This window comes from Pseudomonas sp. HB05 (assembly GCF_016756915.1).
Classification (GTDB): Bacteria; Pseudomonadota; Gammaproteobacteria; order Pseudomonadales; family Pseudomonadaceae; genus Aquipseudomonas; species Aquipseudomonas alvandae.
This window is the reverse complement of record NZ_JAESPG010000020.1, coordinates 57672-115342: the sequence shown is the minus strand read 5'-3', so window position 1 is coordinate 115342 and position 57671 is coordinate 57672. Positions and strand designations below refer to the sequence as shown.

42 protein-coding genes, 1 other RNA gene and 1 pseudogene (2 of these 44 cut by a window edge) are annotated in these 57671 nt (G+C 57.1%); 26 read left to right on the top strand and 18 right to left on the bottom strand.

Annotated elements, in window-relative coordinates:
• The 3 genes from JMN22_RS18425 to JMN22_RS18415 form a co-directional block, all read left to right on the top strand.
• A protein-coding gene (locus JMN22_RS18425) for an NAD(P)H-dependent oxidoreductase (protein ID WP_030139723.1) crosses the window boundary here: on the top strand, positions 1-219 show its final stretch. Its footprint begins 372 nt before the window's first position; only the last 219 of its 591 coding nucleotides appear in the window; its start codon lies off the left edge, out of view; the stop codon is at positions 217-219.
• A gap of 174 nt (positions 220-393) precedes the next feature.
• Positions 394-1305 carry a LysR substrate-binding domain-containing protein gene (locus JMN22_RS18420; RefSeq protein ID WP_202334975.1) on the top strand — a complete coding sequence of 304 codons (912 nt, stop codon included), beginning with the start codon at positions 394-396 and terminating at the stop codon, positions 1303-1305.
• A 102-nt stretch (positions 1306-1407) separates the two neighbouring features.
• A complete protein-coding gene (locus JMN22_RS18415; protein WP_202334974.1) occupies positions 1408-2301 on the top strand; it encodes an NAD-dependent epimerase/dehydratase family protein in 894 nt (297 codons plus the stop codon).
• A 152-nt stretch (positions 2302-2453) separates the two neighbouring features.
• On the opposite strand, the gene JMN22_RS18410 is transcribed toward JMN22_RS18415, so the two are convergent.
• Together JMN22_RS18410 and JMN22_RS18405 are read right to left on the bottom strand one after the other, a co-directional pair.
• The gene (locus tag JMN22_RS18410; protein WP_198797654.1) at positions 2454-3899 is read right to left on the bottom strand and encodes a SulP family inorganic anion transporter; all 1446 of its coding nucleotides are present in this window, start codon (positions 3897-3899) and stop codon (positions 2454-2456) included.
• Entirely contained in the window at positions 3896-4237 is a 342-nt protein-coding gene (locus tag JMN22_RS18405) for a hypothetical protein (protein WP_198797653.1), read from the bottom strand. The genes JMN22_RS18410 and JMN22_RS18405 overlap by 4 nt, the downstream gene beginning before the upstream one ends.
• Here JMN22_RS18405 and JMN22_RS18400 point away from each other — a divergent pair.
• The 4 genes from JMN22_RS18400 to JMN22_RS18385 all read left to right on the top strand — a co-directional run bounded on the left by JMN22_RS18400 (position 4236) and on the right by JMN22_RS18385 (position 8445).
• Complete coding sequence (locus JMN22_RS18400; protein ID WP_198797652.1) at positions 4236-5585, top strand: GntT/GntP/DsdX family permease; 1350 nt, start codon at positions 4236-4238, stop codon at positions 5583-5585. The genes JMN22_RS18405 and JMN22_RS18400 overlap by 2 nt on opposite strands.
• A gap of 21 nt (positions 5586-5606) precedes the next feature.
• Positions 5607-6467: a MurR/RpiR family transcriptional regulator gene (locus tag JMN22_RS18395; protein WP_198797651.1), complete on the top strand. Its 861-nt coding sequence runs from the start codon at positions 5607-5609 to the stop codon at positions 6465-6467.
• A 1-nt stretch (position 6468) separates the two neighbouring features.
• Positions 6469-7935 (top strand): N-acyl-D-amino-acid deacylase family protein, encoded by a 1467-nt coding sequence (locus JMN22_RS18390; RefSeq protein ID WP_198797650.1) that lies wholly within the window; start codon positions 6469-6471, stop codon positions 7933-7935.
• 141 nt (positions 7936-8076) lie between these two features.
• Entirely contained in the window at positions 8077-8445 is a 369-nt protein-coding gene (locus JMN22_RS18385; RefSeq protein ID WP_030139730.1) for a glyoxalase superfamily protein, read from the top strand.
• 69 nt (positions 8446-8514) lie between these two features.
• On the opposite strand, the gene JMN22_RS26885 is transcribed toward JMN22_RS18385, so the two are convergent.
• Both JMN22_RS26885 and JMN22_RS26880 read right to left on the bottom strand, forming a co-directional pair.
• The gene (locus JMN22_RS26885; protein ID WP_431147423.1) at positions 8515-9219 is read right to left on the bottom strand and encodes a methyl-accepting chemotaxis protein; all 705 of its coding nucleotides are present in this window, start codon (positions 9217-9219) and stop codon (positions 8515-8517) included.
• Positions 9220-9420: 201 nt separating this feature from the next.
• A pseudogene (locus JMN22_RS26880) lies at positions 9421-10299 on the bottom strand (methyl-accepting chemotaxis protein); the annotation flags it as partial.
• Between the two features lie 394 nt (positions 10300-10693).
• Here JMN22_RS26880 and JMN22_RS18375 point away from each other — a divergent pair.
• From JMN22_RS18375 to JMN22_RS18350, 6 genes are all read left to right on the top strand, one after another.
• Entirely contained in the window at positions 10694-11365 is a 672-nt protein-coding gene (locus JMN22_RS18375; protein WP_030139732.1) for a histidine phosphatase family protein, read from the top strand.
• A gap of 24 nt (positions 11366-11389) precedes the next feature.
• Positions 11390-12238: a phosphatase PAP2 family protein gene (locus JMN22_RS18370; protein ID WP_198797648.1), complete on the top strand. Its 849-nt coding sequence runs from the start codon at positions 11390-11392 to the stop codon at positions 12236-12238.
• A gap of 314 nt (positions 12239-12552) precedes the next feature.
• Positions 12553-14259, top strand: a complete 1707-nt coding sequence (locus JMN22_RS18365) for a ShlB/FhaC/HecB family hemolysin secretion/activation protein (protein ID WP_198797647.1) — start codon at positions 12553-12555, stop codon at positions 14257-14259.
• A 22-nt stretch (positions 14260-14281) separates the two neighbouring features.
• The gene (locus JMN22_RS18360; protein ID WP_236010375.1) at positions 14282-21964 is read left to right on the top strand and encodes a two-partner secretion domain-containing protein; all 7683 of its coding nucleotides are present in this window, start codon (positions 14282-14284) and stop codon (positions 21962-21964) included.
• A 10-nt stretch (positions 21965-21974) separates the two neighbouring features.
• Entirely contained in the window at positions 21975-22421 is a 447-nt protein-coding gene (locus JMN22_RS18355; RefSeq protein ID WP_080628548.1) for a hypothetical protein, read from the top strand.
• A gap of 796 nt (positions 22422-23217) precedes the next feature.
• Positions 23218-23742 carry a hypothetical protein gene (locus JMN22_RS18350; RefSeq protein ID WP_198797646.1) on the top strand — a complete coding sequence of 175 codons (525 nt, stop codon included), beginning with the start codon at positions 23218-23220 and terminating at the stop codon, positions 23740-23742.
• Between the two features lie 216 nt (positions 23743-23958).
• Here JMN22_RS18350 and JMN22_RS18345 read toward each other — a convergent pair whose 3' ends face one another.
• The 3 genes from JMN22_RS18345 to JMN22_RS18335 all read right to left on the bottom strand — a co-directional run bounded on the left by JMN22_RS18345 (position 23959) and on the right by JMN22_RS18335 (position 27723).
• Positions 23959-25320, bottom strand: coding sequence for a Fic family protein (locus JMN22_RS18345; protein WP_198797645.1), 1362 nt, complete (start codon positions 25318-25320; stop codon positions 23959-23961).
• 183 nt (positions 25321-25503) lie between these two features.
• Positions 25504-25776, bottom strand: coding sequence for a hypothetical protein (locus tag JMN22_RS18340; protein WP_030139738.1), 273 nt, complete (start codon positions 25774-25776; stop codon positions 25504-25506).
• A gap of 384 nt (positions 25777-26160) precedes the next feature.
• Complete coding sequence (locus JMN22_RS18335; RefSeq protein ID WP_198797644.1) at positions 26161-27723, bottom strand: M10 family metallopeptidase C-terminal domain-containing protein; 1563 nt, start codon at positions 27721-27723, stop codon at positions 26161-26163.
• Positions 27724-27898: 175 nt separating this feature from the next.
• Here JMN22_RS18335 and JMN22_RS18330 point away from each other — a divergent pair, with 175 nt between their 5' ends.
• The 3 genes from JMN22_RS18330 (at position 27899) to JMN22_RS18320 (ending at position 31272) form a co-directional block, all read left to right on the top strand.
• Positions 27899-29380 (top strand): leucine-rich repeat domain-containing protein, encoded by a 1482-nt coding sequence (locus tag JMN22_RS18330; protein WP_198797643.1) that lies wholly within the window; start codon positions 27899-27901, stop codon positions 29378-29380.
• 100 nt (positions 29381-29480) lie between these two features.
• Positions 29481-30320 carry an oxidoreductase gene (locus JMN22_RS18325; protein ID WP_198797642.1) on the top strand — a complete coding sequence of 280 codons (840 nt, stop codon included), beginning with the start codon at positions 29481-29483 and terminating at the stop codon, positions 30318-30320.
• 22 nt (positions 30321-30342) lie between these two features.
• Positions 30343-31272: an AraC family transcriptional regulator gene (locus JMN22_RS18320; RefSeq protein ID WP_198797641.1), complete on the top strand. Its 930-nt coding sequence runs from the start codon at positions 30343-30345 to the stop codon at positions 31270-31272.
• 31 nt (positions 31273-31303) lie between these two features.
• On the opposite strand, the gene JMN22_RS18315 is transcribed toward JMN22_RS18320, so the two are convergent.
• Positions 31304-32050 carry an NADPH-dependent F420 reductase gene (locus JMN22_RS18315; protein ID WP_030139743.1) on the bottom strand — a complete coding sequence of 249 codons (747 nt, stop codon included), beginning with the start codon at positions 32048-32050 and terminating at the stop codon, positions 31304-31306.
• A gap of 102 nt (positions 32051-32152) precedes the next feature.
• Here JMN22_RS18315 and JMN22_RS18310 point away from each other — a divergent pair, with 102 nt between their 5' ends.
• On the top strand, positions 32153-32506 hold the full coding sequence (locus tag JMN22_RS18310) for a winged helix-turn-helix transcriptional regulator (RefSeq protein WP_198797640.1): 354 nt from the start codon (positions 32153-32155) through the stop codon (positions 32504-32506).
• 43 nt (positions 32507-32549) lie between these two features.
• On the opposite strand, the gene JMN22_RS18305 is transcribed toward JMN22_RS18310, so the two are convergent.
• On the bottom strand, positions 32550-33428 hold the full coding sequence (locus JMN22_RS18305; protein WP_198797639.1) for a LysR family transcriptional regulator: 879 nt from the start codon (positions 33426-33428) through the stop codon (positions 32550-32552).
• Positions 33429-33527: 99 nt separating this feature from the next.
• Between JMN22_RS18305 and JMN22_RS18300 the strand changes: the two genes are divergently transcribed.
• The 4 genes from JMN22_RS18300 to avs3b all read left to right on the top strand — a co-directional run bounded on the left by JMN22_RS18300 (position 33528) and on the right by avs3b (position 43516).
• A complete protein-coding gene (locus JMN22_RS18300) occupies positions 33528-34697 on the top strand; it encodes a mandelate racemase/muconate lactonizing enzyme family protein (RefSeq protein WP_198797638.1) in 1170 nt (389 codons plus the stop codon).
• A 101-nt stretch (positions 34698-34798) separates the two neighbouring features.
• Entirely contained in the window at positions 34799-36106 is a 1308-nt protein-coding gene (gene dctA, locus JMN22_RS18295; protein ID WP_198797637.1) for a C4-dicarboxylate transporter DctA, read from the top strand.
• A 494-nt stretch (positions 36107-36600) separates the two neighbouring features.
• The gene (locus tag JMN22_RS18290) at positions 36601-42834 is read left to right on the top strand and encodes an NACHT domain-containing protein (RefSeq protein ID WP_198797636.1); all 6234 of its coding nucleotides are present in this window, start codon (positions 36601-36603) and stop codon (positions 42832-42834) included.
• Positions 42812-43516, top strand: coding sequence for an AVAST type 3 anti-phage proein Avs3b (gene avs3b, locus JMN22_RS18285; RefSeq protein WP_198797635.1), 705 nt, complete (start codon positions 42812-42814; stop codon positions 43514-43516). The genes JMN22_RS18290 and avs3b overlap by 23 nt, the downstream gene beginning before the upstream one ends.
• Positions 43517-43921: 405 nt before the next feature.
• Here avs3b and JMN22_RS18280 read toward each other — a convergent pair whose 3' ends face one another.
• The 5 genes from JMN22_RS18280 to JMN22_RS18260 all read right to left on the bottom strand — a co-directional run bounded on the left by JMN22_RS18280 (position 43922) and on the right by JMN22_RS18260 (position 48807).
• On the bottom strand, positions 43922-44953 hold the full coding sequence (locus JMN22_RS18280) for a type I restriction enzyme HsdR N-terminal domain-containing protein (protein WP_198797634.1): 1032 nt from the start codon (positions 44951-44953) through the stop codon (positions 43922-43924).
• 880 nt (positions 44954-45833) lie between these two features.
• Entirely contained in the window at positions 45834-46109 is a 276-nt protein-coding gene (locus tag JMN22_RS18275; RefSeq protein WP_198797633.1) for a hypothetical protein, read from the bottom strand.
• Positions 46106-47086, bottom strand: a complete 981-nt coding sequence (locus JMN22_RS18270; protein WP_198797632.1) for an integrase domain-containing protein — start codon at positions 47084-47086, stop codon at positions 46106-46108. The genes JMN22_RS18275 and JMN22_RS18270 overlap by 4 nt, the downstream gene beginning before the upstream one ends.
• A complete protein-coding gene (locus JMN22_RS18265; RefSeq protein ID WP_198797631.1) occupies positions 47064-47423 on the bottom strand; it encodes a hypothetical protein in 360 nt (119 codons plus the stop codon). Before JMN22_RS18265 ends, JMN22_RS18270 begins: the two co-directional genes overlap by 23 nt.
• Positions 47407-48807, bottom strand: coding sequence for a YfjI family protein (locus tag JMN22_RS18260; protein ID WP_198797630.1), 1401 nt, complete (start codon positions 48805-48807; stop codon positions 47407-47409). The genes JMN22_RS18265 and JMN22_RS18260 overlap by 17 nt, the downstream gene beginning before the upstream one ends.
• A 1131-nt stretch (positions 48808-49938) precedes the next feature.
• Between JMN22_RS18260 and JMN22_RS18255 the strand changes: the two genes are divergently transcribed.
• The 5 genes from JMN22_RS18255 (at position 49939) to JMN22_RS18235 (ending at position 53792) form a co-directional block, all read left to right on the top strand.
• Complete coding sequence (locus JMN22_RS18255; protein WP_198797629.1) at positions 49939-50409, top strand: hypothetical protein; 471 nt, start codon at positions 49939-49941, stop codon at positions 50407-50409.
• Positions 50410-51283: 874 nt separating this feature from the next.
• Positions 51284-51451, top strand: coding sequence for a hypothetical protein (locus tag JMN22_RS18250; protein WP_192102760.1), 168 nt, complete (start codon positions 51284-51286; stop codon positions 51449-51451).
• Positions 51452-51490: 39 nt separating this feature from the next.
• Complete coding sequence (locus tag JMN22_RS18245; RefSeq protein WP_198797628.1) at positions 51491-51820, top strand: helix-turn-helix transcriptional regulator; 330 nt, start codon at positions 51491-51493, stop codon at positions 51818-51820.
• On the top strand, positions 51774-52763 hold the full coding sequence (locus JMN22_RS18240; RefSeq protein ID WP_198797627.1) for a reverse transcriptase family protein: 990 nt from the start codon (positions 51774-51776) through the stop codon (positions 52761-52763). The genes JMN22_RS18245 and JMN22_RS18240 overlap by 47 nt, the downstream gene beginning before the upstream one ends.
• 273 nt (positions 52764-53036) lie before the next feature.
• Positions 53037-53792, top strand: a complete 756-nt coding sequence (locus JMN22_RS18235; RefSeq protein ID WP_198797626.1) for a hypothetical protein — start codon at positions 53037-53039, stop codon at positions 53790-53792.
• Positions 53793-53917: 125 nt separating this feature from the next.
• Here the strand turns inward: JMN22_RS18235 and JMN22_RS18230 are convergent, their stop codons facing one another.
• From JMN22_RS18230 to JMN22_RS18215, 4 genes are all read right to left on the bottom strand, one after another.
• Positions 53918-54835: a hypothetical protein gene (locus JMN22_RS18230; RefSeq protein ID WP_198797625.1), complete on the bottom strand. Its 918-nt coding sequence runs from the start codon at positions 54833-54835 to the stop codon at positions 53918-53920.
• Between the two features lie 894 nt (positions 54836-55729).
• Positions 55730-56986: an integrase domain-containing protein gene (locus JMN22_RS18225; protein WP_198797624.1), complete on the bottom strand. Its 1257-nt coding sequence runs from the start codon at positions 56984-56986 to the stop codon at positions 55730-55732.
• Between the two features lie 187 nt (positions 56987-57173).
• Positions 57174-57567: a transfer-messenger RNA gene (gene ssrA / locus JMN22_RS18220) on the bottom strand.
• A gap of 96 nt (positions 57568-57663) precedes the next feature.
• Positions 57664-57671, bottom strand: the 3' portion of a protein-coding gene (locus tag JMN22_RS18215; RefSeq protein WP_030139763.1) for a hypothetical protein. The gene runs 283 nt beyond the window's last position; the window shows 8 of its 291 coding nt (coding positions 284-291); its start codon lies off the right edge, out of view; it ends in the stop codon at positions 57664-57666.

Here is a 57671-nt window from a genome sequence, read left to right as displayed (position 1 = left end):
TGGAACGCCCCGCAGCAAGCGTTCGATGACCCGACGGATTTCTTCGAAGCCAAGGGCGTGGACGCCGTGTATTTTCCCTTCCACAAGGCCAACCAGTTTCTCGGCATGACCGGCCTGCCAACGTTCCTGTGCGTGGACGTGATGAAGCGCCCGAACATCGAGGAAGATGTGGCGCGGTATGAGCGGCATTTGGCCGAGGTGTTCGGCCTTTCGCGGTAATCCGTTAGTATCAGGGTTCACCTGAAACGAAGGTGTAACCGTGGCGCGGGAGCTTCCCCCCGCTGAGGGCGGAAGCGCCTCCCAAAAGCGGTCGCTCCGCGCCCAGCGGGAGCAAGCTCCCTCGCCACAAAAGCATCCTTCACATTGGGTGTGCATTCCATCGAGAGCATGTCTGTGAAAGCCAGATCCGACGAGTTGCAGATTTTCGTCTGCGTGATCGAATGCGGGTCGATCTCCGCCGCCGCCGAGCAGGTCGGGCAAACGCCTTCGGCGGTCAGTCGCACCTTGTCGCGGCTGGAAGCCAAGCTCGACACCACGTTGATCAACCGCACCACACGGCGCATGGACCTGACCGAAGAGGGCAAGTATTTCTTCGAGCAGGCCAAGGGCATTCTTGACCAGATGGACGCGCTGGAAGAGCGCTTGTCGTCCCGCCAGAAGAACCCTGCCGGGCGCTTGCGGATCAACGCCGCATCGCCTTTCATGCTCCACGCCATCGTTCCTCACATCGACGAGTTCCGCACGCTCTACCCGGACATCCAGTTGGAGCTCAACAGCAACGACTTGATCATCGATCTGCTCGAACAGAGCACCGACGTCGCCATCCGCATCGGCACCCTCACGGACTCGACGCTTCACGCCCGCTCGCTGGGTTGCAGCCCGTTGCACATCCTCGCCAGTCCGACTTACTTGAAAGCGCATGGCACGCCCGCGAGCGTCGCTGAACTGGCGGAACATTCGCTGCTGGGGTTTGTCCTGAACGATGGCCTCAATCAATGGCCGCTGCGCCACACCCATGGCGACCGCTGGCCGATCCAGCCGGCCATCAGCGCGTCCAGTGGTGAAACCGTACGGCACCTGGCGCTGCAAGGGCAGGGCATTGCCTGCCTGTCGGATTTCATGACCCGTGATGACATTCGTGCCGGTCGGCTCAAGGTGTTGCTGGTCGATTCCAATAGCGGCTATCGCCAGCCGATCAATGCGGTGTACTACCGCAACTCCCAATTGGCCTTGCGCATCCAGTGTTTCCTGGACTTCATCCAAGGCAAGCTCGCCGAATACGCTTCGCGAGATTTCAAGGGCTGATTCGTGACTTCAAGGCAAGAGTGATTTGGGCCATGTGGGCTGTTTCGGCAAGGAATGGCCCTCGATACTCGTCCCATCACTTAGTTTGCCAAGGAGTTATCCATGAATGTATTCATCACCGGTGCCGCCGGTTTTATCGGCGGTTCCATTGCCACTGGCCTCGTGCGGGCCGGGCATCACATCACCGGCCTGGTGCGCAGTGTCGAGCAAGCCAACGAGTTGACCGCGTTGGGCATCACGCCGGTCATCGGTACCCTGGAAGACAGCGCGCTCCTGGCCGAACAGGCCCGTGCCGCCGACGCGGTGATCAACGCCGCCAGCAGCGACCACCGTGGTGCAGCCGAGGCGTTGGTCGAAGCCCTCAAGGGATCGAACAAGATTTTGCTGCACACCAGCGGTTCGAGCATCGTTGGCGATGCTTCGGGCGGTCGCGCCAGCGATGACATCTACCACGAAGACAACCTGCCACAACCCACCGCCGACAAAGCTGCCCGTGTCGCCATCGACAATCTGATCCTTGAAGCGGCCAAGCACGGTGTGAACTCGGCGGTCATCTGCAACACCTTGATCTACGGCCACAGCCTGGGTGTCAAGCGTGACAGCGTGCAACTGCCGCGCCTGCTCAAGCAGGCCCGTAAGAGTGGCGTGGTGCGGCATGTCGGGCCTGGTCAGAACATCTGGTCCAACGTGCACATCGAGGATGTGGTCGAGCTGTACACGTTGGCGCTCACCCGTAACCGGCCCGGCACGTTCTACTTCGTTGAAAGTGGCGAAGCGTCGTTTATCGAAATGACCACCGCGATGGCCCGGGCGCTGAATCTTGATGCGCCACAGGGTTGGCCGCTGGCGGAGGCCGAGGCCGAGTGGGGGTATGAAATGGCCAACTATGGGCTGGGCTCCAACAGTCGTGTGCGCGGCACGAATGCCCGTGAATTGCTCGGCTGGACGCCGAAGCGGACGTCGGTGGTGGAATGGATTCTTGATGAGATGGTGTGAGTCACACCGGAACTGGAGAGATCCACAGTAAAACATGAGACCTGTGGGAGCGGGCTTGCTCGCGAAAGCGGTGTATCAGGCAGCATTTTCGCCGACTGAAACACCGAATTCGCGAGCAAGCCCGCTCCCACAGGTTTTTGTTGGGTGTAGCTTTAGTCGTGCTGCACACCCGCGCGCTTGAGCATTCGCTTGCACCGCTCGGACAGGTGGAACACGCGCAGATGTTTGCCGGCCTTGCTGTAGCGCTCGCGCAGGGTCATCAGCGCGGCGACGGCGGAGTAGTCGACGAAGCGCAAGTGACGGCAATCGACCGTTACCAGGGCTGGGTCGCTGGCTGGGTCGAACTGGTTGAGGAACTGGGTTGTCGAGGCGAAGAACAACGTGCCGTGCAAGTGATAAAGCTTGCTGCCGTCCGCTTCCAGGTGCGCATCGGCGTACAGTTCGCGGGCTTGTTGCCAGGCGAAATTGAGCGCCGCGATGATGATCCCGCAAAGCACTGCGATGGCCAGGTCGGTGAATACCGTAATGATCGTCACTGCAACGATGACCAGCACATCGTTCGCCGGTACTTTGTTGACCACCCGCAGCGAGGCCCAGGCGAAGGTCTGTTGCGACACGACGAACATCACGCCCACCAGCGCCGCCAGCGGAATGCGCTCGATCAGCGGCGACAGGAACAACACGAACAGCAACACCATCACCCCGGCCACCACACCTGACAACCGCCCGCGTCCGCCTGAACTGAGGTTGATCATCGTCTGGCCGATCATCGCGCAACCGCCCATGCCGCCCAGCAGCCCGGAGGCCATGTTGGCCGCACCCAGCGCCACGCACTCACGATCGGGATAGCCGCGACTCTCGGTAATTTCGTCGGTCAGGTTCAGGGTCAGCAGGGTTTCCAGCAAACCGACCATCGCCATGATCACTGCATAGGGCGCGACGATTTGCAGGGTTTCCAGGTTCCAGGGAATGTCCGGCAAAGCGAACACTGGCAAGCCGCCAGCGATGTGCGCCATGTCGCCCAGCGTCCGGGTCGGCAGGCCAAGCAGATAGACCGCCAGGCCGACGCCGAGGATTGCCACCAGGGCCGGCGGCACACTGCGGGTCAGGCGCGGCAGCAGGTAGACGATGGCCATGGTCAGCGCCACCAGGCCCGCCATCAGGTACAGCGGGGCGCCGCTCAGCCAGGCGCCGTCACGCTTGAAATGCTCCAGCTGCGCCAGCGCAATCACGATGGCCAAGCCATTGACGAAGCCGAGCATCACCGGGTGCGGCACCATGCGCACCAGCTTGCCCAGCCGCAACAGCCCGAACGCCATCATGATCAGTCCGCCCAGCAGCACGGTCGCCAACAGGTATTGCACACCGTGCTGGACCACCAGCGCGACGATCACCACCGCCATCGACCCCGCCGCGCCCGACACCATCCCGGGCCGACCGCCGAACAACGCAGTCAGCGTGCAAATGATGAATGCGCCGTACAGCCCCATCAGCGGGTTGAGGTGGGCCACCAGGGCGAAGGCGATGCATTCGGGGAGCAAGGCGAAAGAGGTGGTGAGGCCGGCGAGGGCGTCGGCGCGAAGACGTGCTGGTTTCATGGTTTACCTGACTGGGCGCCGACGGAGAGTCGGCTGCCGGGGAAGCGGTGTAAAAACAGGTGCGGATGGTACGGAATTGAGTGCGGGGCGACCAGCCGTTGGTCGATTGGGTTGATGAACTTGGGTCTGCTGCGCAGCCCAGCGGGAGCAAGCTCCCTCGCCACAAGAACGATGAAAGTCTTGCGCTGGATTTTCATCAACGCCGTGTCGCGATGTCCGTCAGCGACATCTTTTGTCTGTGCGCGAAAATTACTTTCAGCCGGTTTGAAAAATCCAGGTCGAAATGATTTATGACTTTCACAACACATCGACGTCACCCCATTCGAGGAGTCACGCATGGCACCTGCTTTCGGATATTGGCTACTGGTCTACGCGGCCATCGCCATCATTGCGCTGATCGTCCTGATCGCGCGCTACCGGCTCAATCCGTTCATCGTGATTACCCTGGTGTCCATTGGCCTGGCGCTGCTGGCCGGGATGCCGCCCTCGGGTGTGGTGGGCGCTTACGAGGCAGGTGTCGGCAAGACCCTGGGACACATCGCGCTGGTGGTGGCCTTGGGCACGATGCTTGGCAAGATGATGGCCGAGTCCGGCGGGGCCGAGCGCATGGCGCAGACGTTGATCGAACGCTTCGGCGAGCGCAACGCCCACTGGGCAATGGTGTGCATTGCCTTCCTGGTTGGGCTGCCACTGTTCTTCGAAGTCGGTTTCGTGCTGCTGGTGCCTATCGCGTTCACCATCGCCCGGCGCGTGGGCGTGTCGATCCTGATGGTGGGGCTGCCGATGGTCGCCGGGCTATCGGTGGTCCATGCCCTGGTGCCGCCGCATCCGGCGGCGATGCTGGCGGTGCAGGCGTTCCAGGCCTCGGTGGGGCAGACCTTGCTGTACGCGATCCTGATCGGTATTCCCACTGCGATCATCGCCGGCCCGCTGTACGCCAAATTCATCGTGCCGCGCATCCAGCTGCCCGCTGAGAACCCGCTGGAACGGCAATTTCTCGACCGCGAGCCACGGGCCAATCTGCCAGGCTTCGGCATAACCCTGGGGACGATCCTGCTGCCGGTGATACTCATGCTGATCGGCGGCTGGGCCAACCTGATCTCCACACCGGGCAGCGCGTTCAACCAGTTCCTGCTGTTCATCGGCAACTCGGTGATCGCTTTGTTGCTGGCGACCATCCTCAGCTTCTGGACTCTCGGCCTGGCCCAGGGCTTCAATCGCGAATCGATCCTCAAGTTCACCAATGAATGCCTGGCGCCGACCGCCAGCATCACCTTGCTGGTCGGCGCCGGTGGCGGCTTGAACCGGATTTTGGTGGACGCCGGGGTGACCCAGCAAATCGTCGGCCTGGCTCAGGAATTCCAACTGTCACCGCTGGTCATGGGCTGGTTGTTCGCCGCGTTGATGCGCGTTGCCACCGGTTCGGCCACGGTAGCGATGACCACCGCCTCGGGCATCGTCGCGCCTGTGGCGATTGGCCTGGGTTATCCCCATCCCGAGTTGCTGGTGCTGGCGACCGGGGCCGGGTCGGTTATCTTTTCCCACGTCAACGACGGCGGCTTCTGGCTGATCAAGGAATACTTCAATATGACCGTCGCGCAAACCTTCAAGACCTGGACCGTGCTTGAAACGCTGATCTCAGTGGTCGCATTCGCCTTGACGCTCGGGCTTGCGCGTGTGCTTTGACCGACATTGCAAGGAACCGTCATGGACATCCTCTACCAGATCCGCTCCCGCCAGGATTCCTTCAGCGCCGGCGAAGGAAGAATCGCCCGGCTGATGCTCGACGACGTAGGCTTTGCCGCCTCCGCCAGCCTGGAAGAGTTGGCCCTGCGCGCCGAAGTCAGCAGCGCCACGCTGTCGCGCTTTGCCCGCACCGTCGGCTGTCGCGACCTGCGGGACCTGCGCCTGCAACTGGCCCAGGCCAGCGGTGTCGGCAGCCGTTTTCTCGACCCGACCGGTGCGCCGGAACAGTCGGCTTTTTATGGTCAGATCGTCGGCGATATCGAGTCGACGTTGCGCCAGCATCTGTCGGGCTTCGAAGAGTCGCGATTCGGCGATGCCGTGCGGATGATCGGCAAGGCACGGATGATCCACGCATTCGGCCTCGGTGGCTGGTCGGCGCTGTGCGGCGAGGAGTTGCAAGTGCGGCTGGTGCGTTTTGGCTACCCGATCGCCGCCTGCCGCGACCCGGTGATGATGCGCATCACCGCCACCTCGTTGAGCGACCAGCATCTGGTCATCGCCTGTTCCCTGACCGGCATCACGCCGGAGCTATTGAGTGCTGTTGAACTGGCCCGCAGCTACGGCACCCCGATCCTGGCCATCACCCGCGCCGACTCGCCACTGGCCCAACTGGCAGATTGTGTGCTGCCCCTGCAAGGCGCCGAAACCCCTTTTATCTACAAACCCACGGCCGCGCGCTACGGCATGTTGCTGGCCATCGACGTGCTCGCCACCGAGCTGGCGCTGGCCCATCCCGAAGACAATCAAGAGCGCCTGCGGCGGGTCAAACTCGCACTGGACGATTACCGTGGCGGCGATGATCACCTGCCGCTGGGAGACTGAGATGCTGTACGACACACTTATCCGCAATGCGCTGGTCATCGATGGCAGCAACATCCCCGGCTACCGCGCCGACGTAGCGATCCACGGCGGTCGCATCGAGCGCATTGGTGAGTTGCGCGAAACTCGCGCGCGGGAAGAAATCGACGCCGCCGGCCGCGTGCTGGCGCCGGGCTTCATCGATGTGCACACCCACGATGACACGGTGGTCATCCGCCAACCGCAAATGCTGCCCAAGCTCAGCCAGGGCGTGACCACGGTGATCGTTGGCAATTGCGGCATCAGCGCATCCCCTGTCAGCCTTCGGGGTGATCCGCCGGACCCGATGAACCTGCTCGGCCCGGCCCGGGCATTTGCTTACCCACGCTTTGCCGATTATCGCGGTGCGGTAGAAGCGGCGACACCGGCCGTCAATGTGGCCGCGTTGGTCGGTCATACGGCGTTGCGTAGCAATCACATGGATGATTTGTTGCGCACAGCCTCGGTAGGAGAAATCACTGCCATGCGCCGGCAACTGCGCGAAAGCCTGGAGGACGGTGCGCTGGGCCTGTCCACCGGCCTGGCTTACGCCAACGCCTTCTGCGCAGCCACTGATGAAGTCATGCAACTGAGCGAGGAGTTGGCAGCGTTCGGTGCTGTCTACGCCACCCATCTGCGCAGCGAATTCGAACCGGTGCTCGAAGCCATGGACGAGGCTTTCCAGATTGGTCGACATGCGCAGAGCCCGGTGATCATTTCCCACCTCAAATGTGCTGGCGCCGGTAATTGGGGGCGTAGTCCACAGGTGCTCGCCGCGTTGGAAAGCGCGGCTCAAAACCACCCTGTCGGTTGCGATTGTTATCCCTACGCCGCGAGTTCTTCGACCCTGGACCTCAAGCAAGTGACCGATGCCCATCGCATCACCATTACCTGGTCGACGCCGCATCCGCACATGGGCGGTCGAGACCTGACGGACATCGCGGCTGAATGGGACGTGTCGCTCCTCGAAGCTGCACGTCGCCTACAGCCAGCGGGTGCGGTGTACTACGGCATGGACGAAAGCGACGTAAGACGAATCCTCGCGCACCCATTATCGATGGTTGGCTCCGACGGCCTACCCGAAGACCCTTTTCCCCACCCTCGTCTGTGGGGCGCTTTTCCGAGGGTGCTGGGCCATTTCAGCCGAGACGTTGGGCTTTTTCCTTTGCACACCGCCGTGCACAAAATGACCGGCCTTTCAGCGGCGCGCTTCGGCCTGAAGGCGCGAGGTGAAATCCGTGAAGGGCACTGGGCGGACCTGGTGTTGTTCAATCCCCAAACCGTTCGCGACGTTGCTGATTTCAACACGCCACAACGGGCTGCCGAGGGCATCGATGGGGTGTGGGTCAATGGCGTCCTGAGTTATCGCGAGGGACAAGCGAACGGCAAAAGAGAAGGGCGTTTCCTGGCGCGTGAAGGCGATCTGCGCCGGGGTTTTCAATGTGTTCAGTAGCGTTTGAAGGCATGTAGGTGCTTGGGATTGCTTTAATTGGCGCCACAATAATGGCACTGCGACACTAAAGAACCTGAATTAAAAGCCGAAGCAGTGGATTCAACCCATCTAGACTGGGTCTTTTCAGCCAGGGAGCAACCCATGAGCTTCGGTAAAATCACTCCAATCCTGCGGATCTTCGATGAAGCCAAGGCGTTGGCGTTCTATGTCGACTTCCTGGGCTTTACCGTCGACTGGCAACACCGCTTCGGTGACAACTTCCCGCTTTATCTGCAAGTCTCCCGGGGTGACTGCGTATTGCACCTGTCCGAGCATCACGGTGATTGCACGCCGGGCTCGGCGCTGCGAATCGAGACCGACGAGCTGGAAGCCTTCCAGCAGCAATTGCTCGCCAAGCAATACCGCTACGCCCACCCACAAATCCAGGCCATGCCCTGGGGTAGCCAGGACATGGCGATCAGTGATCCGTTTGGGAATCGATTGGTGTTTACCAATGCGATCAGTGTGTGACAGGCGCAAGAATGCTGCTGCATGGGCTGTTTGCCCGCCTCCAGAAAAGAGGCGGGCAAACGCATTTCGTCAAACCCTGAAATGGCTGACCATTTGCTGCAACTGACCACCCAACCGCGCCAGTTCAACGCTGGACGCTGCGGTTTCATCGCTGGCGGCGGCGGTCTGTTCGGACACGTCGCGCACGTTGATGATGCTGCGGCTGATCTCCTCGGCCACGGCGCTTTGCTGTTCGGCGGCCGCGGCGATCTGCTGGTTCATCGACTGGATGTTCGACACCGTGCGGGTGATGTTTTCCAGTGACACACCGGCCTTGCGGGTCAGGGCCACGCTGCTGTCGGTGAGGTTGCGGCTGTTGTTCATCACGGCGGCCACTTGCTGGGTGCCGTTCTGCAGGCCGGCCACCAAGCCTTCGATTTCCTCGGTGGATTTCTGCGTACGCTGGGCCAGGCCGCGGACTTCATCGGCGACCACCGCGAAGCCACGTCCGGCTTCACCGGCGCGGGCGGCTTCGATGGCGGCGTTGAGTGCCAGCAGGTTGGTCTGTTCGGCCACGGCCTTGATCACGTCCATCACTGCACCGATCTTGTCGCTTTCCTGTTGCAGCACGCTCATGGCGTCAGTGGAACGCACCACTTCGCTGGCCAGGCGTTCGATCTGGGCGATGGCTTCGTTGACCACTTGATCACCGGCCCGCGCTTCGCCGTCGGCGGCGGCTGCTGCTTGGGAGGCTTCTTCGGCATTGCGCGCCACTTCCTGGACCGTGGCGGTCATCTCATGCATGGCGGTCGCGACCTGGTCGGTCTCGACTTTCTGGCTGTTGACCCCGGCGCTGGTCTGCTCGGTGACCGCCGACAGTTCTTCGGCGGCGCTGGCGATCTGGGTCACGCCGTCGCGGATGCCACTGATCAGGTCGCGCAGGGTCACGCCCATGCGGGCGATGCCCTGTTGCAGCACGCCAAGTTCATCGCGACGGGTGACGATGACGTTTTGCGACAGGTCGCCACCGGCGATGCGTTCGACCACGGCGAGGGTTTCACGCAGCGGGCGGGTGATCTGGCGGGTGATGACCACGGCCGCGATGATGCCCACCAACAAAGCCAACAACGTACTGACCAGTTGCAGCGTGCGGGCCTGGGCGCTTTCAGCGTCGCGACGGTCGAGCTGGATCTGGTACAGCTGCTCGCTCAGGGAAACGATGGTCGCGCCCTGGTCGGTCATTTCCTTGCGCGCCTGCGCCACATCGGCCATGGCCATCTTGAAGGCCTGCACGGCGCTGCGGTATTGGGTCAGGGTCGTTTCCAGCTGACGCAGTTCATCCTGCCGAGCGTTGGCGAAATGTTCGTTGAGCGGCTTGAGCGAAGCGATGGCGGCGTCGAGTTGGGCGAAGGCCTTGCGTTCGGTATCGGCATTGCTGTTGGCGGTGTAGCCGCGGACTTCATAGCGGGCCAGCATGAATGCCTGCTTGGCCTGGGTGATGGCCTGGAATTGCGCAAAGCGCTCGTCGCTGAGGGCCATCTGCTTTACGTCGGAATCGATGCTTTCGATCAGCTTGTAGGCCGTCTCGGCGTTCGCGCCCATGACATCCCGGGCACTGTTGCCGGTGCGGTAGGCACTGCGCATTTTGTTCAGTGATGTCTGGTAGGCGCTGATGGTCGCGCTCTGCTCCTTGAGCAGCTTGACGTTCTCGGGGCTTTTAAAGCTGCTGAGCAACGCGTTTTGTTGCGCCACGAAACCATCGAGGGTGGTCTGCACATTCTGTGCGGCGGTCTCGTCACCGTTGGTCAGCATGTATTGCAGGCGAGTGACCCGCAGTTTGGTCAGGCCAGCGTTGAGCTGGGTGATGTCGCTCATCCAATTGCTGCGGTCGATCAAACCGCCCAGGCTGGTCCAACTGGTCAGGGCCAGGACGCAAGTCAGTACCAGCACCAGGCCAAAGCCCAGGCCCAATTTCATATTGACGCTAATGTTGCCAAACCAGCTATTCATCAAATTCCTCCAGGAACGTTGCGCTGCTTGATCATCGGTTGGCTGGAAGATTGTTGTTTTTAAGAGCCAGCAAAAACGTTTAACAGGGCTGTATCGGCGGCCACCCATGAATCTGAAAATTTTTTTTGTATAGGCAATCCCGGGTTGTCGCCGAGCGCGCCAAGCTTTTTTTCACATTGGTTTCACTGCCTGCCTACGTCTACGTCTTTACCGTCTCGCCAACGAAATGACTGGTTGGGTGCCGTCGGGGCGGCTTGATGTGGAACTGAGACTGAGCCTTTTTGGCGTGACGCGCTCGATTGATACGAGCTGGCTTGTCCGCTATCGAAACGCGGCGGTGATCCTGGCTTCGGCAATGCTGGTGATTCCGCTGACCCTTTGGCTGCTGGGGCCGGCAGCGGTGCCGGATCTGGCCCATGGCAATATTGTTGGCGCCCGGGCGCTGGCTGATGGCTGGGCCAAGGGGGAGATGATCGTGCTGGTGCGCCACGTCGAACGATGTGATCACTCCAAGGCCGTGTGCCTGGGGGATCCTTCGGGAATCACCGACCGTGCCCGCGCCGTTGCAGTGGGCCTCGGCGCGCGGTACGAGCAACTCGGCCTGGAGAATGCGGACATTTATAACAGTCCGCTGGTTCGAGCGACCCAGACGGCTGGGTACATGTTCAACAAGGTGAGCACCGGCGACGATTGGCTGAGCCATTGCCGCCATGACCTGCTGCGCAATGCCCTGGTCCACAAGGTGCCTGGGCGCAACCTGATCCTGGTCACCCACAGCGAATGCATGCAGGCGATGGAAACCGAGCTGCGGCGACCTGTTTCGGCGTTTGGCTATGGCGCTTCGTTGTTTGTATCCGTCGCCCAGCCACAAGCTCCTCGGCTGCTGGGTTTTATCGAGGCGTCCGACTGGCGCTCAATGAAGTTTCAGTAACCTTTCCCACGATTAGGACCGCTCATGCTGACGTCTGCTCGCGTTCGTTTTTACCGGCTCAACCTCGGAATACCCCTGGTCTGTGCGGCGGTGGTGTTCCTGCTGTTCGACATGACCCGCATCGACATCGCCTTCAGCGATCTTTTCTACGACCCGCTGCACCAAGTCTTTCCGCTGGGGCATGTACGGCTGTTCGAACAAATCACCCATAAGTGGGCCAGGGTCATTCCGAACTGGACTGGCGAGGCGGCCATTATCGGGGCGCTGTTGTCGTTCGTCTGGCCGCTGTTCCGGCCGGAAAAGCGCCCAGGGCTGCTTCGTGTCCTGGATAAGATCCGGCTGACCAAACCGCTATGGTTTGCCCACAGGCACCGTCGCGATTTTCTCTATGTTGTCTTCGCCTTTTCCCTCAGCACAGGCGTCATCCATTACCTCAAGGGCCACACCAGCGTGTACTGCCCGGTGGAAACCACCCAATACGCGGGGAAGATCGAGCACAAGGAGTGGTTCCAGAATTTCGATTTACTGAAAGTCGCGGGGGACGGTCGTTGCTGGCCCGGTGGCCATGCTTCCGGTGGTTTCACGATGCTGGCGCTGTACTTCGTTGCCCGGCGCTATCGCTGGCGTCGCTCCAAAGCCCTGATGTACGGCGCGCTGGCCTTGGGATTTGTCTACGGCACGACGCGAGTCCTACAGGGTTGGCACTACATGTCCCACACGTTCTGGGCGGGAATCTTCGTCTGGTTGAGCTGTTGGCTGATGGCAATGTTTTTTTACGGGCGCGCAGTCTTGGAACAACCCTTGTTGAAGACCGCGTCGCCCAAGGTCAAACCTAGCTTGACCGTGCTGGGCGATGCGCAGCCTGCTCCATGAATCGCGGGCAAAAAAAAGCCCGCGGGAGAGCGGGCTAAAACCTTAGTTTCTTGAATGAGCGAGGGGGGACTGTACCGGATCGCATAAACCCATGGGGTGAAGAAAAGTTCATGCGGGCTCAGCTTGATGGGTTCCTGATAGAGCTTTGTCAACGAGGTGATTTCGGACGTGTCCTGTGAGATACGTCTCTTTTTTGGATAGAAATATGCCCGCTCTCTGAACCGAAGGCGATACGCAAGGTCTGGTGTGCGCGAAGCAGGTCGATTTGTCCTGCTCCGCAATCTTGTTGTCGCTTTTGTATCGAGGGATCGAACATGTCCGTGTCTGCCTTAAGGACGAGGCTCGTCGTCGCGTCGCTGTGTTTTTTTGCGATGGACCTTGCCGTGGCCGCGCCAACCCCTGGCGACACAGACCTGATCCGCGAGCGCCAGAATCGCCTGCTCGAAGAGCAGCGTCGGCGCCTTGAAGAACTCAAGGACCTGCCAGGCAAAGAAGCAAAGCCGGTCCAGCCGACCAAACCTGCCGATACCCGTTGTTTCCCCATCAAGACCATCGAGCTCAAGGGCGCCGACGCCTTGTCCGAGCGCGAGCGCCAACGCTTGCTTGCCCCCTACATCAACCAATGCCTGGGCGTGCCGCAGCTTAACGAGTTGCTCAAGACCATTACCGATGCGTACCTGGAAAAGGGCCTGGTCACGAGCCGTGCCTACTTGCCGCAACAGGATTTGTCCAGCGGTCACCTGCAAGTGCTGGTGGTCGAGGGGCGACTTGAGGGCCTGAAGGGCGCCGAGGACAGCGGACTCTCCGAGCGGGAGCTGGCGATGAGCTTTCCCGGCAAGCCGGGCGATCTGCTCAATCTGCGGGACATCGAGCAAATGGTCGACCAACTGAACCGTTTGCCATCCAACAGCGCCCGCATGGAGCTGACGCCGGGGCAGAACATCGGCGGCAGTGAAGTGCTGGTCCAGAACACCCCACAGAAACCTTGGCGCGCCGGCCTGTCACGGCATAACGACGGGCAGAAGAGCACGGGCGAGCAGCAGTGGGGAGCCTCCCTGGACTGGGACAGTCCTTTGGGCTTGGCCGATCAGCTAGCCTTGCGCGGTGGTCACGATGCCATAAGCGACCATCAGAAAACTTCACGCAACGCCATGCTCTATTACAACCTGCCCTTTGGCTGGTGGAACCTGAGCTACACCTACAGCCAAAGCGAGTACCGCGCGCTGGGCCAGGCCAACGGATTCAACTTCAAGCAGAGCGGCGACAGCCAGAACCATCAGGTGCTCCTGGAGCGGGTGGTGCACCGTGACGCGGTGAGCAAAACCTCCCTGAACACGGGCCTGGCGTACCTGCGCACCAACAATTTCATCGAAGACAGCAAGCTCGCCGAGAGCAGCAATCGCATCAGCGAGGCGCAGTTCGGCATCAACCATGGGCGACGGATCGGCAATGCCTTCGTCAACCTCGACCTTGGCATGCAACAAGGTATCGGCGCCCTCGATGCCCAAGGCGATCACGAGCCGGGGCCTGGGCTGCCGGATGCACGCTATCGCAAATACACCGCCACCCTCAGCTATCTGCAAGCCTTCCAAGTGTGGGGCGAGTCCTTCAGCTTCAGCAGCCTGATGACCGGCCAGCGCAGCGAAGACGCGTTGTTCAGCCCGCAGCGCATGAGCCTCGGCGGGTTGTCTTCGATTCGCGGCTACAAGGACCAGACGCTGGCCGGCGACAGCGGTGGCTACTGGCGCAACGACCTGCGCTGGAGCCGCCCGGTGACGCTGCAATGGCTGCGCCCGGTGTTCGCCGAGTACGGCACCAGCCTTGGTTACGACCAAGGCGTGATTCGCGGCGATCGCTACAACGGTAGCGAGCATGGCCGCATGTCGAGCAACTCCCTGGAGTTGTTCGCCCGCGGTGAACACCTGAGCGCCAGCGTCACTTTCGCCCATTCCCTGGAACGTCCAGACGCCCTGACCGAGCGCGAAGCGCCGATCTACTTCCGCCTCGACCTATCCATCTAATTCGCTGCAACGAGACCCGATCATGGACGACCGCCAATACGCCTTCCTGGCCCGCCAGCCCGGTGCTGCCCTGAAAACCCGTGATGCCTTCTGGGGCATGCCCAAGCGTGGCCTGGCGTTCCTGCTCGCCAACGTCATGTTCTGGCAACCGCTGTGGGCCCAGGCCGACGGCATCGTCGTCAGCGCGCCGGGCACCAGTCTTGGCAAGGCGGGCAACGGCGTGCCCATCGTCAACATCGCCAAGCCCAACGGCAGCGGCCTGTCCCACAACAAATTCAGCGACTACAACGTTGGAAAAAACGGCGTCATCCTCAACAACGCCACCAACCCCGCCCAACCCACGCAACTGGGCGGGATCATCCTCGGCAACCCGAACCTCAAGGGCACGGCGGCCAAAGTCATTCTCAACGAGGTCAACGGCGGCAACCCCAGCCAGTTGCGCGGCTACACCGAAGTGGCGGGACAGTCGGCCCATGTCATCGTCGCGAACCCGTATGGCATCACCTGTAACGGCTGCGGCTTCATCAATACGCCAAAAGCGACCCTGACCACGGGCAAGCCGATCATCGAAAACGGCCAGTTGAGCCGCTATCAAGTGGATCAGGGCAGCGTGGCCATTGAAGGCGCGGGCCTCAACGCGAACAACGTCGACCGTTTCGAAATCATCACCCGCAGCGCCAAGATCAACGCCGAGATCCAGGCCAAGAACCTGACGATCGTGGCCGGACGCAATGACGTCAACGCCAACACGCTGAACGCCACGGCCCGTGCAGACGACGGCAGCGCCAAACCCGAACTGGCGATCGACTCCTCGGCGTTGGGCGGCATGTACGCCGGCGCGATCAAGCTGGTGGGCACCGAAGCGGGTGTCGGGGTGAAGCTGGATGGCAAGATGGTTGCCAGTGGCGGGGATATCCAGCTCGATGCGAATGGGCATTTGAGTCTGGCGCAGACAGCGGCTGCCGGCGCCATCGACATCGAGGCCAAGAGCCTGGAGACCCGTGGCCAGGTGTATGCCGGTAGCCGGCTCGAAGTCAAAACCCAGGGTGACCTGACCAGCCAGCAGAACCTGGTGGCGCGCGACAGCATTCACCTGGACAGCGGCGGCACGCTGACCAACAACGGCATTATCGAGGCCGGGGTCAACGCCGATAACAGCCGCAATACCACGGGGGATGTCACCCTCACCGCCAAGCAGTTGAACAACGCAGGCAAAACCGTCATCGCCAGTCGCGACCTGAATGTCACGTCCACCGCTGCGCTGAATAACCAGGGCGGCACGCTCAGTGGGCAGGGCAAGACCACCGTCACCGGCAACGTTGTGGATAACCGCAATAAAGGCCGGATCCTGGGTAACACCGAACTGCACCTGAGCGCCGATCAAGTCCTCAACAGCCAGGGCGGCCTGATCAATAGCCAGGGCCTGCTGACGGCCAGCCTGGGCCATTTGGAAAACAATGCAGGTGAACTGTCGAGCCTGAACAGCGCGACCCTGGTCCTCGGCAGCCTGGACAACCTGACCGGCCTGGTCATGGCCGGCAAGAACCTCGACATCACTAACACCGGCGCGATCAACAACCGGGGCGGCGAGCTATCCAGCCAAGGCGTCATGACCGTGCGCACCGCCAGCCTGGACAACAGCAACAAAGGCACCGTGGCCGCCAATGGCAAGTTGCTGGTCAGCGCCACCGGCGCGGTCAACAACGCCGAAAAAGGCCTGCTCGCTAGCCGTGCTGCCGAGGTCGAGTTCGATGCTGCCAGTCTGAATAACGCCAAGGGCACGCTGCAAGGCGAGGGCCTGGTCACCGTGGATGTATCCGGCGACATCGATAACCAGGGCGGCAGCATCATCGCCAAGGACGCCAAGCTGAGTGTCTTTGCCACCAACCTGGACAACCGTGGCGGCGTGCTGTCCAGCGTCAAGGCCGCGCTGGAAGCACGCACCACCGGCGTGCTGAAAAACGGCTACGACGTGAACCGCCAGGGCGGCACGATCCAGGCCCAAGGACTCAGCATCCAAGCCTTGGCTGGGCTGTTCAACGACGGCGGACGCATCGCTGCGCAAGCCGGCGATGTCGTGGTCACCAACGCAGCGGCGGATATCAACAATCGCAACGGCGGGATATACGCCACGGGCAAGGTCTGGGTCACTGGCCGGGGCATGGACAACAGCGGCGACGGGCAGGTCAGCGCCAGTCGCATCGACTTTGACCTTTCGGGGGCGCTGAACAACAACTCCGGCATTATTGAAAGCCAGGACAGCCTGGACATTCTGGCCGCCAGTTTGAGCAACCAGAAAGGCCAACTGCGCACCCTGGGCCAGAACAGCACCACGGCATTCAAAATCGGGGGGCTGTTCGATAACAGCGACGGCACCCTCGAAACCGCCAGTAATGATGTGGGCTTCATCACCGGCAGCGTCCAGAACGTGGGTGGCAAGCTGCTGCACACCGGCCTGGGACTGTTTGGTATCAGCCAGGCCAACCTGGGCCAGGCGGGTGGGCAACTGGTGACCTACGGTAACCTGACGGTGACAGCTGACCGCTGGACCAACAGCACCGCGATCCAGGCCGGCCATCTGGTGGTTCATGTCGATCAACTGACCCAGACGGCCACCGGCCAGTTGCTCAGCGCCGATAGCATGGAAGGCCGCGGCAGCAACTGGCGCGTGGACGGCCTGATCGGCAGCGACGGGGCGATCGATCTGCAGCTGACCGGTGCCTATACAGGCAATGGCCGCTTGAGCAGTCTCGGCACCTTGGGCCTCAAGGCGGCACTGATCAACCTGGAGCAAAACGGCAGTATCGCGGGCGGCGGCAACACAACCGTCGTGGTCGATGGCGTCCTCAACAGCTACGGTCGCCTGACCTCGGCGGCGGATATGAGCGTCACGGCCGCCACGCTCAACAACTACGGCACGCTGGGCAGTGCCGGCGCGCTCGGCGTAACGACCGGTGATTTGCTCAACGAACGCGGATTGATCTTCAGCGGCGGTAATACCAGCCTGCGCGTCAACAGCCTGACCAACCGCTATGCCGATATCTACAGCCTGGGTGACCTGAGCATCGATCGCGACGGCCTCGGCACCCGTGCCAGCCGCATCCTCAACAGCTCCGGCACGCTGCAAAGCGACGGCAACATGCGCCTGGCGGCCAGCACGATCGACAACATCCGCGAGGTCTTGACCACCCACGATGCAGGCATCTACACCGCCTCGATCAGGGAAGTGACATGCATCGAAGGGTACAACGCCGGGGATTGCAGCGGTGGCAAGGAAAACCACGTCTGGCAGATCGTCCAGCGCGACAAGTTCGAAGTCACCGCGGCCAGCGCCGCCTCCAGCATCACCACCGGCGGCAACCTGAATATCCAGGGCGACACCCTGACCAACCGGAGCAGCAGCATCGGCGTCGGCGGCGCATTGACCGCCAACCTCGTCAGCCTGGACAACATCGGCATCGAGACCGGCGAAATCGAAACCTCGCGCACCTTCAGGTCCGAGCGCACGCGCCACCCGAGTGGCTGGCGCGCCGCTGCCAACGACTTTACCAACAAATACTGGTTGCAGAGCCCGGGCTACAACGCCAACGACCTGGGCGGCCTTGAAGCAGCGATGAGCCGCTTCATCGGCATGACCGAACGTGAGCTACCGCAGTTCCACACTCAAACAACCACCACCGATAACCAGACCTATGCCGCGATTATCCAGGCCGGTGGCGCCGTCGACATTCCTACCCAGGGCGACCTCAACAGCGGCGTCGTGCGTGGCGGCTACAACTACGTCGGCGCCGGCCCGCGTACCGACACCCAGGCCGACAACGCCTTCTCGACCCGCATCAGCGTCAATCGGCAACTCCCGCCAAGCCTGACCCAGCAACAGGTCGATCCACTGGCCCTGCCGGGCTTCGACTTGCCCACCGGGCAAAACGGCCTGTTCCGCATGGGCGGCGACGGCTCCACCACGCCAACCCAAGGCACGGGGCTGACGCAAGTGCGTGGCCTGCCGGATCGCTCGTTCCAGGCCAACCCGCAAAAATACCTGATCGAGACCAACCCGGCGCTGACCGACATGCGTCGCTTCATGAGCTCGGATTACCTGCTGTCGAATCTGGGCTACGACCCGGACACCGCCGCCAAGCGCCTGGGCGATGGGTTCTACGAACAACGCCTGATCCAGCAAGCCGTGATCGCCCGAACCGGCCAGCGCTTCCTCGACGGCCAGACCTCCGACGACGGCATGTTCAAGTACCTGATGAACAACGCCATCGCCAGCAAGGACGCTCTCAACCTGTCCCTGGGCGTGAGCCTGACCGCCGAACAGGTTGCGGCCCTGACCCATGACATCGTCTGGATGGAAACTCGGACGGTGAATAACGAGCAGGTGCTGGTGCCGGTGCTGTATCTGGCCCAGGCCAATCATCGTCTGGCGGCGAATGGGGCGCTGATCCAAGGCTCGGACGTCAGCCTGATTGCTGGCAAGAACCTGAACAATGCGGGCACCTTGCGGGCGTCCAGCAACCTGAGGGCGACGGCGGGCGACAGCCTGGTTAACAGCGGGTTGCTGGAGGCGGGCAATCGGCTTGAGGCGTTGGCGGGTAATGACCTTACTAACCGGGCTGGTGGGGTTATTGCTGGGCGGGATGTGAGTGTTGTGGCCCTCACCGGCGACGTGATCAACGAACGTACAGTTACTACTCACGAAAGCAGCAGCGGCTACCGCACCGAACGCACCGACTTCATCGACAGCGCCGCCCGCATCGAAGCGGGAAACAACCTGGGCGTCAGTGCCGGGCGTGACATTAACAATGTCGGCGGTGTGCTGAAAAGCGGAGCCGACACCACGCTCAATGCCTCGCGCGATGTCAATCTCATTGCCGCCGAACGCATCACCAGCGGCACTCGCGGTCGGCATCGTGACCAGGACATCAAACAATATGGCTCCAGCCTCGACAGCGGCCGCGACCTGACCGCCAATGCCGGCCGCAACCTCACCGTCGTCGCCAGCCAGATCGATGCCAAGCGTGACGTCACTCTCGCCGCCAAAGAAAACTTGACCCTCGCCTCGGCAGCGGATGAGCAGCACTCCTACGACAAGTCCAAGAAGGTCACCAGCCAAGAGGATCATGTCATCCAAATGGCTTCGACGGTCAAGGCGGGACGCAACGTTGCCTTGAGCGCGGGGCAGGACCTGGCGCTGATTTCCAGCAAGGTCAACGCTGCAAACGAGGCCTATTTCGTGGCGGGTGGCAGGCTTGAGCTGCTAGCTGCGCAAAACAGCCACTATTCGCTGTACGACATGAAGAAGAAAGGGGGCTGGGGAAGCAAGAAGACTCAGCGGGATGAGGTGACCAAGGTTACGCATGTGGGCAGCCAGATCATTACGGGCGGTGACTTGGTATTGCTCAGCGGGAGCGACCAGCGTTATCAGGCGGCCAAGCTGAGCAGCGGCAATGACCTGACGTTACAGAGCGGCGGTTCGATTACCTTCGAGGGTGTCAAGGATCTGAGCCAGGAAAGCCATACAAAGAGCGATTCAAGTCTGGCTTGGAACTCGATGAAGGGGAAAGGCCATACCAACGAAACCTTGATTCAGAGCCAATTGCAAGCTCAGGGGAACGTGGCCATCAAAGCGGCCGATGGCTTGAACATCGATATCAAGCATATCAACGAGAAAACAGTCAGCCAGACCATCGATGTCATGGTCAAGGCTGACCCCAAGTTGGCGTGGCTCAAGGAGGCCGAGCAGCGAGGGGATGTGGATTGGCGGTTGATCAAGGAAACTCACGAGTCGTTTAAGTACAGCCACTCGAGCCTGGGGCAGGGCGCGATGTTGGCAATCATTATCATCGTTACCGTGCTGACGGCGGGTACTGCAACTGCCGCTACAGTCGGCGCCAGTGCTGGCAGCGCCGCTGCTGGGGCGGCAACTGCCGCAGGTGCTTCAGCTGCCACGGCTGCGACCGTAGGCGCTGCTGCATCGGCCGCCGCCACGGCGAGTTTTTCGGCAGCAGTTGCGCAAACGGCGGTCAGTACGATCAACAACAAGGGTGACCTGGGGGCGACCTTCAAGGACGTCTTTTCGTCAGATAACCTGAAAAACTACGTAATCGCCGGGATCACGGCCGGTTTTGCCAAGGGCGTCATCGACCCCGCACTCGGCGGCAATACAGTGCCGTTCAACAACCTCACCAAGGGTTTTGATTTAAATACGCTTCAAGGAGTGGGTGGTTTTGCGCTGCACGCCGGGGCTCAGGGTGTTGCGGGAGGCATCATCAAAACCGCTATCAATGGAGGTAGCCTCGGTCAGAACCTCCGTGATGGGCTGGTCTATCAGGCAAGTACCGTCGCAGCGGCGACAACGTTCAATTTTGTCGGTGGTTATGCACAGGACCATTGGCAAACCGCGAAGAATGCAGGCGATACCACAGGCATGGCCATGTGGGCCGAAGGGGGCGTCGCTCGTACTGCCATGCATGCATTGGCGGGAGGAGCGATTTCCAGCGCTACCGGCGGCGACTTCAAGACCGGGGCCATCGCGGCGGGTGCCAGCCAGGCCATGGCTGGAGAACTCAATGCCATTTTCGATACACAGCCTGATTTGCGACAAGCGGTTTCTCAGATCGTCGGTTTGACGGCAGCCGGTCTTGCTGGCGGCGATGTCGAGAAAGCCTCTTGGGTCGCATTGATGGCTGACGAATACAATCGCCAGCTTCACCAGAAAGAGACCGTTGCACTTGAGAAACTACAAAAGGAAACACCTGAAAAATCCTATGAACTGAAAGCGGCTGCGTGTGCTCTGGTTCATTGCTCCGCCTCGGTTCCGGTGGACGATCCAAACTACCAGGCGGTCAAAGCGCTTGAGGCGGATGGCAAGGGATTCTCAGGTGCGCAAAGCGCGCTGATTGCGACCGGTGCCTATGACGAATATTCGAAATGGGACCAAGCCAACGATGACTTGCTGCTAAACGACAAGGAGCTCAGACAGTCGTCCCAGGCAAGCCGCGCGGTACTCGGCGCGATAGGGGCAGCGGCAGGGTTCGGCGGCGCGATCCTCTCCACGCCCGCTTGTATCACCGGAGCCGGTTGCGCTATACCTGCGTTCTCCGGTCTGGGCGGCGCCGCGTCGTTTGTCGATGGGTGGCAGGCCACAGGGCAGTTGTTCGCTCCTTACGATTACACGCAAGGAAGCAAGGTACTCGCATCGTTCGACAGCGCGACTTATCCTGGCGACGTAAACCCCCTCCGCGACTATGGAACCGAGGCCGCTAAGGCGGCGATGGAAATCGCGCTGCTCAAGGGGGCTGGGAAGTACCTTGATGGGAGTGGGGCGTCGGTACTGGTTTCGGGGGTTAAAGCAACAGGTCCGATTGTACCTGACGTAATTAGTCCCACTTATCGAGAGCTTCAGGGGTTAAACAAAGGATTCCAAGCGCATCACACCTTGCCTCAATATTTGGGAAAGATGCTTGGGTATACGAAAAATGACATGCTGGATCACCCAGCGACTTTAATTACCCAGTACTCTCATACGGGAAAGGTGAATCCTGATGCAATGCATAAAGCTATCAGTAAATATTTACCTCCCATGGTGGGTGGTAAGCCGGCTACGTATACTTCTGGGCAGATAAGCTCCGGGTTGCAGAAAGCCTATGGCGATATAGGGCGGCCCGAATTGTTTGACTCAATCAAGCATTTGATTAAATAGGTATGCAAGCATGACTGATAAACAAATATATGAATTAACCATTGATGATCTTGCTTGTTCTGGCGTTTGGTACTTCCCTATGGATGAGTCTGCGGAAGATGAGCTGACAGTCCGACCTCTCCTTGACAAGGAGATTTGTAGTGACGCTCAAATAATCGTTCGCGCTAGTTTTGTTGGGCTGGATGGTTCTAGTTATTTAGGCTATCTGTACTGGGATGGTAGTGGAGAGGTTGAGTATTTAAAACCTGTAATTCTTCTTGAGGATGGCTCGTTTGTTACATTTTGGAATGGGATGGTTGAGCCTTCTTGGGCAGACTACTCTGCAAATGCTCAAGCGCTGAGGAGCAGACTCCCTTTTTTGTATGTTTCAGATTCTGTTCTCGACCTGCCTAAAATTTCAGGAAAGCTTGAGGGGCTATATTATTTAGATGGGGATCACATTTCCTGGATAAGTTGATGGTGCAAAAGGGGGAGCAAAAGGAGGGGCAGGTGTTGAGGAGGCGTTTTTCAGGACGGTGACTCCGCTACGGGCCTTCTGAGTACGCAATTAGCTAAGGATACCAAGTCGTAACTTACAGATATTCAAGATTTGAGAGGTAGGCAGTTCACTCCCCAATAACTCGAAATTTTGAAAGCAGATCTTCGGGGAAACGCTTACTCGCGTCTCGCCAAAGAAGATGTCGAGTTAAACCGAGTTGATTTTGAAAGAAAACTGCCGAAACTCAGAAAGAAATGGGAGCGGAACACGGGTGAGAGTTGGCCGAAGGAAGAACGGTAGTGGGGATAAAAGTGCGGCAGAGAGTAAAGTCCATTGCTTTGTGTTAAGTAAAACTGTCTCCTTTTTTAAAATTCTAGTAGTCGTGGAAAGGGGGCAGGTTTATTTAAAGGGCGAGTGGAAGTCATCGCTCTGATGGTTAAATAAATCTGTCCCCTTTCTTTGCTGGCGCCAAAACGGTAAGAACACGAACTTTGAAAACGCGCTTAAAGCTCTCAGTCTGTCGGATGCAGTGGTAGCGTGTGCGGCCGGAAGAATCAAGTCACCAATTTGCACTCTAGAGGCGCCTGCTCAATGGTTTGGTTTTCCACCTGCGCTGGTCCCAATCTGGAGTGATGGCTCTCGTCCTACCTATATTGGATATTGGATGCACTGGTTCGTGGAGCGGGAGCCTTGTTTTGTAAAGATGTTTGTAAGCTCCGATCGCATGACAACTGAGATCGCGAGAACTCCTTCCCAATTGTTTGGAGTAATCGCGATGATGGCGATCAGTTTGGATGATGGGGTGACGTTAGATCTTGAGCAGTTCGCGGCGAGGGTAGGACTTGAAAACTTATCGGAGCTTGATGCAGTCTCTCTGAAAACAGGTGACGATTCAAAGGGGTTTCCCAAGGCAGAGCTGTTTAGAACATTAACCCCTCTCGAATGTATTTCCTATGACGGCAATCCATATATGGGAGACTTTCCCAGTGAGTTTGCCAGAGGGAACTGGTGGGAAACTAGCTGTTCCTTTGAAGTTCTCAATAAGAATATGCGGATATCAGAGAGCGCGAGTTTGCCTGGCTGGTTTGATCCTGCTCAAGTGAAAACGACGCTATTCGAAAATTTTATGTCGGCGGGTCGTTTGGACTATGCCTGGCTGACATTGAACTCGACGGGCTGGTTAATTGCTGATGCAAGACGGGCGATTATAGAACTGCAAGCTCGCACCAGTGATGAGGTTTTCGGTTGTGTTGCTGCGTCTTGGCTATCTTTTGCTGATGATAGTGTTGGGGGTTATTGAGTGAGGAAGAAAAGGGAGCGATTTATTTAAGGACAAACGCAGAGGGGCAGATTTGTTGGTTTTGCTCGGTTTATAAATAGATCTGTCCCCTTTCTTCGTCCCCTTTCTTCCTTTCTTTGTTTGAATCAGGCGGCTAAGAATTTAAATCATGGTTGAAACGGTCCGTAATGGGGGCGGGGAAAGACCGCGTTATCTGTCCACTTCTTTACTCACCTATCAGTGGCCATGGCGCGACTTCCAGGACATGAACTCTGATGGTCGTAACCCATAGCGTGCGAGAACCCCTTCGTGCAGTCGACGGAGTTCTTCGACGATCAATGCTTGCACCTCCGGTTGCTCTCTTTCCGGAACATATTCCGCTACCGCGCGTTGAATACATGACAATGGGTCAAGCTCTGGGTGAGTGACGATTTCCCGAATGGTCTTCTTGATGAGCTCTCGCCATGCCAGGCGTAAAGGATCGGGTTCCGCAAGGTCTTGCTTGATTGCCAGATATTCCTGTGTTGAGCGTTCGTAGGCCCAGATATAAAGGTCGCGAAGCAGCTCTACACGGGTCATTTCGTACACACCCAATGTGGCTCGGCTGTACGCCTGCTCCGGTACATCCAGAAAAGTCAGCGGACAAAGGTTGGCCCGGAACAAAGGGAGATTCGCTGCCAGTCGGGAGGTGCGTTTATTGATGTCGGCAAAAGGCTGCAAATAGGGCAGATGCACCATCATGAAGAAAGACTGCTCGAACGGATCAGCGATCTGATTGGCTTTGCCAAGCAGGACGTCCAGTGCATCTTCAATTTGCTGTGGCGTTGAGAGCGGGCGATAGGTGCTTTTCCCGATGTCGACGGCGTGCTGGCGAATTCGGCCCTCGTCTGCTGGGTTGGGCAGCAGGTTTTCGGCCAAGGCGCTATGCAGGTTCATCAATGTGTAGCGGTTGAACTCGGCACTCTCGATGTTCTCGACCAAAAGCTCGATAGCTGTCTTATGGTTCAAGATCATCTGCGTTTCTATAGCGGCCTTGCCCTGTGCTGCCTTACCTTGCTCGATGAGTTGTCGCGTGTCGAGCCGTGAGTAGGTGTTCCCTTCCAGATGGCTTGATGCCCACGACAGATCAATCAACAAGCGATTCAGGACCGCCCGGCTGTAAGTGCCTGCTGGCTTCGTCGCATCTGCGGTTTTGCCCATCCTGTGCAATTGGCGCCGCAACGACTCAGGTAAGTACCCTGTCTCGTTAGGACGATAGGCGTCCAGAAAGTCACGTTGGTAGCCCACCGGCTTGCGCGCTTCTGTGGGCTGGTTGATATAGGCGAGTATGTCCCGGCTGTCTGCAGATAATGGAATGAAGGCAGGGAAGGCATCGGTGTCAGTATTCAGGGCGTGGGTTTCGGCCTGGTGTTCTATTGCGAAATAACGTCGTGCCCTGCCTTCTCCCTGTGCAGTGATTTGGTTGCTTTCGACCAGATTTGCAAGGATGCGCTGCGCCGTTCGCCGGGCGATTTCCGGGTGCTTGGTCAAAAGCTCTGAGAGGCTCGCCCCGCTCCTGGATGCCAGGATACTGTTCAGTATGTCGGTGGTCGAAGGCATGGTTATGCTGGCGCTGTTAGAGAAGATTTGGCGCGATTATGGCGCAGTTCTCGGAATCGCGCCATTTTGGATTGAAAATGTGGCGCAGTTCTTGACGAACTGCGCCACAGCTCATCGGATTAGATAGATGTAGTTGCTCCCGACGGTGGGGCCTACGTTATGGCCATAGTCGCCCGTCTTCACTTACTCCGGCGCCTGCGCCCGCAATCGCCTGCCAATCACATCCATCACATCACACCCGTCACGCAACGCGATCGTCAGCATCTTGCAAAAGTCGGAAAGCACCAGCGTGTCGGAACTGATCTCCGAGCGGAACGCGATATTTTCCAGCAGTTGGGTCACGGTGCGGATGCGGTAGTCAGCGGTTTCGAAGAGGACATCAAGCGGGGCTTCGGTGTCGATCAGCAGGGTGGCGGGGGTGCAGTCGATGCCGGTGATGGGCATGTATCGGTTCATGGGTAGGACCTCATTCAGTTGAAAGAGCTACCTCGTTTCCGGGTCGCCAAACCCGAGTCGCCATTGGGGCGACGACGAACTATAGGCCGTCCCGCTCAAGTGCCACAAGACACCGCTTTCCGAGCTTCGTGTAGGAGCGTTGGCGTTCCAGCAGTGGTATTTCCCTACATCGCTTTGCCGCTATCAACAAGGTCGAAACCAGCCGTCCATTAGGCACATTGGCATGGCTAGAGAGGTGACCGTGGCGAGGGAGCTTGCTCCCGTTCGGTTGCGTAGCGACCGCAAAATCGTAAGGCTGCTTCGCCCGAAGCGTCGGGCCGGCCCAACGGGAGCAAGCTCCCTCACCACAGCGTGAAAAGGCCAAAGATTTATTGCGTGGCCTCATCAAACCACCGTCGGATCCTGATCCGTCATGCCTATCAGCCTCAGCTCCACGTACCCTGGCGCAGTTGGATCAGCCAGATCCGCACCATTGTCAGGCCCAGCTTGCGCGGCACTGCCCGGCGCGCTGAATACCAGGTTATTGTCGTCAAGTCGGGCGACGAAGTCGCCATCGATCATGAGTTCGAAGCGTTGTCCTTCGGCATTGGCTTCGAAGCTTTTCAGATAGGTGCGGGTGTGGTCGGCATTGCTCCGGATCGCCAGCGTGCCGTCGTAGCCGTCGCCTATGCCAGTGAAGCCCAGGGTGCTGAGGTCGATGCGGTCCTCGCTGGGGTTGAAGTCGAGTATGCGGTCGCTGCTGCTGGTTCCAGCGGTTCGGAAGCTGTCGGCTACGCTGGTGTACTTGAACACATCGTGTCCCGCGCCGCCGGAAAGCAGGTCGCGGCCAAGGTTGCCCTGTAGCACATCGTCTCCTGCCAGGCCGCGCAGGATTTCGTCTGTCTCCAAGCCTTTCAACAGGTCGCTGCCAGAGGAACCGACCAATCTGGCGCTCCCGTCCGTGCTGCCGAACGTGGTGTCCAGGCTGCCGTCGGCGTTTAGCTGAACGACGGCAAAATCGCTGCCGCCGTTGGCAAAAGCAGTTCCGCCCAGCAGCATCTTGCCGTCGGGCAGCAGCGTGATTTCGGTGGAGGCGGCCCAAACACCGGGCAGGTCGATGCGAGCCAGGCCCTGGTCGCCGAAGCTGACGTCTGGGCTGCCATCGGCGTTGAACCTCATTACGGTGAAGTCATCGAAGGCGGTCGTGGCGGACATCACTATCTTGCCGTCGTCCTGCACTGCCACGCCGCCGCGATAGCTGCCAAAGCTCGTCAGCGCGAGGACGCCGTTATCGCCGAAGCCGGTGTCGAGTTCCCCGCTCGCGGTGTACTTGAACAAGCTGTTGTGGAAAGCGGGTGCGCCGTGGACCAGCATGCTGCCATCCGCGAGCGTGGTAATGCCTTGCACGGACTGAAGTGTGCCGGGGGCGGGCAGCGTCATCACACCGTCGATGCCAAATGACATGTCGCGCGTGCCATCGGCGAGCAACTGGGCCACCTTCAGCGACTGGCCGTCCACTGCGGCGACCTGTACACCGCCATCGGCATTGGCCTCCACGATCGGCCCATAGCCGAACCCGCTGGACAAGCTGGCCGCAGCGTTGCTGTTGAATACCGTATCGGCTTTGCCGTCGGGGCCCCAACGCTGGACGATGGGCGTGTCGTCGTGGCCTTCATGAACGGCTACGACCGCGCCGTCGGCCTGGACTTGCAGGGTGTAGGTTTTTTCAAGGGGGATTTGTTTATGAATCTCCTCCCGTCCAGCGTTGCCGTACGTAGTATCCAGACTCCCGTCGGGGCGAAGGCGAGCTAACGAAAAATCCATGCCGTAATCAGGGTCGAGAGGGTGATCAGTGAACCCCGCGATCAGTATCGAACCGTCGGGCTGTATGACCACGTCCTGGGCGTTCTCGGCTTGCCCGGAAATATCGACGATCATGATGCCAGGGGCGCTGTAACGGGTGGGCATGATTTCAATCCTTTAAAACTTGGCAAAGCATTGACTCTAGCCTAGGGTCTGCGGTGCGCCAGGAGCCCTGGATAAGTGGTCATAGCGACTTGCACGGCGTCTTCATAGTTTTTCTTGCGCCCTGTTTCATCTCTCGAATTGTGTTTCGCGCCCCTGACTTTCGGACTGATAAACCGTGCCAACCCCTACTCGCAACGCGCTGATCGCCCAACTCGCCGCCAACCCCGATGACATCACCGCACGCGCATCGCTCTATCGCGACCTGCTCGATACTGGGGAGGCGACACTGGAAGGTTTGCGCGTCGCGGCGGGGCTGGGCGATCCGGCGGCTAATGGGGTGATGGCTCAACTGAACACCACGGCCCTGACAAATCGCCCCGGCCCGTTGCTGCCGCAACTGCATGGCCTGCCGGTGGATCATCTGGAATTGGACAATGCCGAGCCAGAATGGTGTGACGCCCTGGCCGGGTTGCCCCTGCGCACGTTGGTGCTCAACAGCCCCAGGTTCATCTGCGGCCCGCAGATGTGGCAGCGTTTGCCTGCCAATGCCCTCGAAGCCTTGGAAGTCAGTAATTTTTCCCGCGACGATAACGCCCAGTGCCTACCGCCGACCACGCGGTTGCGCCGGCTGAAGTTGCAAACCTACGGCGAAGATTTTGATGACCGTTTTCTCCATCAACTGAGCGACAGCCCGTTGCAGGAATTGTCGTTGAACCGTTGCGATGACATCACCGACGATGGCCTTAAAGCACTGTCACGCCTCAAGCTGCGATCTTTGACGTTGCAACGCGTGGGCGAGTTGACGTCCCGTGGCATGGCGCAGTTGGCCAGTCATCCACTCGAACGGTTGTCGCTCAGTGACCGCGGCGCGATCCTCGATGATCCTGCCTGGCTTGGCGAGCTGACGGGATTGCGCTCGTTGAGTCTGGACGACTGCTATGCAGGCGAGAGTGTATTGCAGGCTATTCAAAATCTGCCCCTGGAAAAGCTTTCGCTGCACTCTGCATTCATCTGCGAAGACGACCTTGAAATCCTGGAGGGAATGCCGCTCACGGAGCTGAACCTCAAGTGCCTGCGGCAGGTGATCGAGCGGCTCGATGTGCTGCATGGGTTTCCTTTGAAGCGCTTGGGATTGTCTGATGTGCAAGGTGTCTGCGCGGATACGTTGGGTGATCTGCATGGCCTGGACTTGGAGTCCCTGGAGTTGTCGTTGAACGACATCACCTGGAAGGAACTGAAGCAACTGGCCGGCCTGCCGCTGAAGCGGCTCGATCTGAGTTTTTGCCGGGGCATCGATGGCAAGGTGTTGCGCAAGCTCGTCGAGTTGGGCTTGCCGTTGGAGGAACTTGAAATAAGCGGCCTGGACCTGCGCGATGCCGACCTGGCCTGTTTGCGCGACCTGCCCTTGCAACGCCTGGGCTTGCTTGACAGTCCATGGCTGACTGACGCCGGTGTGGCCCATCTCGCGCGTATGCCGTTGCGGGACCTGGCGCTGGGTGCTGATCCAGGGGAATCGCGGATCACGTCGGCCGTGGTGCCCGTATTCGAGCAATTGCCGCTGCAGAAGCTGTGGTTGCCCAATTGCTCGGGGATCGATGCGAACGGTTGGGATCGCTTGGCCAGGTTGCCAGCCCGTGTGACAGGCCCGGGAATCTGACGCGCTGATAGGAATAGGCAATGCCCCAAGGCAAACCGGCATAGGTGGGCCATTTTTCGATCGTTACCATGGCCTCCTGTCTACCCATTTGGAGTTCACCATGCACGACAGGAAAACCCTCTTCATCACCGGCGTGAGCAGTGGCTTGGGCAACGCCCTGGCGCAAGAGGCGCTTGCAGCGGGCCACCGCGTCATCGGCACCGTGCGCAGTGAGGCGGCGTTGCAGGCCTTCGAAGCGCTTTCGTCGGAGCGTGCTCACGGCGTGATCCTGGATGTCACCGAGTTCGACCGAATCGATAGCGCAGTGGCAGCGGCAGAGGCAGAGGCCAGCTACGGCCCGGTCGATGTGCTGGTCAACAACGCCGGCTACGGTCACGAAGGCATCTTTGAAGAATCGCCGCTGGAGGAAATGCGTCGCCAGTTCGACGTCAACGTGTTCGGCGCGGTCGCGGTGACCAAGGCGTTCGTGCCGTATTTTCGCCAGCGCCGTGCCGGCCATATCCTCAACATCACGTCCATGGGCGGCACCATTACGATGCCGGGTATTTCCTATTACTGCGCGAGCAAGTTTGCCCTCGAAGGCCTCTCCGATACGTTGAGCAAGGAGCTGCTACCGTTCAACATCTTCGTGACGGCCGTTGCGCCCGGATCGTTCCGCACCGATTGGGCAGGCCGTTCGATGCAGCGCACGGCGAGGAGCATTGCCGACTACGACGCCAGTTTCGATCCGATACGCAAAGCGCGCGTGGAGAAAAGCGGCAAGCAACTGGGCGATCCTCGCAAAGCGGCGCAGGCGATGTTGCAGATCATTGCCAGCCCGACGCCGCCCGCGCATTTGCTGTTGGGCAGCGATGCACTGAACCTGGTGCGCGACAAACTCAGTCGGGCGGCCAGCGAGATTGATCAATGGGAAGCGCTGACCCGTTCGACCGACGGTTGAACGGCCAGCAAAGGGGACGACGATGATTCAGGCCGCTGCGCGCATGGTGCAGTTGATGGAACAGCTCGCGCCAGTCGAGGGCTACAACCTCAGCGCACTGGACGACATTCGTTTCCTTCGCTCGAACCGGTCGCTGACGCGCACACCGGTTCTGTACGAGCCCGGTATCGTGATCCTGTGCCAGGGGCGCAAGCGCGGCTATCTGGGCGATGAAGTCTATGTGTACGACGCCCAGCATTACTTGGTGGTATCCGTTCCGGTTCCGTTCACCATGGAGACCGACGCCAGCGCCGAGGAGCCCATGCTGGCGATCTACATGCGCCTCGATTTGCAACTGGCCAGCGAGCTGATGTTGCAAGTGGATGAGACCCTTGGCCCCAGCGATGCCCAACCCAAAGGCATGTACGCCTCGCCCATGGACGATCAGCTGCGCAGCTCGACGCTGCGTTTCCTGGAAGCCATGAGTCATCCGGGCGACGCGCTAATTCTCGGACCGTCGCTGATCCGGGAAATCTACTACCGGATCCTCACCGGCGAGCAGGGCGGCTCGATGCGCGCCGCCCTCAGTCGCCAGGGGCACTTCGGCAAGATCACCCGGGCGATCCGCAAGATCCACGGCAGCTACCACGAGCATCTGGATGTCGAAATGCTCGCCCAGGAAGCAGGCATGAGCGTGCCCAACTTTCACCTGCATTTTCGCAGCGTGACAGACTCCTCGCCCATGCAGTATTTGAAATCGACGCGCCTGCACCAGGCGCGGTTATTGATGCTGCGCAACACCATGAGCGCCTCGACGGCAGCGTTCAACGTCGGCTACGAAAGCGCCTCGCAATTCAGCCGCGAGTTCAAGCGGATGTTCGGCAGGACGCCCCAGGCCGAGATTGAATGGATGAAGGCGACCTATGCGTTGCCTGCGCCTGTTGGTCCGTCTGTTTATGTTTCGTCGCATTAGAACGGGGCGAAATCGCGCCGGTCAGTACGCGTCAATCAGGTGCGTTCAAGGAGCGGTTCATGGCGACAATATCGGCATGGCTTGGGTTGGGGCCGAGCCGCTCGAAGTGTTTAGGAAACTCGTCTCGTTTCGCAGCGGCTTGTCCTTTGGAGGCGGTCAAAAGCGCCTTGCGCAGAGTCTCGGCGTCGTAGTCGCAGCAGTAGCCTGGCGTACACGGTTGCTGTCTCCAGGACTCTTCCAGGGAACCTCCGTCCACCGGATCGAAGCCCGCTTGGTTGACCAGGGACATCACCGTTTCCTTCGCCTTGGGATCGTCGCCAGCCACTGCCGCTGCCAAGCGACCCGGGGTGCCTTGGGCACTGCCCAACTCTGCCAAGGTATAAGCCAGGATATTGTTGAAAGCCTTGATGACGGGGCGCCCAATCTGCTTCGAAACCCAAACGCTTTCCGTCATCCCTTGATCAATTTCAGCAATGTTGGGGTCACGTAGGCCAGGGTAGTAATTACTCGTGTCCACCACCGGGACGCTGCCCGGTACAGCGGCAAACAGATCAGCAGGCAGTGCGCTCAACGCCGGTAGCGGTATGGAGAGCACGATCACATCCGCACCCTCGACTGCGCCGCGAATGTCCACCGGTTCGGCTCCAATCTCTTCGGCGAATGCGCGAACGCCGTTGATGCCTCGAGAGTTCGCAACACGTATGTCGTGACCCGCTGCCTTGAATTTGCGAGCGAGGGTGCCCCCGATATTACCGGTTCCGATGATGCCGATTTTCATGGCTGAGCCTCCTGGGTCATTTGTCTTGCACCGATTCTAGGAGGCTGATGTGATAATGGTAAGTACCTACCAAAAGGTGTGTAACTCACCATCGAGGAAGAAATGGAACGGGAGTGGGATTGCGGCGATCCGCAAAATCGTCGGAAATGGGCCGAGGCAACGACCGAAACGCTTCGCGTGCTGGAAGGGAAGTGGAAGATCATTATCTTGTGCCAGCTTTTCGCGGCGAAGGGCGCGCTGCGTTTCTCGGATCTGGAGAAGCTGATAGAAGGGATCAACCAGAAAATGCTGATCCAACAGCTAAAACAGTTGGAAAAGGACGGCATTGTGCTGCGGACGGTGTATCCGCAAGTGCCACCGAAGGTGGAATACAGGCTCACGCCCATGGGGCATGCACTCGGGCCGTCTATCCAGGCATTGATCGAATGGGCAGAGATGAGGCGCGATCACACCTGAGATGACTGTCGAGGCGCAATGGCCCGACGCGGGCGAAGCAACTTCAGCAATCCTTTAGCTTCGCCCAGAACTCCTCCGCCGATGGGCTAATGGCACCCGTTGGACGAGTGAGGTGAATATCCAGCGGGATATCCCAGCTTTCGTCGAGGGCTCGTACCAGGCGTCCGTCGGCGACCTCTTGCTCGGTCAGGCTGCTTGGCAGCCAGGCCACCCCTTTGTTTTCCAGCGCCATGGACATGAGCACCGCTGCGAGGTGGCTGCTGAACAGCGGCTTGAGGTGCAGGAACTCTTCCTTGCCTTGGAGTCGATGAGCGACGATGCGCCCCAGCCCGGACTCCTGGGTATACGCCAGGTACGGCAGCGTTGCGGGCGCATTGCCAAAGTTTGCGGAAGCGCTCGCCAGTGGGACGAGTACATCCTCGCCGACCTTCTTGCCCATGAACTGATCCGGGGCCAACAGCGGCGGGACATCCGGATGGCGATGGCAAAGCAGGAACTGCACCTGGCCCTGGATCAGCATCTGCTCACAGGCCGCCATGCTATCGGAATGCAGTCGCACCGCCTCGATGGGGGCACCGTTCTCCGTGCTTCTCAGCCACTTCGGAAAAAACGTGAACGACAGCGAATGGGTGGCCGCGAATTGCAGCGTCTTGATCGCCATGCCTGCCACTTCCTGGGCTTCGCTGCGCATGCGATACAAGCGTCTAGCCGTCTCTTGGGCACTGGGCAAAATCTGCTTCCCAGCCTCGGTCAGCGTGGCACCTTGTGGCGTGCGAACGAACAGTTCCACACCCATCCAGTTTTCCAGTGCACGGACTCTGCGGCTGAATGCCGGTTGAGTCACGTGGCGCGCCTCAGCGGCGCGAACAAAGCTGCCGTACTCCGCCAACGCTGAAAAATCTTCTAGCCAAACGAGTTCCAAGGGCAATGCCTCCTGTGCATGGGGCGCGGCATTATTAGCATTGGGCGGGTGTCATCGCAAAGCATAACGTGGGGCCATCAACAACAAGAGGAACCCGCCATGCGCATCGTCGACATCCGTGAAAAAACCGTTTCCATTGCCTCGCCAATTGCCAATGCCTACATCGACTTTTCCAAGATGACCTGCTCGGTCGTCGCTGTCATCACGGATGTGATTCGCGAGGGTAAACCGGTCATCGGCTACGGTTTCAACTCCAACGGTCGTTATGGTCAAGGTGCTTTGATGCGTGACCGTTTCCTGGCGCGCATCACCGAAGCCGACCCTGAGTCGCTGATCGACAAAGAAAACAATAACCTTGATCCGTTCGCCATCTGGAAAACCCTGATGACCAACGAAAAACCCGGTGGCCATGGTGAACGCTCCGTTGCGGTGGGCACTATCGACATGGCCGTCTGGGACGCCGTCGCCAAGATCGAAGGCAAGCCGTTGTATCGCTTGTTGGCTGACCGTTACCGCAACGGCGTGGCCGACGACAAGGTATGGGTCTACGCCGCCGGTGGTTATTACTACCCTGGCAAGGACCAGACCAAGCTCAAAGCGGAAATGCAGAGCTATCTGGATCGTGGCTACGACGTTGTCAAAATGAAGATCGGTGCGGTTCCTCTGGACGAAGATATCCGTCGCATCGAAGCGGTACTTGAAGTGGTAGGTGATGGTCGTCGACTGGCGGTCGATGCCAACGGTCGTTTCGATCTGAAGACCGGTATTGCATACGCGGAGGCCATCAAAAAATACAACCTCTTCTGGTACGAAGAAGTGGGCGATCCGCTGGACTACGCACTCCAGGCTGAGCTTGCAAATCACTACGAACTGCCCATGGCCACCGGGGAAAACCTGTTCTCCCATCAGGACGCCCGTAATCTTCTGCGTCACGGTGGTATGCGTCCTGATCGCGATTACCTGCAGTTCGATTGTGCACTGTCCTACGGCCTGGTCGAGTACATGCGCACCCTGAAGGTGATGGAAGAGATGGGCTGGTCTTCGCGTCGCGTCGTTCCGCACGGGGGCCATCAGATGTCCCTGAATATCGCCGCGGGCCTGCATCTGGGCGGTAACGAATCCTATCCCGACGTGTTCCAGCCGTTCGGCGGGTTTGCCGACGGGATTCGCGTGGAAAACGGCTACGTGGGCCTGCCGGACATTCCGGGTGTCGGCTTCGAAGCCAAGTCCGCCTTGTACGCCGTCATGCGCGAATTGGGCGAGGGCTGATAGCCCCGAACGCGGCCTCTTCGCCTGAGGCCGCCGTTATCCGGCGTCAACCGTTGGCGCCACACCACACGCCCATCACAACAATAAAATGAGGTGCTCCCGTGGAAATCTCCAAGTCCCGCTGGTATAGCCAGCTGTACGTCCAGGTGCTGATCGGCATCGTGGTCGGTGCCGCAATCGGTCACTTCGAACCGCAATTCGGCGCCAAGCTCCAACCTTTCGCAGATGGCTTTATCAGGCTGATCAAAATGCTGTTGGCCCCCATTATTTTTGGCACCGTGGTAGTCGGTATCGCCAAGATGGGCAGCATCAAGGAGGTCGGTCGGATTGGCGTCAAGGCGCTGGTCTATTTCGAGATCCTTTCGACCATCGCCCTGGTCATCGGCCTTGTCGTGGTCAATGTTGTAAAGCCTGGCGTTGGGATGAACATCAATGTCGACACGCTCGATGGCAGCGCTATCGCCAAGTACAGCCAAGCCGCCACGGAGCAGGGTGGCACCATTGATTTCTTCATGAACATCATCCCGCAAACCTTCATCGGGGCGTTCTCCAATGGCGCCATGCTGCAAGTCATCCTGCTTTCTGTCTTGATGGGCGTGGCCCTGGTTCAAATGGGGGAAACCAGCAAACCGCTGATCAATACCATCGATCTGTTCCTGCAAGGGCTGTTCAAGATTGTTGCCATGGTCATGCGCCTGGCTCCGATTGGCGCTGGCGCGGGGATGGCGTTCACGATCGGCAAATATGGTATCGGTACGCTGCTGTCCCTCGGCCAGTTGTTGATCGCGCTCTACGTCACCACCCTGGTCTTCATCGTGATCGTGCTGGGCACGGTGGCTCGATGGTCAGGCATGCCCCTGTTGCAGTTTCTCCGTTACTTCAAGGACGAGATCCTGATCACGCTCGGGACGTGCTCAACCGAGGCCGTGCTGCCGCGAATGATGGTCAAGCTTGAAAAGCTGGGCTGCAAGAAATCGGTGGTGGGAATGGTGCTGCCGACGGGCTACACCTTCAACGCGGATGGCACCTGCATCTACCTGACCATGGCCGCGATCTTCATTGCCCAGGCAACCAATACGCCACTGACGTTTATGGACCAGATGATCCTGTTGGGCGTTTTCCTGCTCACGTCGAAAGGTTCGGCTGGCGTGGCGGGGGCCGGATTCATCACCCTCGCGGCAACGCTCACCACCATCCACTCCATTCCGCTGGTAGGCCTTGTCCTGCTCCTGGGCATCGATCGGTTCCTCAACGAAGCACGAGCCGTGACGAATTTGATCGGGAACGGTATCGGCACGATCGCCATTGCCAAGTGGGACAATTCTTTCGATGTGGAAGCGTGTGAGCGGGAGATTGCGGCGATGAAAAATGAGAAGGCGGCGCGTAGGGTGTTTGCTGCGCAAAAGTGATTGGTATTGCTTGCTTGATGGTGCTGGGAGCTTGGTTTGACTGGATTCCAGGCACAAAAAAAGACGTCCGAGGACGTCTTTTTTTGTTGGATTGGTGGGCCGGGGTAATTTGAATCTGTTCGGTAAGCTATTGATTTATAACATTAATAACAATTTTAATTTTTAGTTGGAATACCAATTGGAATACTGCACTCCACTTGACCACCTGTTTGCATTCGATCTGACCAGCACGCTTCGTAACTATGATTGGCAGTGAACTGCCCAAACCGGCCGGTCGTGTCGTCTACGACATAAGGGTTGATTCAAGCTATCAATCCAGCAGCTACCACCCCGCTACTACCCCAAGATTACTAGTTGGTTCAGAATGGTCTCCGTTGCAGCGCCGGTGCACATCCGGTGAACGATCGCATCCGTAGGTCATTCGTTCCTCTCCTCACTGCGTTCGCCCAGCTGCTTGACTAGAGACATTCCACACACAAGGAGGTAAGCCATTAATGGCAGGCGATGATTTGGTGCGCCCGAGCCGGGACGGCGATCAGTTTCACTATCATTGGGCAGCGCGCCATTGCCTTTCTCTCTTGCCGGGATTGGGTGATCTTGTAGCCATTTCTATCGAGGGGGCCTCTGTGGCGGAGGGGGGCAGATCCGTGGAGGATGGGGACGAGCTCATTGATGTTGGCTTTTACTACGGTAGTGAGAACGTTGAAGATGCGCGAAGCGTTCATTACGTCCAGCTGAAGCACTCAACGCGGCATGCTTCAACACCTTGGACGGCAAGCGGCCTCAAAAAGACCCTCAAAGGGTTTGCCAAGCGCTACACAGGACTCAGCTCCAAGTTTTCCGCAGAAACGCTCCAAGAGAAATTTAAATTTACTTACACAACCAACCGTCCTATCGACATAAAGGTGAAAGAGTCGATTGAGGATTTGAGACATGCTCAGCGTTCTCGTCATCCCACGGTTCGACAATCGCTCATACGCTATACCGGGCTGAGTATCAGTGCGGCTAAAGAGTTTTTCAAAATTTTCTCGGTGGAAGAAGGTGAACCAGGGCTTTGGGCGCAGCGGAACCTACTCAGCCTTGATATCGCTGTGTATCTGGCTGGCACAGACTATGATTCTCCGGTTCAGCTCAAAGAGCTCGTCTCCCGCAAAGCCACGTCTGAATTCGCTCATGACCCTTCTATTCGCAGACACGATGTATTGCGGGCCTTGAAGGTCACGGAGCCGGAATTGCTTCCGGCTCAATGCTTGATTGCTTCTCCCACTAATGCGATGTCTCGAGAGCAAGAGGGCGAAATCCTTGCGTATTTGCTCACTTCTACGCAATCAGTAGTTCTGCACGCCGACGGTGGTGTCGGCAAGTCAGTGTTAGCTTCACGCTTGGCGGCATTGATGCCCAACGACTCCGTTGCGGTGCTTTATGACTGCTTCGGCGACGGACTTTATCGAAACGTACTGCACTATCGCCACCGACACCGCGATGCACTCGTCCAGATTGCCAACGAGCTCGCCTCCCTGAGCCTTTGTCATCCGCTAATACCATCTGCCCATGTGGATGCTAAGGATTTGATGCGTGCGTTCTTGGGCAGGCTTAACCAAGCCATTGCTGTAATACGCGGGCGTGATCCTGACGCATGTTTGTGCCTGCTCATAGATGCTGCGGACAACGCCGATATGGTTGCTGAAGAGTTGGGCGAGCGAGCATTTGTCCGAGACCTGATCCAGCTGGAATTACCAGATGGCGTGAAATTGGTAATGACCTGCAGGACGCACCGTAGGGAGCGCTTGGGAAGTCTGGTTAATGTTCATCAGATCGAGCTAAAGCCCTTCAGCAAAGCAGAAACTGCTGTGCACTTGCGTTGCGAATTCCCGGATGCGACTGAAGCGAACGTAGCTGAATTCGCATTTCTGACGAGTTCTAACCCTCGAGTTCAGGCTCTGGCTTTGAGTCGTGGGTTGCCGATGGGGCAGATGCTGAGAGAGCTCGGCCCCGCGCCTTCCACGGTCGAATCAGCAATTGGTGACTTGCTGCAGCTTTCCGTTGAAAAACTAAAAGAGCGGGAAGGGAATACGGAGGTCGCTCAAATCGATCTTATCTGTCAGGGACTGGCTGTGCTTCGGCCACTAGTGCCTGTCTCAGTTCTGGCACAGATCTCTGGCATATCTGAGGGTGCAGTTCGAAGCTTTGCATATGATCTTGACCGCCCGCTAGTCGTCAAAGGAGATAGCCTTCACTTCCTTGATGAGCCTACTGAAACATGGTTCAGAGAGCGGTTCAAGCCAACGCCAGCGATACTCGCCTCGTTCTTGGAGCGTCTACGACCGCTCGCGAAAAGTAGTTCTTATGTTGCCTCCACGATCCCTCAATTACTCCTGTCGGCCGGGTACCTGGATGAGCTTGTCGAATTAGCTCTATCTGAAGACGGCCTGCCCACCACAAATCCGATCGAGCGTCGGGATGTGGAGCTTCAGCGGCTTACATTTGCGCTCAAAGCATGTTTGCAAAAAAGGCGCTATGCCGACGCGGCGAAGTTGGCATTAAAGGGAGGAGGTGAGGCCGCCGGAGAGTCGCGTCAGATCAAGCTCATTCAGACCAATACTGATATTGCCGCTCATCTCCTTGCACCAGACAGAATTGAAGAACTCGTCTCAAGACGCACATTCGACGGCGGTTGGATGGGAGCACACCATGCTTACGATGCAGGCCTGCTCTCAGGTCGCGATCAGTTTAAAGCGGAGGCTGGTAGCCATCTCCGTATGGCGATGGACTGGTTATACGCGTGGTCAAGACGTCCTCAAAGAAAACGAGAAGCTGAGCAGGTCGACGATGCTGATCGAGCTGAAATCGCCATGGCTTACTTACGAGTCGAGGGGCCGGAGGAGGCCACGAAGTTTTTGAGTCGGTGGAAACCTCGCCGGCTCGCGTTTGACGCGAGTAGGCTGCTCGCCAGTCGGCTCGTCGACTTGGGGCAACTCGATCAGTTGGATTTGCTCGCCATCCACTCCGCGAACAACCTCTGGATTCTGCTGGGGTTAATAACGGAGGCTGCACGAATCGGTCATTGCATTCCCCCGGAGCCCATGGCCAGGGTCATGCGTGTCCTGATGGATCAACGTGTAAAACTAAACAAGAACTCCCAGTGGGAAGGTCGTTGGGAACTGTTAGACGCTGTTACATCTGCGGTAACAACGTCGCTAAAGGTACTGCCGCGGCAGGACGATGCCTGGGCAGATTTACTATGCCGGTACCTACCCGAACGGCCCCCATCGGAATTCACAGATCGTTTTGGCTCACATCGTGGGTCGTTACTACGAGCCTACGCTTTGGAGTCGGCGCTACGAGGCAAGTCTCTCCTACTAGTCGACATAGCACCTCCTGACATCCGAGATGAGATGGAAAACAAAGCTTCGCGGGGAGGAGGCGGGGACGCCGCCGCTTTCAGACTCGCCATCGGCGGCGTGTTGTCTTGGTATGTGCTCGCTGCGGAAATCTCTTGTGGAAGAGCTCCGGCCGACTTGGCCAGCGCCATCGAACAGGCGCTGAAAGCCACTGAGAGCGCTGCGTCAAAGGACTACCAAGGCCAATTTAATATCCACCAGGTTGCAGCAGTAGAGTGGATACGCATACTCAATGCCTCCTCCACGACTGACACTGGACATGTCGATGTGCTCCGGGCTTGGTGTCATGCTCGAAGGGAGCAATGGTGGCCGGCAACTCTTACTGCCATGTGCTGGATAGCTGCTCGAGCCAAGGGCATGCAGGACTTTTCGTTGGTGCTTGCGATAGCAGCTTTCGAAACGTTGGAAAACTCCAGAGAGCATGCTGACTCAAGAGCCGACGACTATTTACGCCTGGCTCGTGCAGTGTTTCCTGCCAATAGTAATGAAGCTGCGGCTTATTTTGATAGGGCAGTGGAGATCTCGAGTCGTATCGGCGACGAGAATTTGGACCGTTGGAGCGCACTACTGCATTTGGCGGAGGCCGCTGCGCAGCGTGGTGCTTCCCGTTCGCGCTCTGCTTACAGGCTTTCACGGGCCGCTGAGCTCACGTATGAATATGTGGCTCGCGACAAACATTTCGACTGGAATAGAACGGTCGATGCTCTTCTCTCTTCATGTCCTTCCTCTACGTTCTCTATTCTTAGTCGGTGGCGTGACAGGGATTTTGGCGATGCCGGGCGGTTGATCGGGATCGCTGTCCATAGTCTGGTTCACTCTGGCGAGCTTCCAGCCTTCGCCCCGTTGGTGTTATACGGTCTGGATGCTGGTTGGGATGGGCTCACTGACATCCAACAGGCGGTGTTAGCGGAGACTGATCAGGAGCGGAGAAAACTCATGCTTCAGATCGGTTATCGCTATCTGAGAGTAGAGCCCCAAAAGACCGATACCTGGATAGGGCTTGCGGAGCTCGGCCGCTCTCTGAAGCTTGAGCTTTTAGACCTGGATAGGTTGATTGCCGCAGCAGAGGCAGAGTCTGCTAGCAAAACTACTCCAGGTGATCATTCTGATCTTGATGATGAGCCGAAGGCAATTCAAGCGGACTGGGATACCCTTTTTGCTGAGATTGACTTTTCTAGTCCGGAAGACCTCCGGAAGGCTTATAAAGGACGAAGTTCTATCGCACCTGGATCCACACCAGTCGAGTTTTTCCAGCAAGCTTTGCAGCATAGCGGGACGAGCCGAAGCGTTGGATTTGTGCGGGCTATTGCCGCTTGGCCAGACTTCGGATTGTTCGAGTTGCGGTACCTTTTGGATGCCATCCCTAAGGCGAGCCGCAAGCTGCTTTCGTTGCGCAAAGCTTTGAATGAAGCAACTCTAGCCGCTTGCCGTAACACCCCTGAGTATGCGCGGCGTACCGGCTGGGGAAATGTTTTCCCCTTTGAGGACCTTTATAGAGATGGCATCGTATCCGAAGATGAAGTGGTAGGTGCTGTGCTGCAAAGCTTTGAGAAAATTGAGGCTTTTGATGCTGCTGATTTCTTCCTACTGATAGACCCACTCTCTTTCCGTCTTCGACCCGATGAAGCCGATGGCGTCTTGAACTTCGGGCTGGACCTCCTCGAAGACATTCTTGAACCTGAAGATGGCGATGGGCCTTGGACTGATGACTTGATGCCTCCCTCTTCGTGTCTTACCTCGCTGGCTGGATACCTCTGGGTTAGCCTTGGGTCTCCTACGGCGTCAGAGCGTTGGAAGGCTGCGCATGTGATAAGAGCATGCATCGAACTTGACTGGAGAGAACTACTGTTGGCTCTGGTTGAGCGGGCCGATGCTGGCAACGGGAGCCCGTTCACTGATCAAGGCCTTCCTTTTTATGAATGGCATGCTCAGCAGTGGTTGTTGATAGCGCTTGCGCGTGGAGCACTCGATCGTCCTGAGGCTGTGATCCCATTTGTACCCTACCTGAAGAAATCAGCCGCCATGAAGCATGTGCTGATTCGCCACTTTGCCCGCGAAACGCTACTCGTCATGCATCGTACAGGAGCCCATATCCTAGAGGATGTTCCCGAGCTGCAAGCTGTGAATGCTAGCCAGCTTCCATTACTAGCTGGTCAGCGATGGCAACGGAAACGGTTGAACGAGACGTGTGAAGACGGCGGCGTTTCCAATGACGAAAAGTACTACTTCGGCATCGACATCAGCCCCTACTGGTTCGCTCCGTTGGGAGAGGTGTTTGGGCTTAGTGAAACATCGATAGAGGTCCGGGCGAGACGGGTACTTCGTGATCAAATGCCTATCACGTACGCCCTTGGCAGGGACGACCCGCGCTACAAACGAAAACTGTTTCCCAGTCTCGCCACCAGTCATTCGCACGGGTCAATGCCACGTGTAGATGATCTGCGGGCATATCATGCCTATCACGCCATGATGCTGGTCGCCGCTGACTTGTTGGAGACACACCCCGTAGGTACCTGTGAGTACGAGCTGAAGAATGACTTCCAAGTTTGGCTTCAAAGCCGATTACTCACCCGAATCGACGGTCGTTGGCTTGCGGATCGTCGCGATCCTAATCTGACCAATCCTCCGATCAAGCTCCAGGGGGACAGCGCCCATAGCTGGTACTGGAGAGTCACGAAAGACTATCTGCACAGCCAGTTGCGAGCGGATGACGGCTTTCAAGTTTTGTATGGGCATTGGTCAAGTGGCCACAGGGATGATGTTGAGAACATTAAGGTACAAAGTGCTTTCGTCTCTAAGGACAGTGCTGCGGCACTTCTTGCAGCCTTGCAAACGTCTCCTGTTGAGAACAGATTTTACATCCCTAGAGCGGATGAGTCGGAACCTGCGGGGGAAGCGTTCCGGATTTCTGCATGGGTTACTGACGAAAATTTAAGTGCACAGCTGGATGAGTATGATCCGTGGGCAGCAAAAATGGATTATCCAGGTCCGCAACCGTTACCCCACATCATCAGTGAGCTCGGACTTACCGCTTGCCCAGACCTCAGGCGATGGAGATCACCGTCAGGGGCGCTGTTGCGCAGCGAGTCATGGACTCGGTCCGTCGGTTACGGGCGAGACCATGATCACCTCTCAGGTACCCGACTAAGTTGCGATAGCTCGTTTTTGGCCGAGCTCCTGCAAGCGCATCCGCACGAGCAATTATTAATCTGCGTATCCGTACGACGGGTGCCTCCACGAGATAATGAAGCTCAGTTTGAGCCTTATCCGTGGCCCTATGAACACTATTACTTGATAGGCAACGATGAAATCACTCGAACGCTCTAAAGCTGTAGTGGATTTGGGTAAGCGGCTGATCGCTGAGCTCAACCTCGCCGACGATCTGTTAACCCAATGGATGGCGCACATGATTGCCGAGCGGATCGATGCCACAGAAAAGGCATCGAACGAGGACAAAGTAGCGGCGCAGGATGCGTGTCAGCAGGCGATTTTCAACTTATGGGAGCGTCGGAACAGTATTCCGTTGGAAGCGAGGCCGCTCCAGGAGCTTGAGCCACTCATCCACACGTTGGACTCCCTCAATGTTGATAGCGCAGTGCGCTACCGGCACTTCCAGGAGAGGCCAAGCGACGAAGAAATGGATGCTGTGGAGGGCTCTGCGAAGAATTTTCTCGAACTCGCGCGGAGGCTCGATTACTCGGCTCGTGTGCTAATCCACTTTTTGATTAGCTCGGCAGCAAAGGATGCTGCCGAGCAAGCGATTCCCTGGTTGGAAGCGCTGGCCAAGGCCGGTGCGGATTCCAGATATGTGCTGCCATATGTACAGTTTGCGCTAAATGGCCCGGGCGCTCACGAAGCTAATGAGCGCGAGCTAAAGTCTCTGGCGGAAAAGATCGAACATCTGGAGTCATTTTCTAATATCGCCACTGGAGTCGCTACAGAATTGAGGTCGCGGATGGCTCAACTCGCAGGTGAGGGGGGCGGTGGTGAGTCCGACTCTGAGCCATGAGATGGCATACCTATGCAGTTGAATCAGGTCGTTGGCACCACGATGTCATTACTCGCCTCATGCTGTAGGCGGCGCCCCCCAACTCATTTCTGTAATCTCACTTAGATGCTACGACCAGCCGCTTCGGGTCCAGGCTGTGTGAAAACGCATGCACCGTTTTGAAGTGTCTGCCAGTGTTTGGTTAGTCAGCAGACATGAAATTTGCGTAGAAACGCGATATTCGTTTCGATTCTGACTGTAGAACTTGCTCTAGAACGTTTTCACACAGCCTGCACCCAAAGCGGCTTTTTATCTTTCTCGGGAGTGCCCACCGCCAAGCAAGAAAAAGCCAGTGATCGATACGCCCGCTATCCGAAGTTCTCGCTCCGCGGTGTACTACCCTCCGAGGGTAAATAGTCTAGGTACTCAGAGATCGAAGCGAAGGCTATCTGACTTCTGATCGAGAAGAGCGATGAAATCCGTACCGCTCTCAATTTGCTTAACATCGGCCAACGAGAACACCAATAAGAAAGTGCCGTCGCGATCGTACGCTGACTGAATTTCTCGCAACGCGTCAAGACCAGTTCCCTCGCCTGTGATCCCGTTCTTTGCGAACAGAATGCCGAGTTGTGTCTTTGCCTTGCGCAGCTTGCCTAAGAAATCGCGAACGGGAGCTACACCAACTGGGCTGCTCCAGTTTTTGCACTCAATCAGGCAGTATCGACCTAGCTCCTCAAATAATGGGATGTCGAACTTCGATCCTCGATACTCGACTACAAGGTCTATTTCGCTGGATCGTGTAATGAGATTGCGGTACTTGCAGTGCAAAGATGGGGCGTTAGTAAAAAGTAAAGTAGCGAGTTCTTCAAGGGAGCGCCCCTTATCTTGATTGGTAGTCGCTGTTTCCACTTGTACGATCAAGTCGGAAATGGCCGCGCGCCCTTGCTTAATCTCGTGCTCACTTTGCGTCCAGCGTCCAAGTCGGCCCAGCAATTCGGATGCGTCCGCGCCACTTAAATTGGCCAAATCGAATAATCCGACAGTTTCACCATCATCGACGGCAAGCTGTGATCTGCCAATAGTCATCCCCAAAGGACTACCGAGCGCTGACATATACGTACGAAGCTGTCGCAAGGAGTGTTCGTTGAGGCGCAAGCTGCTGCTCTTAATCTCAATAACTATCCATGGACGTGCTCCTACTGCAGGTGCGAGTACGACATCAGCACGCATTGCGCCGACGCTGTATTCGTACAGGGTTTCAGACTCCGCGTAACCAAGAGCACTCACAAGTTGAGGGATAATCGATCTCGTAAAGTCAAGTTCCGTGGCATGCGCACTAGCCGGAATCTCTCTAAGTATGCGTTGTAGCTCTCCAGCAGATTCGCTCAGGTAGCGCTTCAGTCTTACTTGCCCTTTCGGTGTAAGCACAGCGCGACCGTCGGCTATCATTTTTTCCATCACCTCTCTTCGGTATCTCCAGTGCCGATTCGGAGGAGGGGAGTTTCCTAAGATTGAATAGGAAAGCGCCGGTCGGTCACCGTAGGCTGTCGCGTCCAACATCACATAGGGACCGCGTGGATCGCTATCCGGATTGCGGTAATGTGCAGAGGGGGAATCCGCGTTGCCAACGCTTGAATCAAGCCTGTTCTTCATTGAGATCGCTGTTCCAATTTTGATCTGCGGGTAAGAGGATGGAGTGTAGAAGAAATGGCTGAAGAATTTAACAAAGTGATCAAAGCCAAAAGGAAAATCACAGTCGCTTCATCTTCAGCACAATGTCCCTTGCTGGCTGATTGTTGCCTGTCGCGAGAGGCCGCAGTCGACCGATTGTGTTGAAAAAGTCGACCTGCCTGGCTACCCATGCATTGAGCGGTGAGAACGCCATTTTTGCATGCTGCTACGTCAAATCTGAGCCTTGAGCCTTCTGCGCAAAACACGGATTTCAATCTCAGACGCGTACTTTTCTGCCGTGGAAACCGAAGCCGACTTTTTCAACAGAACCGACCCTTTGCGGTCGGTCAGAACAGCCAGAAATCAACCCCTCAACTGCCGCTCATGTGTCTGGGAATCTAAGGGCAATTCAGAGTGTTGCTTCATCCTCCAAAATGAGGGCTTTTCAGCCGTCGTCAACAAGATCAGTGTCGTGGTACTGCTGGCTCGACTTAATGCGTAAACGACGGCAATTGGCCGTGTTCGACCTGTCACGACTAACCGGGTTGGGTTGCTTTTTGCCATTGCGGCGGTGTTTTTCGATCAGGTTCATCCGCAAGAGAATATCCACGCTGAGATGGATGGCGGGCAAGCGAGTCTGGAGGGTTGCCTATCCACGATTCGAACGTTAGATCAGCATTTCTCGGTCGTTCCCTAACCTCTTCCAGACCAATAAGGTGGTGAGCCGATAGTAATACCGAGTGGCATCGGAATGGTCTTTCAGGTGTTGAGTGAGAAACCAGCGCACATGCTTGAGTTGCCAGGTCCAGGGATTGTCTCGTCGCCATCGTTGTTGAATGGCCGCTTGCATGATTCGGGCTTGGCGTAGGTGGCGTTGCTGCGTGACCTTCGAGCCGGTCAGTACGCCGCTCAGGAACAGCGCCATATCGAAGGACTTGGTCATGCTCGACCTCCAATGTAGGCCGACATCACATCGATCCGGTTATGCCCGAGTTCAAGGCTGATCTGTTGGCGCGCCTGTTGATCAAGGTAGCGGTCAATGCGATAGCAGTGACCACCATTGACCGGAGCCGCGTGGCCAGTGAGCTGCTCGTAACGTTCGCAGGCGTAGGCCGCTCGCAGCTCATGGAAACCCTTCAGCCCGTGTTCATGCAGTGTTTCGCGGGCGGGGAGCACGGTCTGTTGCAGGAATGCAGCATAGCTTTCGTCTCGGGCCAGCAAGTTGCCGCTGCGGGTCGGCGACGCATGACGAGCAAGCTGCAGTGCCGTTTTCACCTCTTCATTGGCCACAACCCATCGCGGCGCTGAAGCGCCTGAGCGACCGCCTTTGGTACCGTCCTGGATGTTGATGCGGCCTAAGTGTTCGGCTTCGCGTTGCAGTCGTGGCAGGTCAGCCAGGATCGCTTCGCGCAGGCGCATACCGGTTGTTCGGGCCAACAGGACAATAGCGGCCACCCGCACGCGTTGCAGTTCGCCCAGCGCCTCGAGTACTCGCCGCACCTGTTGGTGGTCTTGGCCATCGGGCGCGCGGGTGCGTACGCTCGAGCGCTGCTGTCCCAACGCCTGGCTCGGACTGGCGATCCTCACGTCCTGATCACCGCGCAGCGCCGCGAGGGTACGGTTGACGCTGCTCAGGCGGTTCTGCGCGGTCGCGATGCAGAGTTCACCTTGCTGGATCTGCTGGCGCAGGTACGCGGCGTAATCTTGCAGCGTCTGTTGATCGATCTGACGCGCATCGTTGTAACCGGGGCCGTCCTCTGACCGACACCAACGCACGAACGCTTGCCAGCGATCGCTATGCGCTTTGACCGTGGCAAAGTGGCCGCCGGCAAACAGATCTTTGAGCGCTTGTGGGCCGGCGTAGCTTAGCTGGCGTCCGTAGCCAAAGTTGCGACCCTCACGCCGACCGACCAGAGTCATCATCTTCACCGTTTTCGTTTGTTTGCAGAAAGAGCAGCAAGGCTTTCCAGTGGGGGCTGAGCCTGTCCAGCTGCTGCCAGTGTGTCGGGCGGATCAGGAGGGCGTTCTCCTGGTGTTGCAGCAGTGCCCCTTCCTCGCGCAGTTGCTTGATCAGCCGGGCGAGGTTGGCAGGCTCAAAGGGTGGTGTGGCGACAGCGGCGACAGTGGCGACAACCCGCGTCATTTCTGGCCTGGCGCGTGGCGACAGGGTGGCGACAGCGGCGGCGACACGCCGCGATTCTGGTTGCGGTTGAAGTTGCGCCTGGTAGCGGCGCACCGCGTCATTGAGGCGAAACATGGCGGACCTCGAACGTTTTTCCGTCGCGGCTGCTCAGCCAGCGATGAGTGATCAGCACGACCAATAGAGAGGCGGTATGGTCAGCGCTCTTGCGGGCAAAGCGAGGGCCGTTGCGATTGACGTCGCGAATGGTGAAGTGAGTCCAGCCTTTCTGCACCAGCCAGCGCAGCAGCCGATCCGCCTCTTCGCGTCGGCTATTGACCGGCTCCTGTTCGGTCAGGCGCTGGCTCTCGGCCAGGTAATAATCCATCAACGTGGAGGCGCGCTGGATGTGTGCTTCATCCAACTGACCGGCCTCTTCAATCATGGCCAGCACGCCCGCGATGCGCAGTACATTCGCCGCGGCCTTGCCCGCGACAGGCTGGATGCCGGCCAGCTCGCCGAACTCGCCAGACTGGCACTCGATGGTGTCGTGAATATCGATCCAGGTACGACGGGCGCGGGGAGTCAGCTCCAGCGTGACGGGATTGAGTGATCCATCCTTGTGAAGCGACCAGGGCTTTTGCAGCAGGGCGGTGATCCGCTGTTGGTAGCGCTGGACTTTGGCATCTAGGGTCAGGTCGATCGCCTTGTAGAGTCGCTGGCCGGCCAGGCGCTCGGGCCAACTGATCAGACAACGGCCGAGGATGCCTTGGCCATTGATCACCGGGTCTTTGAACAGCTGGATGGCCAAGTAGGGTTGCAGCATCAGATGCAGGCTGAGGCGGCGATCATAGGCGCGCAGGCTTTCTCCAGCCATGGAGCGGGCCCGGTCGATCGGGCTGCCATCCCATAATGTCGACAAGGTGGTGATCGCCTTGAGCAGATTCTCTTTGCTCATGGTGCTGCTGCCCAAGAACTGGCCACCTTCATCATTGAATAAACCCATGCTGGGCAAACCCTGGCACAGACTTTTGACCAGGGCCTCTATAGTGGGCTCGGCAATGATCAGTCTCGGTGGTACCGGCTCGGATAGCTCACCGCCTTCCGCTTCCGCGTGTTTCTTTGAGGTTTTGGGTTTGGTCATGATGCTGCTGGCTGCGCGATAGGCTTTGAGCTTTTCCGCATACAGAGTCCACTGCTGTCGTTCCCAGTCGCGCGCCGCTTTCAGTGCCAGCTGATCCACCGCGCTTTTGCGATCACCCGAGGACGCCACCGTCAGCAGGTAGAGGGACAGCGGATAGGTTCGGCCGTCGAGTAGGACATTGGCATGACCCTGGCTCACCAGGGCTGCGCTGGCCAGCACCGATTGTGCCGCCATTGCGCAGGGCACGCCGATCACCCGGGCCAGTCGCTCGACCGCAGAGCCCAACAGATCCCCCAATGCTTCGACCGGATAGGGCAGTGGCGCCTGCTGGTATTCCAGCAATGGTTGTGGTGGCTCGAACGCTTCGCACTGTTGCATCACACTTCTCCTGAGATTATCGACTTCGTCCTCACTCATCCCGCCACGGTTGTTGAGTGTTATCAGGGATCAAGGCCCCTGCGACCTGTGAGGGTTGTCCACTAACGCGGGACTGGCGGCTCTTTACGACCGGGAGCTTGGGCATCTCATGATCTGGCCTCCTGAACACCGATAGCGGTGGGCGGGTGGAGGCTGCACTGGCTGACGAGACCGGTGCCGCGAGATCCTGAGTCGGGTGAAAGCAGTGAGGCGATGACCGGGGCATATCTGACTGTCAGTCAGGTGCAGTCCACTCCGTGGGCTGCGGCACCATCATCTGCATCGCTGTTGCTGGTGAATTCGGTGTTTGTCACGCCGATTGTCACGAGAGGGAATGCCGCAAAGCCTTGTACGAGTTGGGCTGCAGCAGCGGTAGGAGCGCCCGTCTCTTTAGGAGGCAAAGAGACGGGCAACAGGTTGGTGCAAGAAATGGCCAAGCGGATAAGTTGCTGCAGAGCAGCCAGGAGAAAGCCTGAGTTGCCACAGTGGGCAAAGTTGAGAAGTAGGCATCCATCACATCGCTGTGACTGTGCGAGCCGCCGGACGCTAATCGCACTTGGGGTGAACCACCACGATGTGGCGTAGCCTCAAAGGTTCTGGCTACCTGGGTGCTGTCGAGGACAGCGCTGGTACAGTTCTGGTTTAGCGCTCGTTCTGCTCGCGGTCAACAGCATTTTGGGGGGTACTGTTGCGCCAATCGGTAGCGCTGGGAGACCCTGGAGCCCGGTGGTTTTCCATGGCCGGGTGGTCGTTCGTCGGTTTTTAATGTGAGCCTGCGTAATTGCATGGACTTGACCAGTACACGCCGTAGTGACGACCGGCGGAGAACGGCCAAAAGCGGTCATCTTGTGAGTACGAAAACCAAGGGCAGTTTATTTTTTCGGAGCAGTAGAGGAGGCTGCCGGGGCTACCAGATACCGGTCAAGCCTTCTCAGTGCGCTAAGTGCGGCGAGGGAGACGTCGGCATGACGATGAGGTATGCGCATCTGGCACCGAAGCACCTGCTTGACGCCGGCGGTCAGACTCGGGTCCCAGGCTGATAGTGGCGCAATGCTGTTATGATGGCGCTCTAAAATTGACTTTATGGTGGTTATGGATAAGCGCACGAGGCTGTATCAAGAGTTTTTCATTGCTTTGGCTTTGGGAAGCGTCCCCACCTTCATCGCTTACTGGTCAGGTGGAGTTAAGCTGCTGGACGCTGCAGTTAAGGCTCAGATGCCACCTGATAAAGTACTCTGGTACCTGGTCACCTTGCCGGCGCCTTATCTCATAGCTGTTCTCTTTGACCGCTTTGTTTGGAAAAAAACAGAGCTGATGAAAGCTCGTTCTGCTTTCTGGCGCTCCACCTGGACAGAAGTCGGAACAGCATTCCACTCTCTGTGGCGTGTGTTGGTCGGCCTTTTCTTCGCTATCCCGATTCTTTGGTGGCGGTATGAGCCCGAAACATTTCAGCTCTCAAAGGCTAGCTTCTTTTTCGTCTGGGGATTCGCATTGTTGGCACAGTGCTGGTTCTTTTCTCTAGGAAGAAGTCTGCTTGAAGGGCGTGTGCGTCAGCTTTCCTGATCCCGTTCTCTAAAGGTTTCGACAGCTTCCAGAAATGAAATAAAAAGCCCTGTACAAATAGAGCTTTTTCGTTTGGAGAGTGGAGCGGGTGGCCGATGCGATCACTATATATGTACGACTTGCGATTGATCTCGTTCAGGCCTGGTGAATGTCAAATCGAGGAAGAATTTTACCGGACTAATCGATACCTGGTGAGGGGGGAGGAACTCGCTGGGTATCACCCGATGATCATCAAGCGGCTCCTGGGGATCTGATGCTCAGCGGCCAAAGCGGCTTTCTTCGAAGAAGGAAATAGAAGCCTCATTGGATTTTGCTCAGCACGGATCTTGAATACGGCTTCAGGCGGTATCAAAAGCTTCCCGCGCTGATAGCGAGGGTTCATTTTCCCTTCACCTGCTCCACAAATTTCAGCGCGTCCAGCAGGCAGCATTTAGATAGAGTCAGGCGAGATTCGTGAAAGTGCCTGCAACAGTCAAAAGTACTCATTTCGCCAATCTGGCGTGCGCCATGTCCAACGTAGTGGGGGACAGGGTAATCACGAAATATTTTCGCTGTGAGCGAAAATATTTTTTGACCTGCCTATCGTGTTCTGCCATGATGATTTTGCGGTCGATGATTTCTCGATTGCTTGTAGGTGCTACGGCACTGCGGGGGTTGATTTTGGACCTCTAACTTTTGGGCCGGGCGTGTGCGGTCGTCACCGTGCGCGTATGTGGTGCGGTCTTGTAGGCTTCGTCGAGACGTCGAAGCCTGGTGATTTCAGCGAGGGGGAAAAATACAGTTCAAACATCGGTCATTTGGCTTGTAAAGGTTGCATCGAGAGGTCGGTTCCACATGTCGTGGACTGACGCAAACCCTTACAGGAGCATTCAATATGCAACCACGTGACGAGAAAGCCGAAGAACTGTACCTGGCAAAAGTGAAGACAAAGCAGCGTTTGAGATTACTCAAAACCTGCTTTGGTGTGATCAAGATTCTTGTGCCGTTACTGTCGATAATTGACAAGCACTGGATGAAGATCATCGCGTTCTTCCATGAGTAGTCTACCCCGCTGGTGTCACATTCATCAGAGGTGTGCAAAATGTTAGGCAAGGCCCTTAAATTAATTCGTTCTTACTACGACTTATCTCAAACAGAGTTATGTTCTCGATTGGGAATATCAAACTCTCACCTATCCGAGATTGAGTCTGGAAAGAAGCAACCATCTATTGAGTTGCTGAGAAAATACAGCGATTATTTCGAGATACCACTGTCATCGATTTTGTTTTTTTCTGAGAGTATCGACTCCCCTCGCCCTACTGACAACCTGCGTTTCGGATTGGCGAAAACAATTATTTCGTTACTTGAATGGAATGAAGATCGAGATGCAGCCAAAGAAAAATATAAGGAAAAAACGAAAGCCCGACAATGAACTACCAATTCATCAGTGCGCCTTATATAAAGTAGGGTCGCCGAAGCGATTGGCTGACTTGCTCAATATTAGCACTATCGAACTTGAAGTGATTTTGCAATCAGAAAGCAATTACAAACTCTTCAACAAGGTTCTAGCTCCTAATCCATTCACGGGAAAATCCCGTAAAAATCGAGCCGTTCAGGAGCCTAAATCTCGCCTTCGGAAACTACACGAGAGAATTTTATCCATACTCCGTCGTGTCCAGTACCCCGGCTACGTTCAAGGTGGAGTAAAGCACCGCTCGTATCAAACGAATGCAGCTATTCATCTTGGCGCTCGACAAACAGCAACATTCGATCTGAAAAACTTCTATGGATCTACCCGCTACTGTCTTGTGCATGATTTCTTTCATAATACTATGTGCTGCCCAACAGATATCGCAGGCAGGCTTGCCTCGTTGACAACCTGGAATGGTGTAATGCCTACGGGAAGCCCACTTAGCCCTCTTCTTTCGCTTTGGGCAGCTAAGGGCTTATTTGATAAGTGCGAAGTCTTGGCAATCAAATACGGATTAAATTTCACCTGTTATATAGATGACTTAACCTTTTCTGGAGATCAAATTTCTGGAAAATTTCAATCTGAACTAAAGATTATCGCCAGCCGCTTTGGTTATGAATTAGCAAAAGAAAAAACCAAAATATTTAGGTTTGGAGTCCCAGCCCATATCACCGGTGTCATTTCACACAAAGCTAAACTTTCTGTTCCGCATGCGAGATTGAAAGGCGCGCGTAAAATTCAAGACGCTATCGACGGAAAAGGAAAGGCGTATGGTTTTACCGAGGCGCAACTTAAACAAAAGCTAGCTGGAACAATTAACGAAGCCGCCACGATCGATGCCGTGAAATATGAAAAATGGGCTATTTACAGTCGTAAAGATGCTGGAGACGAACTCAGTCAGTAGTTGTTCGCTATGCAAAGCCAGGCCCCATAAAGGGGAAGGGGCCAGTTCATGTGTGTGTGATAGTGGTCCAGATTAGATCACGGCCGAAAGAGTGTAGGGTTCGATATTTGAATAGGTAATTCAAAATATAGTAACTTGCCAAAGAAGATACATTGAGCTTGCTCGGTCTCTCGTTGGTTCGCGTGGTGCAAGCATCGTACCGCCGGAAAGATTCCCTTCTAGGATCGGGCGTTGTTGAGGTTGCTATAATCAAAATTATCACTAGGAATTATTATGGAATTAATGGAAGCACTCTTCGCTACAGTTACATCATTGCTAGTTGTCTGTGTAATTGGTTTTTTTAAAACGCTTTACAAAGAAAAGGCCAAGAATAGAGCGTTGTTTGAAGACGTTGGGCGCATTGAGGTCGAAAAGCAAAGAGTAATACACGATTATACTTTAGAGACTGAGAGGGTGAAGCAAGTTCACGCTAAAGAAATCGAGAGCCTGAAGCAGCAGAGCGCTGAAAAACTTGATAAGCAAAAGCGAGATCATGAGATCGATATACAGAAGCGTAAGTATAAATATGAAAACAAAAGTCGCGAATATCACAAGTTTATGGATGAGCTTGATGCGTTTCGCGGGCTGAATATCGAAATTATCGAAAATGAGCTTAGGCCAATGATCAGTGCATGGTTTGCAAGTGATTTTGGTATTTCGAACAAGTTGTTTGCCGAGGCTAATGATAAGGCTACAGCTATCATCAGCTCAGTCAGGGCACAGGAGGCTAAGCTTTTTGCACAGGTTAACGGTGTAAAACTAAATGCGGCTCAAGAAATAATTGATTTGCTGGATGCGCTGCGAGCAACCATAACCCAGTCAAAGTCGTACCTCGAAGGGGTAATCGGTTATATTTTCAGTGAAGAGTTTCGATATACTAAGCGCATTCCTGATGAGATTAATGCAAAAGCTACCGGACTAAATGAGCGAACTGCTGATTTGAATAAAAAGCTTCTTGCAGCACTTAAAGCCGACCTAGATACGCTATAGGCGGTGGAAGCCGGCGAGAGTGCGATGATGCTCCCGAAAAAATTGATTGTCGATGCGGGCCAGAGCGATTTTAAGCGGAGCCGCGCTATTAGTGATAGTGCACCGCTCCTAGTCTTTGATCACGATTACTGCTCTTCACCACAGGTACAGCAGTGAACATACTCTTCGCTGATGACGTTGCCCTTGCACCCTTCGGTGATACATTTTTTTCGGTGCACAAGGTGCGTATCGTTACACACGAAGCACCATAAGGTGGAGGACTTCGGTTTGTTCGGACTCAGTACGGCATAGTGAGGGGTAGGCCCGTCAAGTTCGCCAGAGTGATATTTGCAAGCTGGACAGATATATTTGCGAACACCCGCGGCTACCTTGAAGAAGCGTTCGCGCTCGGACTTGGATAGTAGGTTGAAAACTGTCCAAAACTCACGGACCAAGATGCCGTCAATGTGGTCATTGTCGAAATAAATCTGAGCCGCGGGTGCTGAGAACAAGAAGTCTCTTCGCGCCATGACCCAGCTTTGGTCTGAGTAGAGGTGCTCGTGGGCTTCGAGGATGATCAAAATAACTTCTTTGGGTGAGATCTGAAGCTTCGCATTTACTGAATGCATAGCTGAGTTTCGAAGCCTCCGTACCCGCTCGAATAGCTCCATGAATTTGGGGTCGAAAGGCTGAGGGCTTACCGTGTTGTAAGCCTTTATCAGGTCTTGGGCGTCAATGGTACGAAACTCTGAATACTCTATCCCCTTACCAGTCTTGTCCTTAGGCCAATCCGACGGAGATCCGGCCAGTAGCAAGTACGGGCTGAAGCCTACGAGCTTGCCTTTGATCGCGAGTTCGACGCCCTGCTGGGCAATAATGAGTGAAGTCAGAATCCTTTGCCGTGCGGCCTCCCAGAACTGAGTCTGGTCATCCTTGTCCACATCCACATACTGGCCGGCTTCGTCCAGTGTCGTCAGAAATGAAATGACAATGTCCCACGCAAAGTCGAACTGCGCGTAGGCAGCCGCTGCGAATTCATCACTAGTTGGAATTTCCGTGATCATCGGGGATCCGCTTCGTTTTTTAGGGCTCTGAGCCTATAAGGACGCAGGCAATTGGACAACATAAAAGAAATCTCCAAATGGATTCCTACTACTTTCGCGTCAATTTAGCTGGCGCCATAGGCTCTTTTATAAAAGCTGTCCCAACAGAGTGGCCGTTTCCAAGCAGGAGTAGATTTGTCTCCTGCCGGCTTTTGCGGTGCTGTTACATTGATATCGGCTATGCATACAGTTTATGGGGTGAGCAGGCAAATGACCTCTCGCCCGCGGTTGTAGCAGTTCGGGTTGCAGCAGGGAGAGGAGAACAGCGAATGTCTCTTTAGTGTCGATTCTGTTGAAAAAGTCGGTCCTTCCAGACTGCCCGCATATTGATCGGTGAAAACGCCTTTTCTGCACGCTGCTACGTGAAATCCAAGCCCGGTAGCCTCTGCCGAAGGTAAGGATTTCAATCTCAGGCGCGTACTTTTCTACCGCGGAAACCACGTCCGACTTTTTCAACAGAATCGGTCGGTTGCAGTCCTTGAGTGCTTGGCTGACGTACTCGCGCTGAGTGGCACCCGCTGACACCTATCAACTGCAAACGGCTGGTCAGCGCGAATGCAAATGACTGGTGAAGTCGGCTGCAAACAACTGGTCAGTGGCAATGCAATTAGGTGGTCAAGTGAGATGTATTCACGCAGAGCCCATGCGAGTGGGAATGCAGAGCCTTCCCGCTCGCGTGGGCTTGGCCGAGAAAGCCCCAAGAGTGAGGCTTGCAGCGGCGACAGTCGCCACTTCTGTCGCCATGCTGCAGGCCAGGTATTGCGCGGGTTGTCGCCGGTGTCGCCGCTGTCGCCAAATCAACCATCACTCCATCTGGGGAGTCATTTTCGGTTACCGGCGGCGTCCGGTGAGCGCTCACCGTATCGGCACGACGTTGTGGTCCTTGGTTTGATTGATCGCAGATGCCGACAGGTTGCCAGTGGCCGCTTTTTGGATGTGCTCACTCCACCAAGCCATCATCGGACGCCGGCGTTCGATGTAGTCAGCTCGGTTGTAAGCGCTTCGGACTTCGTCCTTGTCGACATGCGCCAGCGCGACTTCGATTAGCTCCGGATCCCACCCATGCTCGTTCAGGATGGTGCTTGCCATGGAGCGCATGCCGTGGCTGACCAAGCGGTCCTGGAAGCCCATGCGTTTCAACGCCATGTTAGCAGTCTGACTGTTGGCGTGGGTGCGCGGGTTTCTATCTGCCGGGAACACGTATTCCCTGTGGCCGCTGTGGGGCTTGAGCGCCTCCAGTAACGCGAGTGTCTGTTCGGTCAGCGGGATGGTATGCGGGCGACGCTTTTTCATGCGCTCCGGCGGGATGGTCCAGATGCGTTTGTCAAAGTCGATGTCTACCCATCGGGCGGTAGCCGCTTCGGCAGGACGGGTCATAGTGTGCAGTTGCCATTCGATCAGGCAGCGGGTGATCCGCTTGATGCTGGCGTTCGCGATTTCGATCATGAGCTCGGAAAGCTCATCGGGTCGTAGCGCGGCCATGTTCTGTTTCTTGGGTTTCTTGAATACCGCCCGAATGCCACTGAGGGGGTTAGCGAAAATCAACCCGGAGTTCACCCCGTAGGTCATGATCTCGTTGAGCCGTTGGCTCAATCGCTTCACTGTCTCGAGGCTGCCTTTGGCCTCGATTGGGCGAAGCAGTTCGATGACCATCGGTGCGCTGATTTTCGAGAGCGGCGTTGTTTTCAGGTCTGGAAATACATGCAGCGTGAGCGAGCGCCAAATGTCTTCTGCGTACGCCGGCGTGACGGAGTCCTTCTTCAGCTCGAACCAGGCGGTGGCCACGTTCTCGAACGTATGTTCCGTCTCCGCTCGTTTGGCTTCGTCCTGTGCATTGCGTTGCACCTTGGGATCAATGCCTTGTGCAAGCAGCTCGCGCGCTTCCACCACTTTTTTCCTGGCGTTCGCTAGTGAGAGCTCTGGGTACGTGCCCAGCCCCATATTGATACGATTTTTGGTTACCGGCTCGCGGTAGTTGAAGTTCCACAGCATCGAGCCGTTGCTCCTGACTCGGAGCTGGAGGCCGTCACCATCGCTGAGGACGTAATCCTTGTCTTTTGCCTTGATTGCCTTGAGCTGGCGGTCGGAAAGGCGAAGGGCTGGAGCAGGCATGAGAGCTACCTCTGACACCGTTTTGGTATTCCAAAAAATAACACCGGATGGCTTGGAATACCATTTGGAATACCCAAACGGCTGGAACTCAGAAAACCTCTACGGAGCCCAATAGCGCCTAAACCCTTGATTTTTCTGGATTCCAGGCACAAAAAAAGACGTCCGTGGACGTCTTTAGATGATGAAATGGTGGAGCCGGGGGGATTTGAACCCCCGTCCGCCAGTACTCCGCTGTCGGTACTACATGCGTAGCCGTGTCTATTAAGTTAACCCTCAGCGACCCGACGGGCAGGGTGCTTTGGGCGAGTTGTGTAAGTTTTAGCCGCTTCGTCCACAACGTACTGCACGGCGATTCCGTTCTATATGACAATCACTTTGGGTTTACGGACATCCCCTGGTGATTGCTGGACCCGAAGGTACCAGAAGGGAAGGGCTAAGGCTGCTTACGCAGCGAGAGCGTATTCCCCGTAGGTTTCGTCATTGGCAACTATAGGAAGTTGCAACAGTGGATTTACGAGTTCTGTTACCAACTCGGCATGCACCTAAAGTTTCGCAACCGGCGTCGAATCCTAAACGGCCCCGAACCTGGCGTTCCGTGAATCTGTTGGAGCGGCAGGCATGTGCAGTGTACGCCAATCCGCGTCTGAGGCCAACCCGAAGGTTGGCCGGGCGCGACATTACTGCT

Coding starts and splice junctions, on each gene's coding strand:
- JMN22_RS18415 (WP_202334974.1), top strand. CDS start 1,408: ATGAATGTATTCATCACCGGTGCCGCCGGTTTTATCGGCGGTTCCATT.
- JMN22_RS18410 (WP_198797654.1), bottom strand. CDS start 3,899: ATGAAACCAGCACGTCTTCGCGCCGACGCCCTCGCCGGCCTCACCACC.
- JMN22_RS18400 (WP_198797652.1), top strand. CDS start 4,236: ATGGCACCTGCTTTCGGATATTGGCTACTGGTCTACGCGGCCATCGCC.
- JMN22_RS18405 (WP_198797653.1), bottom strand. CDS start 4,237: ATGCGTGACTCCTCGAATGGGGTGACGTCGATGTGTTGTGAAAGTCAT.
- JMN22_RS18395 (WP_198797651.1), top strand. CDS start 5,607: ATGGACATCCTCTACCAGATCCGCTCCCGCCAGGATTCCTTCAGCGCC.
- JMN22_RS18390 (WP_198797650.1), top strand. CDS start 6,469: ATGCTGTACGACACACTTATCCGCAATGCGCTGGTCATCGATGGCAGC.
- JMN22_RS18385 (WP_030139730.1), top strand. CDS start 8,077: ATGAGCTTCGGTAAAATCACTCCAATCCTGCGGATCTTCGATGAAGCC.
- JMN22_RS26885 (WP_431147423.1), bottom strand. CDS start 9,219: ATGACCGCCACGGTCCAGGAAGTGGCGCGCAATGCCGAAGAAGCCTCC.
- JMN22_RS18370 (WP_198797648.1), top strand. CDS start 11,390: ATGCTGACGTCTGCTCGCGTTCGTTTTTACCGGCTCAACCTCGGAATA.
- JMN22_RS18365 (WP_198797647.1), top strand. CDS start 12,553: ATGTCCGTGTCTGCCTTAAGGACGAGGCTCGTCGTCGCGTCGCTGTGT.
- JMN22_RS18360 (WP_236010375.1), top strand. CDS start 14,282: ATGGACGACCGCCAATACGCCTTCCTGGCCCGCCAGCCCGGTGCTGCC.
- JMN22_RS18355 (WP_080628548.1), top strand. CDS start 21,975: ATGACTGATAAACAAATATATGAATTAACCATTGATGATCTTGCTTGT.
- JMN22_RS18350 (WP_198797646.1), top strand. CDS start 23,218: ATGATGGCGATCAGTTTGGATGATGGGGTGACGTTAGATCTTGAGCAG.
- JMN22_RS18345 (WP_198797645.1), bottom strand. CDS start 25,320: ATGCCTTCGACCACCGACATACTGAACAGTATCCTGGCATCCAGGAGC.
- JMN22_RS18340 (WP_030139738.1), bottom strand. CDS start 25,776: ATGAACCGATACATGCCCATCACCGGCATCGACTGCACCCCCGCCACC.
- JMN22_RS18335 (WP_198797644.1), bottom strand. CDS start 27,723: ATGCCCACCCGTTACAGCGCCCCTGGCATCATGATCGTCGATATTTCC.
- JMN22_RS18325 (WP_198797642.1), top strand. CDS start 29,481: ATGCACGACAGGAAAACCCTCTTCATCACCGGCGTGAGCAGTGGCTTG.
- JMN22_RS18320 (WP_198797641.1), top strand. CDS start 30,343: ATGATTCAGGCCGCTGCGCGCATGGTGCAGTTGATGGAACAGCTCGCG.
- JMN22_RS18315 (WP_030139743.1), bottom strand. CDS start 32,050: ATGAAAATCGGCATCATCGGAACCGGTAATATCGGGGGCACCCTCGCT.
- JMN22_RS18310 (WP_198797640.1), top strand. CDS start 32,153: ATGGAACGGGAGTGGGATTGCGGCGATCCGCAAAATCGTCGGAAATGG.
- JMN22_RS18300 (WP_198797638.1), top strand. CDS start 33,528: ATGCGCATCGTCGACATCCGTGAAAAAACCGTTTCCATTGCCTCGCCA.
- JMN22_RS18290 (WP_198797636.1), top strand. CDS start 36,601: ATGGCAGGCGATGATTTGGTGCGCCCGAGCCGGGACGGCGATCAGTTT.
- avs3b (WP_198797635.1), top strand. CDS start 42,812: ATGAAATCACTCGAACGCTCTAAAGCTGTAGTGGATTTGGGTAAGCGG.
- JMN22_RS18280 (WP_198797634.1), bottom strand. CDS start 44,953: ATGGAAAAAATGATAGCCGACGGTCGCGCTGTGCTTACACCGAAAGGG.
- JMN22_RS18275 (WP_198797633.1), bottom strand. CDS start 46,109: ATGACCAAGTCCTTCGATATGGCGCTGTTCCTGAGCGGCGTACTGACC.
- JMN22_RS18270 (WP_198797632.1), bottom strand. CDS start 47,086: ATGACTCTGGTCGGTCGGCGTGAGGGTCGCAACTTTGGCTACGGACGC.
- JMN22_RS18265 (WP_198797631.1), bottom strand. CDS start 47,423: ATGTTTCGCCTCAATGACGCGGTGCGCCGCTACCAGGCGCAACTTCAA.
- JMN22_RS18260 (WP_198797630.1), bottom strand. CDS start 48,807: ATGCAACAGTGCGAAGCGTTCGAGCCACCACAACCATTGCTGGAATAC.
- JMN22_RS18255 (WP_198797629.1), top strand. CDS start 49,939: ATGGATAAGCGCACGAGGCTGTATCAAGAGTTTTTCATTGCTTTGGCT.
- JMN22_RS18250 (WP_192102760.1), top strand. CDS start 51,284: ATGCAACCACGTGACGAGAAAGCCGAAGAACTGTACCTGGCAAAAGTG.
- JMN22_RS18245 (WP_198797628.1), top strand. CDS start 51,491: ATGTTAGGCAAGGCCCTTAAATTAATTCGTTCTTACTACGACTTATCT.
- JMN22_RS18240 (WP_198797627.1), top strand. CDS start 51,774: ATGCAGCCAAAGAAAAATATAAGGAAAAAACGAAAGCCCGACAATGAA.
- JMN22_RS18235 (WP_198797626.1), top strand. CDS start 53,037: ATGGAATTAATGGAAGCACTCTTCGCTACAGTTACATCATTGCTAGTT.
- JMN22_RS18230 (WP_198797625.1), bottom strand. CDS start 54,835: ATGATCACGGAAATTCCAACTAGTGATGAATTCGCAGCGGCTGCCTAC.
- JMN22_RS18225 (WP_198797624.1), bottom strand. CDS start 56,986: ATGCCTGCTCCAGCCCTTCGCCTTTCCGACCGCCAGCTCAAGGCAATC.